At 76.0% G+C, this 57,671-nt stretch carries 53 protein-coding genes (2 of these 53 only partly in view); 32 read left to right on the top strand and 21 right to left on the bottom strand.

Annotated features, from left to right (window positions below; all coding sequences use genetic code 11):
• The 4 genes from mmsA to uvrB form a co-directional block, all read left to right on the top strand.
• A protein-coding gene (mmsA, locus tag AB8M62_RS06620; RefSeq protein WP_369052196.1) for a multiple monosaccharide ABC transporter ATP-binding protein crosses the window boundary here: on the top strand, nt 1-68 show its 3' portion. The gene continues 1,564 nt to the left of window position 1, outside the view; 68 of the gene's 1,632 nt are visible here — the last part of the coding sequence; its start codon lies beyond the left edge, outside the window; it ends in the stop codon at nt 66-68.
• Nucleotides 65-1,300: a multiple monosaccharide ABC transporter permease gene (gene mmsB, locus AB8M62_RS06615; RefSeq protein WP_369052195.1), complete on the top strand. Its 1,236-nt coding sequence runs from the start codon at nt 65-67 to the stop codon at nt 1,298-1,300. Before mmsA ends, mmsB begins: the two co-directional genes overlap by 4 nt.
• A gap of 115 nt (nt 1,301-1,415) precedes the next feature.
• The gene (gene coaE / locus AB8M62_RS06610; protein WP_369069014.1) at nt 1,416-2,564 is read left to right on the top strand and encodes a dephospho-CoA kinase; all 1,149 of its coding nucleotides are present in this window, start codon (nt 1,416-1,418) and stop codon (nt 2,562-2,564) included.
• Between the two features lie 51 nt (nt 2,565-2,615).
• Nucleotides 2,616-4,733, top strand: coding sequence for an excinuclease ABC subunit UvrB (uvrB, locus tag AB8M62_RS06605; RefSeq protein WP_369052193.1), 2,118 nt, complete (start codon nt 2,616-2,618; stop codon nt 4,731-4,733).
• A 15-nt stretch (nt 4,734-4,748) separates the two neighbouring features.
• Here the strand turns inward: uvrB and AB8M62_RS06600 are convergent, their stop codons facing one another.
• Entirely contained in the window at nt 4,749-5,243 is a 495-nt protein-coding gene (locus AB8M62_RS06600) for a MarR family winged helix-turn-helix transcriptional regulator (protein WP_369069020.1), read from the bottom strand.
• Nucleotides 5,244-5,682: 439 nt separating this feature from the next.
• On the opposite strand from AB8M62_RS06600, the gene uvrA reads away from it, so the two are divergent.
• From uvrA to AB8M62_RS06580, 4 genes are all read left to right on the top strand, one after another.
• Nucleotides 5,683-8,535 (top strand): excinuclease ABC subunit UvrA, encoded by a 2,853-nt coding sequence (uvrA, locus tag AB8M62_RS06595; protein ID WP_373694873.1) that lies wholly within the window; start codon nt 5,683-5,685, stop codon nt 8,533-8,535.
• Between the two features lie 289 nt (nt 8,536-8,824).
• Nucleotides 8,825-10,018, top strand: coding sequence for a glycoside hydrolase family 127 protein (locus AB8M62_RS06590; RefSeq protein ID WP_369069012.1), 1,194 nt, complete (start codon nt 8,825-8,827; stop codon nt 10,016-10,018).
• Nucleotides 10,019-10,088: 70 nt separating this feature from the next.
• The gene (locus AB8M62_RS06585; protein WP_369069011.1) at nt 10,089-11,423 is read left to right on the top strand and encodes a glycosyltransferase family 4 protein; all 1,335 of its coding nucleotides are present in this window, start codon (nt 10,089-10,091) and stop codon (nt 11,421-11,423) included.
• Nucleotides 11,420-12,838, top strand: a complete 1,419-nt coding sequence (locus AB8M62_RS06580; RefSeq protein WP_369069010.1) for a protoporphyrinogen/coproporphyrinogen oxidase — start codon at nt 11,420-11,422, stop codon at nt 12,836-12,838. The genes AB8M62_RS06585 and AB8M62_RS06580 overlap by 4 nt, the downstream gene beginning before the upstream one ends.
• A gap of 46 nt (nt 12,839-12,884) precedes the next feature.
• Here AB8M62_RS06580 and wecB read toward each other — a convergent pair whose 3' ends face one another.
• On the bottom strand, nt 12,885-13,991 hold the full coding sequence (wecB, locus tag AB8M62_RS06575; protein WP_373694872.1) for a non-hydrolyzing UDP-N-acetylglucosamine 2-epimerase: 1,107 nt from the start codon (nt 13,989-13,991) through the stop codon (nt 12,885-12,887).
• 319 nt (nt 13,992-14,310) lie between these two features.
• Here wecB and uvrC point away from each other — a divergent pair, with 319 nt between their 5' ends.
• From uvrC to AB8M62_RS06530, 9 genes are all read left to right on the top strand, one after another.
• A complete protein-coding gene (uvrC, locus tag AB8M62_RS06570; protein WP_369069008.1) occupies nt 14,311-16,374 on the top strand; it encodes an excinuclease ABC subunit UvrC in 2,064 nt (687 codons plus the stop codon).
• A gap of 82 nt (nt 16,375-16,456) precedes the next feature.
• Nucleotides 16,457-17,470: an RNase adapter RapZ gene (rapZ, locus tag AB8M62_RS06565; protein ID WP_369052186.1), complete on the top strand. Its 1,014-nt coding sequence runs from the start codon at nt 16,457-16,459 to the stop codon at nt 17,468-17,470.
• 81 nt (nt 17,471-17,551) lie between these two features.
• The gene (locus AB8M62_RS06560) at nt 17,552-18,538 is read left to right on the top strand and encodes a gluconeogenesis factor YvcK family protein (protein WP_369069007.1); all 987 of its coding nucleotides are present in this window, start codon (nt 17,552-17,554) and stop codon (nt 18,536-18,538) included.
• A gap of 197 nt (nt 18,539-18,735) precedes the next feature.
• On the top strand, nt 18,736-19,716 hold the full coding sequence (gene whiA, locus AB8M62_RS06555) for a DNA-binding protein WhiA (protein ID WP_369052184.1): 981 nt from the start codon (nt 18,736-18,738) through the stop codon (nt 19,714-19,716).
• Nucleotides 19,717-19,914: 198 nt separating this feature from the next.
• Nucleotides 19,915-20,919 (top strand): type I glyceraldehyde-3-phosphate dehydrogenase, encoded by a 1,005-nt coding sequence (gene gap / locus AB8M62_RS06550; protein ID WP_369069006.1) that lies wholly within the window; start codon nt 19,915-19,917, stop codon nt 20,917-20,919.
• A gap of 101 nt (nt 20,920-21,020) precedes the next feature.
• A complete protein-coding gene (locus tag AB8M62_RS06545; RefSeq protein WP_369069005.1) occupies nt 21,021-22,250 on the top strand; it encodes a phosphoglycerate kinase in 1,230 nt (409 codons plus the stop codon).
• A gap of 73 nt (nt 22,251-22,323) precedes the next feature.
• Nucleotides 22,324-23,112 carry a triose-phosphate isomerase gene (gene tpiA, locus AB8M62_RS06540; protein WP_369052181.1) on the top strand — a complete coding sequence of 263 codons (789 nt, stop codon included), beginning with the start codon at nt 22,324-22,326 and terminating at the stop codon, nt 23,110-23,112.
• A gap of 124 nt (nt 23,113-23,236) precedes the next feature.
• Nucleotides 23,237-23,488: a preprotein translocase subunit SecG gene (gene secG, locus AB8M62_RS06535; protein WP_369052180.1), complete on the top strand. Its 252-nt coding sequence runs from the start codon at nt 23,237-23,239 to the stop codon at nt 23,486-23,488.
• A gap of 28 nt (nt 23,489-23,516) precedes the next feature.
• A complete protein-coding gene (locus AB8M62_RS06530) occupies nt 23,517-23,867 on the top strand; it encodes an RNA polymerase-binding protein RbpA (protein WP_369052179.1) in 351 nt (116 codons plus the stop codon).
• Between the two features lie 94 nt (nt 23,868-23,961).
• Here the strand turns inward: AB8M62_RS06530 and pgl are convergent, their stop codons facing one another.
• From pgl to tkt, 5 genes are all read right to left on the bottom strand, one after another.
• Entirely contained in the window at nt 23,962-24,708 is a 747-nt protein-coding gene (pgl, locus tag AB8M62_RS06525; RefSeq protein ID WP_369069004.1) for a 6-phosphogluconolactonase, read from the bottom strand.
• Nucleotides 24,705-26,018, bottom strand: coding sequence for a glucose-6-phosphate dehydrogenase assembly protein OpcA (opcA, locus tag AB8M62_RS06520; protein ID WP_369069003.1), 1,314 nt, complete (start codon nt 26,016-26,018; stop codon nt 24,705-24,707). Before opcA ends, pgl begins: the two co-directional genes overlap by 4 nt.
• Before the next feature lie 100 nt (nt 26,019-26,118).
• A complete protein-coding gene (zwf, locus tag AB8M62_RS06515; RefSeq protein ID WP_369052176.1) occupies nt 26,119-27,660 on the bottom strand; it encodes a glucose-6-phosphate dehydrogenase in 1,542 nt (513 codons plus the stop codon).
• Between the two features lie 195 nt (nt 27,661-27,855).
• Nucleotides 27,856-28,974, bottom strand: coding sequence for a transaldolase (gene tal, locus AB8M62_RS06510; RefSeq protein ID WP_369052175.1), 1,119 nt, complete (start codon nt 28,972-28,974; stop codon nt 27,856-27,858).
• A gap of 120 nt (nt 28,975-29,094) precedes the next feature.
• Complete coding sequence (gene tkt / locus AB8M62_RS06505) at nt 29,095-31,188, bottom strand: transketolase (protein WP_369052174.1); 2,094 nt, start codon at nt 31,186-31,188, stop codon at nt 29,095-29,097.
• Between the two features lie 459 nt (nt 31,189-31,647).
• Between tkt and AB8M62_RS06500 the strand changes: the two genes are divergently transcribed.
• A complete protein-coding gene (locus tag AB8M62_RS06500) occupies nt 31,648-32,613 on the top strand; it encodes a heme o synthase (RefSeq protein WP_369052371.1) in 966 nt (321 codons plus the stop codon).
• A gap of 445 nt (nt 32,614-33,058) precedes the next feature.
• Here the strand turns inward: AB8M62_RS06500 and AB8M62_RS06495 are convergent, their stop codons facing one another.
• The 3 genes from AB8M62_RS06495 to AB8M62_RS06485 form a co-directional block, all read right to left on the bottom strand.
• Nucleotides 33,059-34,036: a COX15/CtaA family protein gene (locus AB8M62_RS06495; RefSeq protein WP_369069002.1), complete on the bottom strand. Its 978-nt coding sequence runs from the start codon at nt 34,034-34,036 to the stop codon at nt 33,059-33,061.
• 64 nt (nt 34,037-34,100) lie between these two features.
• Nucleotides 34,101-34,895, bottom strand: a complete 795-nt coding sequence (locus tag AB8M62_RS06490; RefSeq protein WP_373694867.1) for an ABC transporter permease — start codon at nt 34,893-34,895, stop codon at nt 34,101-34,103.
• A complete protein-coding gene (locus AB8M62_RS06485) occupies nt 34,892-35,854 on the bottom strand; it encodes an ABC transporter ATP-binding protein (protein WP_369069001.1) in 963 nt (320 codons plus the stop codon). The genes AB8M62_RS06490 and AB8M62_RS06485 overlap by 4 nt, the downstream gene beginning before the upstream one ends.
• 111 nt (nt 35,855-35,965) lie before the next feature.
• On the opposite strand from AB8M62_RS06485, the gene AB8M62_RS06480 reads away from it, so the two are divergent.
• From AB8M62_RS06480 to AB8M62_RS06460, 5 genes are read left to right on the top strand one after another with little or no spacing between them, the layout of a single operon-like run.
• Nucleotides 35,966-36,901, top strand: coding sequence for a helix-turn-helix transcriptional regulator (locus AB8M62_RS06480; protein WP_369069000.1), 936 nt, complete (start codon nt 35,966-35,968; stop codon nt 36,899-36,901).
• A complete protein-coding gene (gene sufB, locus AB8M62_RS06475) occupies nt 36,898-38,334 on the top strand; it encodes a Fe-S cluster assembly protein SufB (RefSeq protein ID WP_369068999.1) in 1,437 nt (478 codons plus the stop codon). The genes AB8M62_RS06480 and sufB overlap by 4 nt, the downstream gene beginning before the upstream one ends.
• Nucleotides 38,334-39,572 (top strand): Fe-S cluster assembly protein SufD, encoded by a 1,239-nt coding sequence (gene sufD / locus AB8M62_RS06470; RefSeq protein ID WP_369052169.1) that lies wholly within the window; start codon nt 38,334-38,336, stop codon nt 39,570-39,572. The genes sufB and sufD overlap by 1 nt, the downstream gene beginning before the upstream one ends.
• Complete coding sequence (sufC, locus tag AB8M62_RS06465) at nt 39,569-40,330, top strand: Fe-S cluster assembly ATPase SufC (protein WP_369052168.1); 762 nt, start codon at nt 39,569-39,571, stop codon at nt 40,328-40,330. The genes sufD and sufC overlap by 4 nt, the downstream gene beginning before the upstream one ends.
• Nucleotides 40,331-40,364: 34 nt before the next feature.
• Nucleotides 40,365-40,730: a metal-sulfur cluster assembly factor gene (locus AB8M62_RS06460; RefSeq protein ID WP_369052167.1), complete on the top strand. Its 366-nt coding sequence runs from the start codon at nt 40,365-40,367 to the stop codon at nt 40,728-40,730.
• A gap of 85 nt (nt 40,731-40,815) precedes the next feature.
• Here the strand turns inward: AB8M62_RS06460 and AB8M62_RS06455 are convergent, their stop codons facing one another.
• Genes AB8M62_RS06455 through AB8M62_RS06445 form a run of 3 tightly spaced genes read right to left on the bottom strand, consistent with a single transcriptional unit; the run spans nt 40,816 to nt 42,945 of the window.
• Nucleotides 40,816-41,574, bottom strand: a complete 759-nt coding sequence (locus tag AB8M62_RS06455; RefSeq protein WP_369068998.1) for an energy-coupling factor transporter transmembrane protein EcfT — start codon at nt 41,572-41,574, stop codon at nt 40,816-40,818.
• Complete coding sequence (locus AB8M62_RS06450) at nt 41,571-42,248, bottom strand: energy-coupling factor ABC transporter ATP-binding protein (RefSeq protein ID WP_369068997.1); 678 nt, start codon at nt 42,246-42,248, stop codon at nt 41,571-41,573. The genes AB8M62_RS06455 and AB8M62_RS06450 overlap by 4 nt, the downstream gene beginning before the upstream one ends.
• Nucleotides 42,249-42,291: 43 nt before the next feature.
• Entirely contained in the window at nt 42,292-42,945 is a 654-nt protein-coding gene (locus tag AB8M62_RS06445) for a biotin transporter BioY (RefSeq protein ID WP_369068996.1), read from the bottom strand.
• Between the two features lie 97 nt (nt 42,946-43,042).
• Here AB8M62_RS06445 and AB8M62_RS06440 point away from each other — a divergent pair, with 97 nt between their 5' ends.
• Together AB8M62_RS06440 and AB8M62_RS06435 are read left to right on the top strand one after the other, a co-directional pair.
• Nucleotides 43,043-44,641, top strand: a complete 1,599-nt coding sequence (locus AB8M62_RS06440) for an ABC-F family ATP-binding cassette domain-containing protein (protein ID WP_369069019.1) — start codon at nt 43,043-43,045, stop codon at nt 44,639-44,641.
• Nucleotides 44,642-44,770: 129 nt separating this feature from the next.
• Nucleotides 44,771-44,992 carry a helix-turn-helix domain-containing protein gene (locus tag AB8M62_RS06435; RefSeq protein WP_369052162.1) on the top strand — a complete coding sequence of 74 codons (222 nt, stop codon included), beginning with the start codon at nt 44,771-44,773 and terminating at the stop codon, nt 44,990-44,992.
• Between the two features lie 82 nt (nt 44,993-45,074).
• Here the strand turns inward: AB8M62_RS06435 and AB8M62_RS06430 are convergent, their stop codons facing one another.
• The 4 genes from AB8M62_RS06430 to AB8M62_RS06415 all read right to left on the bottom strand — a co-directional run bounded on the left by AB8M62_RS06430 (nt 45,075) and on the right by AB8M62_RS06415 (nt 47,686).
• Nucleotides 45,075-45,827 carry an SDR family oxidoreductase gene (locus tag AB8M62_RS06430; protein WP_369052161.1) on the bottom strand — a complete coding sequence of 251 codons (753 nt, stop codon included), beginning with the start codon at nt 45,825-45,827 and terminating at the stop codon, nt 45,075-45,077.
• A gap of 76 nt (nt 45,828-45,903) precedes the next feature.
• Complete coding sequence (locus AB8M62_RS06425; protein ID WP_369052160.1) at nt 45,904-46,872, bottom strand: SURF1 family cytochrome oxidase biogenesis protein; 969 nt, start codon at nt 46,870-46,872, stop codon at nt 45,904-45,906.
• On the bottom strand, nt 46,869-47,126 hold the full coding sequence (locus tag AB8M62_RS06420) for a hypothetical protein (RefSeq protein ID WP_373694871.1): 258 nt from the start codon (nt 47,124-47,126) through the stop codon (nt 46,869-46,871). The genes AB8M62_RS06425 and AB8M62_RS06420 overlap by 4 nt, the downstream gene beginning before the upstream one ends.
• 89 nt (nt 47,127-47,215) lie before the next feature.
• Nucleotides 47,216-47,686: a DUF3099 domain-containing protein gene (locus tag AB8M62_RS06415; protein WP_369068995.1), complete on the bottom strand. Its 471-nt coding sequence runs from the start codon at nt 47,684-47,686 to the stop codon at nt 47,216-47,218.
• A gap of 122 nt (nt 47,687-47,808) precedes the next feature.
• Between AB8M62_RS06415 and fabG the strand changes: the two genes are divergently transcribed.
• The 3 genes from fabG to AB8M62_RS06400 all read left to right on the top strand — a co-directional run bounded on the left by fabG (nt 47,809) and on the right by AB8M62_RS06400 (nt 49,548).
• Nucleotides 47,809-48,567, top strand: coding sequence for a 3-oxoacyl-ACP reductase FabG (gene fabG / locus AB8M62_RS06410; RefSeq protein ID WP_369068993.1), 759 nt, complete (start codon nt 47,809-47,811; stop codon nt 48,565-48,567).
• Between the two features lie 74 nt (nt 48,568-48,641).
• Nucleotides 48,642-49,409 carry an enoyl-ACP reductase FabI gene (gene fabI / locus AB8M62_RS06405; protein ID WP_369068992.1) on the top strand — a complete coding sequence of 256 codons (768 nt, stop codon included), beginning with the start codon at nt 48,642-48,644 and terminating at the stop codon, nt 49,407-49,409.
• Nucleotides 49,410-49,413: 4 nt separating this feature from the next.
• Nucleotides 49,414-49,548: a hypothetical protein gene (locus AB8M62_RS06400; RefSeq protein WP_369052156.1), complete on the top strand. Its 135-nt coding sequence runs from the start codon at nt 49,414-49,416 to the stop codon at nt 49,546-49,548.
• Nucleotides 49,549-49,631: 83 nt separating this feature from the next.
• On the opposite strand, the gene serB is transcribed toward AB8M62_RS06400, so the two are convergent.
• The 3 genes from serB to glgC form a co-directional block, all read right to left on the bottom strand.
• A complete protein-coding gene (gene serB / locus AB8M62_RS06395; protein ID WP_373694866.1) occupies nt 49,632-50,888 on the bottom strand; it encodes a phosphoserine phosphatase SerB in 1,257 nt (418 codons plus the stop codon).
• Between the two features lie 41 nt (nt 50,889-50,929).
• Nucleotides 50,930-51,799, bottom strand: a complete 870-nt coding sequence (locus tag AB8M62_RS06390; protein ID WP_369068991.1) for an LLM class F420-dependent oxidoreductase — start codon at nt 51,797-51,799, stop codon at nt 50,930-50,932.
• 80 nt (nt 51,800-51,879) lie between these two features.
• Nucleotides 51,880-53,121 (bottom strand): glucose-1-phosphate adenylyltransferase, encoded by a 1,242-nt coding sequence (gene glgC / locus AB8M62_RS06385; protein WP_369052154.1) that lies wholly within the window; start codon nt 53,119-53,121, stop codon nt 51,880-51,882.
• A gap of 136 nt (nt 53,122-53,257) precedes the next feature.
• Here glgC and glgA point away from each other — a divergent pair, with 136 nt between their 5' ends.
• From glgA to AB8M62_RS06370, 3 genes are all read left to right on the top strand, one after another.
• A complete protein-coding gene (glgA, locus tag AB8M62_RS06380; protein ID WP_369068990.1) occupies nt 53,258-54,454 on the top strand; it encodes a glycogen synthase in 1,197 nt (398 codons plus the stop codon).
• A gap of 69 nt (nt 54,455-54,523) precedes the next feature.
• Nucleotides 54,524-55,642, top strand: a complete 1,119-nt coding sequence (locus tag AB8M62_RS06375) for a type III polyketide synthase (protein WP_369052152.1) — start codon at nt 54,524-54,526, stop codon at nt 55,640-55,642.
• A gap of 5 nt (nt 55,643-55,647) precedes the next feature.
• Nucleotides 55,648-56,187 carry an isoprenylcysteine carboxyl methyltransferase family protein gene (locus tag AB8M62_RS06370; protein WP_369052367.1) on the top strand — a complete coding sequence of 180 codons (540 nt, stop codon included), beginning with the start codon at nt 55,648-55,650 and terminating at the stop codon, nt 56,185-56,187.
• A gap of 3 nt (nt 56,188-56,190) precedes the next feature.
• On the opposite strand, the gene AB8M62_RS06365 is transcribed toward AB8M62_RS06370, so the two are convergent.
• Complete coding sequence (locus AB8M62_RS06365; protein WP_369068989.1) at nt 56,191-57,000, bottom strand: Rv1486c family protein; 810 nt, start codon at nt 56,998-57,000, stop codon at nt 56,191-56,193.
• A gap of 92 nt (nt 57,001-57,092) precedes the next feature.
• Between AB8M62_RS06365 and AB8M62_RS06360 the strand changes: the two genes are divergently transcribed.
• Nucleotides 57,093-57,671 carry the 5' portion of an ABC transporter ATP-binding protein gene (locus AB8M62_RS06360; RefSeq protein WP_369068988.1) on the top strand. It continues 204 nt past the right edge of the window, so the window shows 579 of its 783 coding nt (coding positions 1-579); its start codon is at nt 57,093-57,095; the stop codon falls past the right edge of the window.

Here is a 57,671-nt window from a genome sequence, read left to right as displayed (position 1 = left end):
CCGTCTCCCCGCCGGCCGCCGTCGCGGCCGACCGCGTCCCGAACCCGTCCCAGGAGGACCCGCGATGAGCACCAACGTCGTCAAGAGCCCGCCGGGCAGCACCCCGCCCAAGCACGAGGTGCACACCGGCACCGCGAACCCCTTGCGCGCCATCGCCGGGAACCTGCGCACCAGCGGCATCTACATCGCCTTCGTGGTCGTCGTGCTGCTGTTCGCGGTGCTCACCGACGGCCTGTCGCTGAGCCCGGGCAACATCACCAACATCGTCCTGCAGTACTCCTACGTGCTGGTGCTGGCCATCGGCATGGTGATGGTCATCATCGCCGGGCACATCGACCTGTCCGTCGGCTCGGTCGTGGCGCTCACGGGCGCGGTCTCGGCCCAGCTCGTCATCGGTTCCGGTCAGCCGTGGTGGGTCGGGATCCTCGCGGCGATCGCCGTCGGGCTCGCCATCGGCGCCTGGCAGGGCTTCTGGGTCGCGTTCGTCGGCATCCCCGCGTTCATCGTCACCCTGGCCGGCATGCTGCTGTTCCGCGGCCTGACGTACTACGTCCTGGACAACGTCTCCCTGTCGCCGTTCCCGGCGGAGTACGGCCGCGTCGCGACCGGTTTCCTCAACGGCCTGTTCGGCGGGTACGGCTACGACGCGTTCACCCTGTTCATCGGCGCCTTCGCCGTCGTCGGCTACGCCGCCCAGCAGATCCGCACCCGCCGCGCCCGCATCCGCTACGAGCAGGTCGTCGACGCGATGCCGCTGTTCGTGGCGCGCATCGCGATCGTCGCGCTGGTCGTCATGGCCTTCGCCTGGCAGCTGGCGCACAGCCGCGGCCTGCCGATCGTCCTGATCATCCTGGCCGTGCTCATCCTCGTGTACTCGGTCGTCACCAAGTCCTCGGTGTTCGGCCGGCAGGTCTACGCCATCGGCGGCAACCTGTCCGCCGCCCAGCTGTCCGGCGTGAACGTGCGCCGCGTGAACTTCTGGCTGTTCGTCAACATGGGCTTCCTGGCGGCCATCGCGGGCATCATCTTCTCCTCGCGCTCCAACGGCGCCCAGCCCGGCGCGGGCACCGGCTTCGAGCTCGACGCCATCGCGGCCGTCTTCATCGGCGGAGCCGCGGTCACCGGCGGCATCGGCACCGTGACCGGCGCGATGGTCGGCGGTCTGCTCGTGGGTGTCATCTCCAACGGCATGCAGCTGCTGAACGTCGACCAGTCCCTGCAGTCGGTCATCAAGGGCCTGGTGCTGCTGCTGGCCGTCGCCTTCGACGTGTGGAACAAGCGCCGCGGCGGCGTCCGCTGACGCGCTGCTGACCTCCCGAGGTCGCGAGGGGCCCCGGCCGGGGGACGGCCGGGGCCCCTCGCGCGTGCGGCCCGCCGCGCGCGCCCGCGGTGCGGGCCGGGACTACGGTGCCGGTGTGCTGCGCGTGGGGCTGACCGGGGGCATCGGGGCCGGCAAGTCGACCGCCGCCCGGCGCCTGGCCGGGCGGGGGGCCGTCCTCGTGGACGCCGACGTGCTGGCCCGCGAGGTCGTCGCGCCCGGCACCGAGGGCTTGGCGCAGGTCCTCGCCGCCTTCGGGCCGGAGGTCCTGACGGCGGCCGGGGAGCTGGACCGCCCCGCCCTCGGCCGCCGGGTCTTCGGCGACGAGGACGCCCGGCGGACCCTCAACGCGATCGTGCACCCGCGGGTGGCCGCCCGCCGCGCCGAGCTGGCCGCGGCCGCCCCGGCCGACGCCGTCGTCGTCGAGGACGTCCCCCTGCTCGTGGAGACGCACCTGGGCGCCACCTACCACCTCGTCGTCGTCGTCCACGCCGACGTGGAGGAGCGCGTGCGCCGCCTGGTCGACGAGCGCGGCAGCAGCGAGGCCGACGCCCGCGCCCGCGTGGCCGCCCAGGCCGGCGACGCCGAGCGCCGCGCGGCCGCCGACGTGTGGCTGGAGAACCCCCGCCGCACCGGCCCGCCGGGGGCGGACGACCCGCTGCTCGCGGCCGTCGACGCGCTGTGGGACGAGCGGCTCGTCCCGTTCGAGGCGGCCGTGCGCGCGGGCCGCCCGCCCGCCCGGGCCGCCGCCACCACGACCGGCGGCCGCACCGGCCCGGACCCCTCCTGGCCGCAGCAGGCCGCGCGCCTGGCGGCGCGGGTCGCGCGCGCGGCCGGGACCGCCGGGCGGGGGGTCGAGCACGTCGGCCCCACCGCGGTGCCCGGCCTGCCGGCCGAGGACGTCCTGCGGCTGCAGCTGGCCGTCCCCGACATGGCCGCCGCCGACGCCGTCGCCCCGGCACTGGCCGCCGCCGGGTGGCCGCGAGCGCTCCGGGAGGCCGGGGTCGAGGGCGACGGGGACGCGGGGACCCGCCGGCACGCCTCGGCCGATCCCGGCCGTCCCGCGGACCTGCACGTGCGGGTGCTCGGCTCGCCGGCCTGGCGCCGGGCCCTGCTCGAGCGCGACCACCTGCGCGCCGACGCGGACGCGCGCGCGGCGTGGTCCGCGGGGCGGCGGGCCGGGGACCGGGCCGAGGAGTGGGCCGCCGAGCGCGGCTGGGTGCCCCCGCTGCCCGGCGTGCCCTGAGGCCCGCGCTCGCCGGGCGCCCGTGTCGGAGGGGCGACCTAGCATGAGCGCATGCGGCCGACGACAGACATCCAGCGGCGCGTGGCGCCCTTCGAGGTGGTCTCCGAGTTCTCCCCCTCCGGGGACCAGCCGGCGGCCATCGCGGAGCTGGCCCGCCGCGTGCGCGCGGGGGAGCAGGACGTCGTCCTCCTGGGTGCCACGGGCACCGGCAAGTCGGCCACGACGGCCTGGCTCATCGAGCAGGTGCAGCGCCCGACCCTGGTCATGGCCCCGAACAAGACGCTCGCCGCCCAGCTGGCCAACGAGTTCCGCGAGCTGCTGCCGAACAACGCCGTCGAGTACTTCGTCTCCTACTACGACTACTACCAGCCCGAGGCCTACGTGCCGCAGTCGGACACGTACATCGAGAAGGACTCCTCGATCAACGACGAGGTGGAGCGCCTGCGGCACTCGGCGACCAACTCGCTGCTGACCCGCCGCGACGTCGTGGTCGTCGCCACCGTCTCCTGCATCTACGGCCTGGGCACGCCGCAGGAGTACGTCGACCGCATGGTGACGCTGAAGAAGGGCGACACCATGGACCGCGACGACCTGCTGCGCCGCTTCGTCGCCGAGCAGTACACCCGCAACGACCTGGCGTTCACCCGCGGCACGTTCCGGGTGCGCGGGGACACCGTGGAGATCATCCCGCAGTACGAGGAGCACGCGATCCGCGTGGAGTTCTTCGGCGACGAGATCGACGCGCTGTACACGCTGAACCCGCTGACGGGGGAGGTGCTGCGCGAGGAGGAGCTCGTCTACGTCTTCCCCGCCTCGCACTACGTCGCCGGCCCCGAGCGCCTGGAGCGGGCCGTGGCCTCGATCGAGGCCGAGCTGGCCGAGCGCCTGGCCGAGCTGGAGCAGCAGGGCAAGCTGCTGGAGGCGCAGCGCCTGCGCATGCGCACCACCTACGACGTGGAGATGCTGCGCCAGGTCGGCACGTGCTCGGGCGTGGAGAACTACTCCCGGCACATGGACGGCCGCGAGCCGGGGTCGGCGTCCAACACGCTGCTGGACTACTTCCCCGACGACTTCCTGCTGGTCGTCGACGAGTCGCACGTCACCGTGCCGCAGATCGGCGCCATGTACGAGGGGGACGCCTCCCGCAAGCGGACCCTGGTCGACTTCGGGTTCCGCCTGCCCAGCGCGATGGACAACCGGCCGCTGCGCTGGGAGGAGTTCCTCGAGCGGATCGGGCAGACCGTCTACCTGTCGGCCACCCCCGGCGACTACGAGCTGTCCCGCAGCGACGGGGTGGTCGAGCAGATCATCCGGCCGACCGGCCTGGTCGACCCGGAGGTCGTCGTCAAGCCGACCAAGGGGCAGATCGACGACCTGCTGCACGAGGTCCGGGCGCGCGCCGAGCGCGGTGAGCGCGCCCTGGTGACGACCCTGACCAAGAAGATGGCCGAGGACCTCACCGACTACCTGCTGGAGCAGGGCGTGCGCGTGCGCTACCTGCACTCCGAGGTCGACACCCTGCGCCGGGTGGAGCTGCTGCGCGAGCTGCGCCAGGGCGAGTTCGACGTCCTCGTCGGGATCAACCTGCTGCGCGAGGGCCTGGACCTGCCCGAGGTGTCGCTCGTGGCGATCCTCGACGCGGACAAGGAGGGGTTCCTGCGCTCGGCGACCTCGCTCATCCAGACGATCGGGCGCGCCGCCCGCAACGTCTCCGGGCAGGTGCACATGTACGCCGACACCGTCACCCCGTCGATGGCCAAGGCCATCGAGGAGACCAACCGCCGCCGCGCCAAGCAGGTCGCCCACAACCGCGAGCGCGGGGTGGACCCGACGCCGCTGCGCAAGCGGATCGGCGACATCACCGACCTCATCGCCCGCGAGGACGCCGACACGGCCGCCCTGCTCGGCGGTGGCGGGCGCACGCAGTCGCGCGGCAAGGCGCCCGTGCCCGGCGGTGGGCGGGGGGCCGCGATCGGCCGCGACGTCGGCCCGGGCCCGCGGGCCGGCTCGCTGGCGCAGGCGGACCTGGCCGACCTCGTGCAGCAGCTGACCGACCAGATGCACTCGGCGGCCGAGGAGCTGCAGTTCGAGCTGGCCGCCCGCCTGCGCGACGAGATCGGCGACCTGAAGAAGGAGCTGCGGGGGATGCGCGCGGCGCAGGGCGCCTGAGGGACGGGGCGCCCGTCAGCTCGCGCGGCCGGCGGCGCCGTCACGCCCCGGGACGGCGTCCTCCTGCGGTGCGGCGTCCAGCGGGCGCAGCAGGGGCACGGGGGAGACGCTGCCCGTGGCCGTCAGGTAGGCCAGCAGGGTCTCGCTGACGTCGCGCAGCTGCTCCTGCTGCTCGGGCGTCAGCTGGTCGAAGACCGTCCGCCGGACGGTCTCCACGTGCGAGGGGGCCGCGGCCTCCAGGGCCGCCATCCCGGCGTCGGTGAGCACGGCGTTGAAGCCGCGGCCGTCGGTGGCGCACGGCTCGCGCCGGATCCAGCCGCGGTCCTCCAGGCGGGAGACGGCGTGCGAGACGCGGCTGCGCGAGGACAGCGAGCTCTCCGCCAGCTCGCTCATGCGCAGCGTGCGCCCGGGGGCCTCGGACAGGCGCACCAGCATCTCGTAGTAGGTGTGCGGCACCCCGGCCTCCTGGTGCAGCTGCCGGTCCACGCGCTCGGTCAGCAGCTGCGTCATCGACAGGAACGCCCGCCACGTCCGCTGCTCGCCGTCGTCCAGCCAGCGCACGGCGCCGGGCGCGTCCCCCGTCCCGGGGTCCGCGTCCGTGGTCGAGGGTGTACGCGCCGTCATGTCGCCATGGTACGCAGCGCGTTCAACCACCTGCGTCCCCCGACCGGTGGACCCCGGCCCGGTCGTGCGCGGTCCGGGGACCGGCCGCCCGCCCCCGCGCGCGGACGACCGTGTCGGGAGCGGGACCTAGGGTTGGGGGGTGGCTCCTCGCAACCCCTCCAGCAGTGCGCCGCGGACCGCCGCACCCCAGCCCGCCGCCGCACCCGCCGCCGCCCCGCCGGCCCCCCGGGGCCGCTCCGGCGGCGGCGCCCGGCGCACCTCCGCGGCCGCCTCCGCGCCCGTCCAGGTCCGCCGCGGCGCGCCCGTCGCCTCCGACCGCCTCGTCGTGCGCGGCGCGCGCGAGCACAACCTCAAGGACGTCTCGGTCGACCTGCCGCGCGACAGCCTCGTCGTCTTCACGGGGCTGTCCGGCTCGGGCAAGTCCTCCCTGGCCTTCGACACGGTCTTCGCCGAGGGCCAGCGCCGCTACGTGGAGTCGCTGTCCGCCTACGCCCGCCAGTTCCTCGGGCAGATGGACAAGCCGGACGTCGACTTCATCGAGGGGCTGTCACCGGCCGTCTCCATCGACCAGAAGTCCACCTCGCGCAACCCGCGCTCGACCGTCGGCACGATCACCGAGGTCTACGACTACCTGCGCCTGCTCTTCGCCCGCGCCGGCCGCCCGCACTGCCCCGTGTGCGGCGAGCCCGTGGGCCGCCAGACGCCCCAGCAGATCGTCGACCAGCTGCTCGAGCTGCCCGCCGGCACCCGCTTCCAGGTCCTCGCGCCCGTCGTGCGCGACCGCAAGGGCGAGTACGCCGAGCTCTTCCGCGAGCTGCAGTCCAAGGGCTTCGCCCGCGCCCGCGTCGACGGCGAGGTCGTCCCGCTGGACGCCCCGCCGACGCTGGAGAAGAAGCTCAAGCACACCATCGAGGTCGTCGTCGACCGCCTCGTCGCCAAGGACGGCGTCAAGCGCCGCCTCACCGACTCCGTCGAGACGGCCCTCGTCCTCTCCGGCGGCCTCGTCGTGGCCGACCTGGTCGGCGTCGAGGGCCCCGAGGGCGAGCGCCGCTTCAGCGAGAAGATGGCCTGCCCCAACGAGCACCCCCTCGACATCGACGAGGTGGAGCCGCGCTCGTTCTCCTTCAACTCCCCGTTCGGCGCCTGCCCCGTGTGCACGGGCATCGGCACCCAGCTGGAGGTCGACCCCGAGCTCGTCGTGCCCGACGAGGACCTCTCCCTGGCGCAGGGCGCCGTCGCCCCCTGGGCGTCCGGCTCCTCCGACTACTTCCAGCGCCTGCTGACGGCGCTGGCCGAGGACCTGTCCTTCAGCGTCGACGTGCCGTGGCGGGCGCTGCCCAAGCGCGCCAAGGACGCCGTGCTGCACGGCAAGGACCACGAGGTCCACGTGCGCTACCGCAACCGGTGGGGCCGCGAGCGCTCCTACTCCACGGGCTTCGAGGGCGTCATCCCCTTCGTCAAGCGCCGGCACGAGGAGACCGACTCCGACTGGAGCAAGGAGCGCTACGAGGGCTACATGCGCGAGACGCCCTGCCCGGCGTGCCGCGGCGCGCGCCTGAAGCCGTCGTCGCTGGCCGTGCGGGTGGGGGACAAGTCGATCTCCGAGGTCTGCGCCCTGCCGATCGACGAGTGCTCGCGGTTCCTGAACGCCCTGGCCCTGTCCCCGCGGGAGAAGCGGATCGCCGCGCAGGTCCTCAAGGAGGTGCAGGCGCGGCTGGGCTTCCTGCTCGACGTCGGCCTGGACTACCTGTCCCTGGACCGCCCCGCCGGCACCCTGTCCGGCGGCGAGGCCCAGCGCATCCGCCTGGCCACCCAGATCGGCTCCGGGCTGGTGGGCGTGCTGTACGTCCTGGACGAGCCGAGCATCGGCCTGCACCAGCGCGACAACCGCCGGCTCATCGACACGCTGACCCGGCTGCGCGACCTCGGCAACACCCTCATCGTCGTCGAGCACGACGAGGACACCGTCCGCGTCGCCGACCACATCGTCGACTTCGGCCCCGGCGCCGGCGAGCACGGCGGGGAGGTCGTCCACTCCGGCGACCTGGCCGGGCTGATGGCCAACCCCCGCTCGCTGACCGGGCAGTACCTGTCGGGCCAGCGCCGCATCGAGGTGCCCGCCCAGCGGCGCCCCGTGGACCCGGCCCGCCAGCTGACGGTGACCGGCGCGCGCGAGCACAACCTCAAGGGCGTCGACGTCTCGTTCCCGCTCGGCTGCCTCGTGGCCGTCACCGGGGTGTCCGGCTCGGGCAAGTCCACCCTGGTCAACGACATCCTCTACACGGTGCTGGCCAACAAGCTCAACGGCGCCCGCCGGGTGCCCGGCCGGCACAAGTCCGTGCAGGGCCTGGAGCACCTCGACAAGGTCGTGCACGTCGACCAGGGGCCCATCGGCCGCACCCCGCGCTCGAACCCGGCCACGTACACGGGCGTCTTCGACCACATCCGCAAGCTGTTCGCCTCCGCGCCGGAGTCGAAGCTGCGCGGGTACCAGCCCGGGCGGTTCTCCTTCAACGTCAAGGGCGGGCGCTGCGAGGCGTGCTCCGGCGACGGCACCCTGAAGATCGAGATGAACTTCCTGCCCGACGTCTACGTGCCGTGCGAGGTGTGCCACGGCGCCCGCTACAACCGCGAGACGCTCGAGGTGCACTTCAAGGGCAGGACGATCGCCGAGGTCCTCGACATGCCGATCGAGGAGGCCGCGGAGTTCTTCGCCGCCGTGCCGGCCATCGCCCGGTACATGACGACGCTGACCGAGGTGGGCCTGGGGTACGTGCGCCTGGGCCAGCCCGCGACGACCCTGTCCGGCGGGGAGGCCCAGCGCGTCAAGCTGGCCACCGAGCTGCAGCGGCGCTCCAACGGGCGCACCGTCTACGTGCTGGACGAGCCCACCACGGGCCTGCACTTCGAGGACATCCGCAAGCTGCTGGGCGTCGTGCAGGGCCTGGTGGACAAGGGCAACAGCGTCCTGGTCATCGAGCACAACCTCGACGTCGTCAAGAGCGCGGACTGGATCGTCGACATGGGTCCCGAGGGCGGCGGCGGTGGCGGCACCGTCGTGGCCTGCGGCACCCCCGAGGAGGTCGCCGCGGTGCCGGCCAGCTACACCGGCCGGTTCCTGGCCGAGGTGCTCGGCACCCCGGCCGCCCCGCGCCGCAAGCGCGCCCGCGCCAGCTGACCCGGCCCCGCCCCCGGGCGGGGTCGGCGGGGCGGATCACGGCGCGTGGTCGACCACGCGCTGCGCCGTGACCGCTGCCCAGCAGGAGGATCGACGCAGCGTCGAGGCCGTGCGACCGTCCGTACGTCGTGTTCCGCCGTTGCGGGAAAGGCCGGGCCCGGGCGGCCCGGGCGGTGCCACACTCCCCGAGGCCCAGGCCGCGGCGCCCCGCGGTGGTCGGAACTCACCGAGGGAGCGTCGCGTGGACGCAGCACGTGCAGGGACCCCCGTCAGCGCGTCCGGCGCGTCCGTGGCGACCGGTCCGTCGGGCGGCGCCGCCCTCCCGCGGCAGCGCTCCGCGCAGGTCGCGCCGTCGGTGCGGGCCGCGGACCGCGCCGTGCGGTGGCTGCGCACGTCGGGCATCCAGGGGGCCTCGGGCGGGTACCGCTCGTGGTTCGACCGCACCAGCGGGCAGTACCCCTTCGAGTACGCCGAGGTGACGGGGTACCAGGTGACCCTCGCCGCGTGGCTGGCCGCCCGCGGCGACACCGGTTCCCTGCCGGACGCGGACCGGGCCGTGGCCTGGCTCGCCGGGGCGGTGCAGGCCGAACCCGGCGCGTTCCGCTGCCTGGAGGCCGGGCACGCCGTGGGCCGGTTCCGCGCCAAGGCCGACCGGCTCTACACCTTCGACGCCGGGATCATCCTGCAGGGCCTGCTGGCCCACCACCGCGCCACCGGCAGCGACCTCGCCCGGCGCACCGCGCTGGCCACGGGGCGCTGGCTGCTGCGCCACGTCGCGGCCGACGGCACGCTCGACCCCTGGCCCGCCACGCCCACCGCCGGGCGCTGGCAGGACGCCCCCGCCGACTGGTCCACCCGCCCGGGCGTCCACCACGCCAAGGTCGCCATCGGCCTGGCCGCCCTGGCCGAGCTGACCGGCGACGGCGACGCCCGCCGCGCCGCCGTCGCGCTCTGCGAGGACGCCCTGCGCCACCAGCTGCCCTCCGGGCGGTTCGTCACGAACCCGGTCGCCGGCTCCACCAACCTGCACCCGCACAGCTACGCCGCCGAGGCGCTGTGGGCCGTGGGCGCCGCCACCGGCCGCGGCGACCTGCGGGAGGCCTCGGAGCGGGCGACCCTGTGGGCGCTGGCGGCCGTCGACGCGGACGGCCTGCCGCCGCGCCGCTGGGCCGACGGCGCCCACGGCGGCGTCGTGCGCCACCCCCGCGTCGACGCCGTCGCCCAGGTGCTGCGCCTGGCCGCCCTGCACTCCCTGCACACCACGGCCGCCGCGCGGCGCCTGACCGCCGCCCTGCTGGCCCACCAGGTCGACGACCCCGCCGACCCGCGCGCCGACGGCGCCTTCGCCTTCGGCGCCTCCACGGCCGGCGAGCCGCTGCCGCACGCCAACGTGTGGGTGAGCGCCTTCGCCGCGCAGGCGCTCCTGCTGGCCGCCGACGACCGGCGCGGCGCACCCGGCCTGGACTGGCGGCACCTTGTCTGAGCCGTCGCCCCAGCCGTCGCCCCAGCCGTCGTCCCGGACGGGTGGGCCCGCGCGCACCGTCCTGCTGCTCATGACCCGCCCCCTGGCGGGCGCGGGCGGACGCGGGGCCGTCCTGCGCACGGTGGTGGACAGCCTCGTCGCGGCCGGTCACGTCGTGCGCTGCGCCGTCGTCGGCGGCCCCGCCGTCCCGGACCCGGTGACCGGCGCGGCGTCGGTGCACCGCCTGCCCGACGTCGCGCTGCTCGACGTCCTGACCGGTGGGCACGCCCGGCGGCGGGGGCTGCGCAGCTGGAACGAGCGGCTGTACTGGTCCCCGGCGGCCGCCGCCGCCGTCCGCCGCCTCGTCGCCGAGCACGCCGTGGACCTCGTCGTCGCCGACGGCGTGCGCCTGGCCGCCCACGCGGAGGACTCCGGCGCCCCGTGGTTCGTCGACCTGGACGACCTGCTGTCCGAGCGCTACGACCTGTGGCGCACCCGCCGCATGGACCTGCACCAGCTCCTGGGGCACCGCCGGCCCGCCGGCCCGGCCGCGACCGTCCTGCGCGCCGTGCCCGTGCGGCGGCTGCTGCGGGCCGAGGCGCGCGCGCTGCGCGCCCGGGAGGTCGACCTCGCCCGCCGCGCGCCCGGCGTCTCGCTGGTCTCGCCGGTCGAGGCCGCGCGCCTGGCCGAGCGCTCCGGCACCGCCGTCCGCGCCCTGCCGATGGCCGTGTCCACCGCCGTCCACCGCGACTGGCGTCCCGGCGGCCTCCCGGCCCCGCTGGACCGCCGCCTCGTCTTCCCCGGCAGCCTGACGGCCTTCGCCAACGAGGAGGCCGTGCGCTGGTGGATCGAGGAGCTGGAGCCGGCGCTGCGCGCCCACGGCCTGCGCGGCTGGCAGCTGCACGTCTTCGGCGAGGTCCCCGCGCAGGCCGCCGCCCGCGTGCGGGCCCCCTCGGTGGTGCTGCGCGGCGCGCTGCCCCGCGAGCGCCTGCACGCCGAGCTCGTCCGGCACGCCCTGCTCCTGGCCCCCCAGCGCGAGGCGCTGGGGCTGACCGTCAAGGTCGTCGAGGCCGCCGCCCTGGGCCTGGTGCCCGTGACCACCCCGCAGGGCGCCTCCGGCCTCGGCGCCGAGCCCGGCCGGGACCTGCTCCTGTTCGGCGGCGGCGACGACCTCGCGCGCGTCCTGGCCGACGTGGAGCGGTGGGCGCGCGAGGACCCCGCCGCCCTGCCCGCGATCGCGGCCCGGGCCCGCGCCTGGGCGGGGTCGTCGTTCTCGCCCGCGGTGCTGACCGGCCGCTGGGCCCGCGTCGTCGAGGACCTCGTGCCCGGGCCCACCGCCACCGCCACCGCCACCGCCCGCGACGCCGTCCCCGCCGTCCCCGCCGCCCGGCGCACCCCGCACCCGACCCGAGGAGGTACCCGGTGAGCGCACCCGCCGCCGAGGACGCCCGCGAGAGCACCCGGCCCGGCGACGGCGGCGACCCCGTCGTCGTCGTGGGCGCCGGCCCCGCCGGCCTGGCCGCCGCCGAGCACCTGCTCGACGCGGGCCTGGACGTCGTCGTGCTGGAGGCCGCCGGCCAGGTGGGCGGCCTGTCGCGCTCCCGCACCCTGTGGGGGCGGCGCTACGACCTCGGCCCGCACAGCTTCTGGTCCACCTCCCACCCCGAGTCGGTCGCCCGCTGGCTGGACCTGACGGGCGGGCGCGTCGAGCGCACCGCCGTGCGCCGCGCCGGCGTCTGGCGCGGGCAGGTGGTCGGCTTCCCGCCCGGTCCGCGCGACGTGCTGCGCGTGGCGGGGCCGGCGGGCGCGGCCCGGCTGGCCGCCTCCCGCGCCGCGGCGCGCGCCGGAGCCCCCGGCGCCCGTCCCGGCTCCGCGCCCGGCGGCCCGCGCACCGCCGAGGACGCGCTCGTGGCCCACCACGGCCGCGCGCTCGTCGAGGAGCTGTTCGCCCCGTACACGCGCAAGTACCTGGGCCGCTCCCCGGCCGAGCTGTCCCCGTCCTTCGCCGCCCGGCTGCTCGGCAGCCGCACCGGCTGGAGGGGTCCCGTGGAGCTGCTGACCCCCGTCGACGGCACGGGCGGCGTGTGGGAGGAGCTGGCCCGGCGCCTCGAGCGGCGCGGCGCGCGCGTGCGCCTGGGCGCCGCCGTCACCGGGCTGGACACCGCGCCCGGCCCGGACGGCACCGGCCGCGTCACCGCGGTCCGCCTGGCCCGCCCCGGGCACCCGGACGGCGAGGAGGTGCTGCGCTGCCGCGCCGTGGTGAGCACCCTGCCGCCCGGCCCGCTGCTGCGCTGGCTGACCGGCGCGGCGGACGCGGCTCCCGCCGCGCCGCCCGCGCCCGCGCCCGCGCTACGCAGCCGCGACACGCTGCTGGTGCACCTGCTCGTCGAGGGCCGGGTCGGCCAGGACGCCCACTACGTGACCGCCTACGACCCGTCCGTGCGCACCGGCCGCCTGACCAACACGCGGGTGTGGCGGCCGGAGACCTTCCGCGGCGCCGGGCGCACCGTCCTGTGCGCGGAGTTCTGGAGCTCCGGCGACGACGACCTCGCCGCCGCCGGGGACGCCGACCTCGTCACCCTCGCCACCTCCGAGCTGCACCTCTTCGGGGTGCGCCCTCAGGTGCGCATCCTCGACGCCGACGTGCTGCGCCTGCCGCGCAGCGTCCCCGTGCCGGCGCTCGGGCTGGAGGACGCGCGCGCCGCGCTGGACGCCCGCCTGGACCGCTGGGCCAACCTGGCCCGGGTCGGCCGGCACGGCACCCACACGTGGGACGGGCAGGAGGACTCCCTGCTCGTCGGGCGCAGCATCGGCCGCCACGTCCTCGACCTGCCCGCCTGAGCGGGTCCGGCCCCGCGGCGCCACCCGGCGCCGCGGGGTCCCGCGCTCAGGCGAGCGCGGTGACGAGCTTGACGACGGACTCGACGACGACGCGGCTGGCCGAGCCGTCGCCGTAGGGCGAGGGCACCTCGCGCAGGGCGGCCGGGTCCTCCGCCAGCGCCTCCCGCACCGCCCGCCCCAACCGCACCCCGCCGGGGACCAGGGACGCGAAGGTGCCCAGCACCTCCGGCCGCTCGGTGGAGCGGCGCACGACGACCAGGCGCTTCTTCAGGACGCTGACCTCCTCCTGCACGCCGCCGGAGTCGGAGACGACCAGCCGGGCCAGCGCCTGCAGCGCCAGGAACCGCGCGGGCGGGACGGGGGCCAGGGCCCGCACGGGGCCCAGCAGCCCCTCCAGGCCGTGCTCGCGCAGGCTGCGCAGCGTGCGCGGGTGCGCGGGGAAGACGACGGGCAGGTCCACGGTCGCCAGCTCGGCGAACACCCGGCGCAGCACTTCGGGGTTGTCGGCGTTCTCGGGCCGGTGCAGCGTCAGCAGGAGGAACTCCTCCGGCAGGTCCAGCTCGCGGGCGGTGCGGGCGCGCTCGTCGGCGTCCGGCAGCAGGTGGTGCACGCTCTCCACGACGGTGTTCCCGGTGAGCAGGATCCGCTCGTCCGGCACGCCCTCGGCGCGCAGGTTCGCCACGGCGGTCGCGGTGGGCGCGCAGCACAGGTCGGCGAGGTGGTCGACGAGGACGCGGTGGTGCTCCTCGGGCATGCGCCGGTCGTGGCTGCGCAGCCCCGCCTCCACGTGCACCAGCGGCACCCCGGCGGTGTTGGCGGCCAGCGCACCGGCCAGCGCGGCCGTCGTGTCGCCCTGCACGAGCACGCACGAGGGCCGGCGCTCGGCGAACAGCGCGTCCAGCGCGGAGACCGCGGCGCCCAGCTGCTGCCCGCGCGAGCCGCCGCCGATCCCCAGGGGCAGCGGCTCGGTGCCCAGCCCCAGCTCGGCCGTGACGTCGGCCCACAGCTCCGGGTCCCAGTGCTGGCCGGTGTGCACGACGAGACCGGCCGCGCCCAGGCGGCGCACCACCTCCGCGAGCTTGATGGCCTCGGGGCGGGTGCCCAGCACGACGGCCACCGGGCCCGGCGCGCCCGGGCCGGCGGGGAAGCCCAGGGGCCGGCGCAGCGCGGGCGGCAGGCCCGGCGAGGGCACCACCGGCGCGGCCGCCGGGGAGCCGGGGGACGCGCTCGCGGGGGCGCCCCCGGGAGCGCTCGCGGGAGCGCTCGCGGGAGCGCCCGCAGGAGTGCTCACGGGGGTGCCCACAGGGGTGCTCACGCCCGGACGCTAGGTCCCGGCGCGTCCCGCCGCGGGGGTTTCCGCCGCCCGGACCGCCGACGTCACCCGGACGCGGACCCGGTGTCGCACAGCGTGATCGGCGGGGCACCGCGGGGGACGAGCGCGACCTGTCGGGGGCGCGACCTACCCTGACGACGTGCCCGACCCCGCCACCTACCGCCCGAAGCCGGGGGAGATCCCCGTCGAGCCGGGCGTCTACCGCTTCCGCGACCCCGGCGGCCGGGTGATCTACGTCGGCAAGGCCAAGAGCCTGCGCGCGCGGCTGTCGAACTACTTCCAGGACCTGTCCGCGCTGCACCCGCGCACGATGGCCATGGTGACCACGGCCGCGAGCGTGGAGTGGACGGTGGTGGCCAACGAGGTCGAGGCGCTGCAGCTGGAGTACTCCTGGATCAAGGAGTTCGACCCGCGGTTCAACGTCAAGTACCGCGACGACAAGTCCTACCCGTACCTGGCGGTGACCATGGGCGAGGAGGTGCCGCGCGTGCAGGTCCTGCGCGGCGCCAAGCGCAGGGGCACCCGCTACTTCGGGCCCTACACGCACGCCTGGGCGATCCGCGAGACCGTCGACCTGCTGCTGCGGGTGTTCCCCGTGCGCACGTGCTCGACCGGTGTCTACAAGCGCGCGGCGCAGGTGGGCCGCCCCTGCTTGCTCGGCTACATCGACAAGTGCTCCGCGCCCTGCGTGGGCCGGGTCTCGCCCGAGGAGCACCGCGAGCTGGCGCAGGACTTCTGCGACTTCATGGCCGGGCAGACGCAGCGCTTCGTGCGCCGCACCGAGCAGGAGATGCGCGCGGCGGCCGCGGACCTGGACTTTGAGCGCGCGGCCCGCCTGCGCGACGACCTCGGGGCGCTGCAGCGGGCGCTGGAGAAGTCCGCCGTCGTGCTGCCCGACGCCACCGACGCCGACGTCTTCGCCATCGCCGACGACGAGCTGGAGGCCGCGGTCCAGGTCTTCCACGTGCGCGGCGGGCGGGTGCGCGGCCAGCGCGGCTGGGTCGTGGAGAAGGTCGAGGACGTCGGCGCACCCGAGCTGGTGGAGCAGCTGCTGCTGCAGGTGTACGGCGGCGAGAGCGGTGAGGGCGTCCCGCGCGAGGTCCTCGTCCCGAGCCTGCCGGCCACGGTCGAGGGCGACGTGGAGGACTGGCTGAGCGAGCTGCGCGGTTCGCGCGTGGACCTGCGGGTGCCCCAGCGCGGGGACAAGCGGGCGCTCATGGAGACCGTGCAGCGCAACGCGGTGCAGGCGCTCGCGCTGCACAAGACGCGCCGCGCCGGCGACCTGACCACCCGCAGCCGGGCGCTGCAGGAGGTGCAGGAGGCCCTCGGGCTGGAGGACGCCCCGCTGCGCATCGAGTGCTTCGACGTCTCGCACACCCAGGAGACCAACGTCGTCGCCTCGATGGTCGTCTTCGAGGACGGCCTGCCCAAGAAGGGGGACTACCGCCGCTTCAGCGTGCGCGGCGACGAGGGCGGTGTGGACGACACCCGCGCGATGCGCGAGGTGCTGCTGCGCCGCTTCCGCCGCCAGCGCGCCGACGCCGCCGGCCCCGCCGACGAGGTGGGCGCGGCGGACGGGACGAGCGGCGCGGTGGAGCTCGCCGACGGCGGCCCCTCCGCGGCCGCGCCGCGGGACGTCCCGGCCGGCATCGACCCCGACACGGGCCGCCCGCGCCGCTTCGCCTACACGCCCAACCTCGTGGTCGTCGACGGCGGCCGCCCGCAGGTGGAGGCGGCCGCGCGCGCGCTGGCCGACGCCGGCGTCGTCGACGTGGCCCTGTGCGGGCTGGCCAAGCGCCTGGAGGAGGTGTGGCTGCCGGGGGAGGAGCACCCGGTGGTGCTGCCGCGCACCAGCGAGGGCCTGTACCTGCTGCAGCGGGTGCGCGACGAGGCCCACCGCTTCGCCATCACCTACCACCGCGGCAAGCGCAGCCGCGCCATGACCGCCAGCGCCCTGGACGGCGTGCCGGGTCTCGGGCAGACCCGCCGCACCGCCCTGCTCAAGCACTTCGGCTCCGTCAAGAAGCTGCGGGCGGCCTCGGAGGAGGAGGTGGCCGCCGTGCCCGGCGTGGGCCCGCGCACGGCCCGCGCCGTCGTGGCCGCGCTCGCCGGTGCGGGCGCGGGTGCGGCCGGTGCCGGGACGGGCGAGGCGGCCGACGCGCTGCCCGCGTTCGACGCGGCGACGGGCGAGCTCCTGGACTGAACCCGCCGCTGCTGTCGCAGCGTCAACGCCCGGACGCGGAACGTGGTGGTCTCGTCGCGGGCGACACGCCCGGGCTGGCAGGATGAGGGCCGTGGACGCGCAGCCTGCCCCCGAGGGCCACGAGGGTGACCAGGAGGACGGGCGGGCGGCCGGGTCCCGTGGCCCCGCCGGGCAGGTCGCGGAGGTCGCCGGTGCGCCCGAGGGGGCCACGACCGACGCCGGTGCCGACCGCCCGCGCCGCTCGGAGCTGCTCATCGTCACCGGCATGTCCGGGGCCGGCCGGTCCACGACCGGCAAGGCCCTGGAGGACCTCGGCTGGTACGTCGTGGACAACCTGCCGCCGCAGATGCTCGAGCCGCTGGCCGAGCTGACGGCCCGCGCCGGGTTGTCGATCCCGCGGATCGCCGTCGTCGTCGACGTGCGCGGGCGCACCTTCTTCCGGGAGCTGACCGGTGCCCTGGCCGCCCTCGACACGCGCTTCGTGTCCCCGCGCGTGCTGTTCCTGGACGCCACCGACGAGGTGCTCGTGCGCCGCTTCGAGTCGGTGCGCCGCCCCCACCCGCTGCAGGGGGAGGGCCGCATCGTCGACGGCATCGCCCGCGAGCGCGAGCTGACCGGCGACCTGCGCTCGCGCGCCGACGTCGTCGTGGACTCCTCCAGCTTCAACGTGCACCAGCTCGGCGCGCTGGTCGCCAGCCTGTTCGAGGGCGAGCGGGCCGAGGACCTGCGGGTGACCGTCCTCAGCTTCGGGTTCAAGTACGGCACCCCCGCCGACGCCGAGCACGTGGCGGACGTGCGCTTCCTGCCCAACCCGCACTGGGAGCCGGACCTGCGCCCGCTGACCGGCCAGGACCGGCCGGTGTCGGAGTACGTGCTGGCCGCCGAGGGCGCCGGCCGCTTCCTCGACCGCTACGCCGAGGCCCTGGAGCCGGTCCTGACCGGCTACCGGCGCGAGAACAAGCGCTACGCCACGGTCGCCTTCGGGTGCACCGGCGGCAAGCACCGGTCGGTGGCGATGGCCGAGGAGCTCGGGGCGCGGCTGCGCCGGGCCGGTGTGCCGGTGCGCGTCCTGCACCGCGACCTCGGGCGGGAGTGAGCCGCCCTGCCCCCCTCCGGCCCCCCGTCCCCCGCGCCCGTCCCGCCGGTCCCGCCCGCCCCGCCGGCCCCGGTCCCCGCGGTGGGCGCCACCGTCCCGCTGGGCGCCTCCCGCGCGCCCGCCGTGGTCGCCCTCGGCGGCGGCCACGGCCTGTCGGCCTCCCTGTCGGCGCTGCGGCACCTGACCGACCGGCTGACCGCGGTCGTGACGGTCGCCGACGACGGCGGCTCCTCCGGGCGCCTGCGCCGCGAGCTGGGCTGCCTGCCGCCCGGGGACCTGCGGATGGCCCTGTCGGCCCTGTGCGACGACTCCGAGTGGGGCCGCACGTGGCGCGACGTGCTGCAGCACCGCTTCGCCAGCACCGGCGGGCTGGACCAGCACGCCACCGGCAACCTGCTCATCGCCACCCTGTGGCGGCTGCTGGGCGACGAGGTCGCCGGCCTGGACTGGGTCGGGCGCCTGCTGGGCGCGCGCGGGCGGGTGCTGCCGATGGCCGCCGTGCCGCTGGACATCGAGGCCGACGTCGTCGGCCTCGTCCCGGGGGAGCGGGACGCGCCGACGCCCGTGCGCGGGCAGGTGGCGGTGGCCTCCACGACCGGGCGGGTGGCCGCCGTGCGGCTCGTGCCCGCCGACCCCCCGGTGCGCCCGGAGGTGCTGTCGGCGATCTCGGCGGCCGACTGGGTCGTGCTCGGGCCGGGGTCCTGGTTCACCAGCGTCCTGCCGCACCTGATGGTCCCCGCCCTCGCCGACGCCCTCGTGCGCACCCCGGCGCGGGTGTGCCTGACGCTGAACCTGGCCGGGCAGCCGGGGGAGACCGACGGCTTCAGCGCCGAGGAGCACCTGGAGGTGCTCGCCGCCCACGCCCCCGCCCTGCGGGTGGACGCGGTGGTCGCCGACCCCGTGGCGGTGGCCGACCCGCAGGCGCTGGCGGCGGCGGCGGCCTCGCTGGGCGCCTCGCTGCTGCTGCGGCAGGTCTCGGTGGGCGACGGCAGCCCCCGCCACGACGCGCTGCGGCTGGCCGCCGCCTACCGCGACGTGTTCGCCGGCGCGTGGGGGGACCTGTCGTGAGCGACGAGCTGGGCCGCTCCCGCGGCGGGCCCGGGACCGCGCGCGGCGACGTCCGGCACGCCCCGGGCGGACCCGGCGGCGGTGGGGCGGCGCGCGCGGTGGGACGGGTGGGACCGTGGGCACCGGTGGGACGGACGGGACGATCGAGCGACGGCGGGGCGCCGGGGACGGCGCGCACCGCCCGGGGAGGAGCGCAGATGGCGATGACCGCGGCGGTCAAGGACGAGCTCAGCCGCCTGCCCGTGGGCACCACGGCGGCCCGCAAGGCCGAGGTGGCGGTGATGCTGCGCTTCGCGGGCAGCCTGCACATCGTCTCCGGGCGCATCGTCATCGAGGCCGAGCTGGACTCCGCCTCCATCGCCCGCCGGCTGCGGCGCGACATCGCCGACGTGTTCGGCCAGTCCGGGGACCTGCTGGTGATGCAGGCCGGCGGGCTGCGCAAGAGCACCCACTACGTGCTGCGGGTGGTCAAGGACGGGGAGGCGCTGGCCCGGCAGACGGGTCTGCTGGACACCCGCGGCCGCCCCGTGCGGGGACTGCCCCCGCACATCGTGTCCTCCTCCACGCAGATCGCGGAGGCGGCCTGGCGGGCCGCGTTCCTGGCCCGCGGCTCGCTGACCGAGCCGGGCCGCTCGGCCGCGCTGGAGGTCACCTGCCCCGGGCAGGAGGCCGCCCTGGCCCTCGTGGGCGCGGCCCGGCGCCTGGAGCTGCCCGTCAAGCCGCGCGAGGTGCGCGGGATCCACCGGGTGGTGCTGCGCGACGGCGACGCCATCAGCGCGCTGCTGACCCGGCTGGGCGCCCACGACGCGATGATGACGTGGGAGGAGCGCCGCATGCGGCGCGAGGTGCGCGCCACCGCCAACCGCCTGGCCAACTTCGACGACGCCAACCTGCGCCGCTCCGCGCGCGCCGCGGTGGCCGCCGGCGCGCGGGTCGAGCGGGCGCTGGAGCTGCTGGGCGACGACGTGCCCGACCACCTGCTGCAGGCGGGCCGGCTGCGCCTGGAGCACAAGCAGGCCAGCCTGGAGGAGCTGGGGCAGCTGGCCGTGCCGCCCATGACCAAGGACGCGATCGCCGGGCGCATCCGCCGCCTGCTGGGCATGGCCGACAAGAAGGCCGCCGAGCTCGGCGTGCCCGGCACCGACTCGGGCCTGACCCCCGACATGCTGGACGCCTGAGCCCCCTGGGGCACCCGGGTGCGCCTGGACGTGACGCAGGCCATAGGGTCGGGGCGACGCCGTGACGGTGCGGCGGGGTACGGCACCCCCGTCCGGCGCGCGCCGGCGGGGACCGGCACCGGACCAGTACCGCAAGCAGACGCACTAGCAGACGCAGCGGCACCCGCAACGCGCCGGGTCCCGCGAGGAGGAGAGCGCATGACCACTCGGGTCGGCATCAACGGCTTCGGCCGCATCGGACGCAACTTCTTCCGCGCCGTGATGGCCTCGGGGGCGGACGTCGAGATCGTCGCCGTGAACGACCTCACCGACGCCAAGGCCCTGGCGCACCTGCTCAAGCACGACTCGGTCCTGGGCAAGCTGTCCGAGGAGGTGCGCCCGGAGGGCGACGCCATCGTCGTCGGCTCCCGCACCATCAAGGTGCTGGCCGAGCGCGACCCGGCGAACCTGCCGTGGGGCGAGCTGGGCGTCGACGTGGTCGTCGAGTCCACCGGCTTCTTCACCGACGGCGCGAAGGCCAAGGCGCACCTGGACGCCGGCGCCAAGAAGGTCGTCATCTCGGCCCCGGCCAGCAACGACGACGTCACCGTCGTCATGGGCGTCAACGACTCCGAGTACGACGGCGCCAAGCACTCGATCATCTCCAACGCCTCGTGCACCACCAACTGCCTGGCGCCGCTGGCGAAGGTCCTCGACGACGCCTTCGGCATCGAGCGCGGCCTCATGACGACCGTGCACGCCTACACGGCCGACCAGAACCTGCAGGACGGCCCGCACAAGGACCTGCGCCGCGCCCGCGCCGCCGCGCTGAACATCGTGCCGACCTCCACCGGTGCTGCCAAGGCCATCGGCCTGGTCCTGCCGGCCCTGAAGGGCAAGCTGGACGGCTACGCGCTGCGCGTGCCCGTGCCCACCGGCTCGGCCACCGACCTGACCGTCACCCTGTCCCGCGAGGTCACCGCCGAGGAGGTCGACGCGGCGTACCGCGCGGCCGCCGAGGGCCCGCTCAAGGGCTACCTGACCTACTCGGACGAGCCGCTGGTCTCCAGCGACATCGTCACCGACCCGGCCTCGTGCATCTACGACTCGGGCCTGACCAAGGTGAACGGCGACCAGGTCAAGGTCGTCGGCTGGTACGACAACGAGTGGGGCTACTCCAACCGCCTCGTCGACCTCGTGTCGCTGGTCGGCTCCTCGCTCTGACCCGTCCCCGCCCGGGGACGGCCGCGCCCGCCGGGGCCGGTGCCGCGCGCACCGGTCCCGGCGCTCGCGCGTCCGCCCCGCCCACCGACCGCGGAGGAACCGTGCTCACCATCGACGACCTCGAAGCGCGCCTGGACGGGCTGGCCGGCCGCCGCGTCCTCGTCCGCAGCGACCTCAACGTCCCGCTGGACCACTCCGGCGAGGCCCCCCGCATCACCGACGACGGTCGCGTGCGGGCCTCGGTGCCCACGCTGCGCCGCCTGCTGGACGCCGGCGCCCGCGTCGTCGTCGTGGCCCACCTGGGCCGGCCGAAGGGCGCGCCGGAGGCGAAGTACTCCCTGGCCCCCGTGCACGCGCGGCTCGCCGAGCTGCTGGACGGCGTCGACGTGTCCTTCTGCGAGGAGACCGTCGGCCCGCGCGCCGCGGCGGCCGTCGAGGACCTGGCCGACGGCTCGCTGCTGCTGCTGGAGAACCTGCGCTTCAACCCGGGTGAGACGTCCAAGGACGACGGCGAGCGCGGCGCGTTCGCCGACGAGCTGGCCCGCCTGGCCGACGCCTACGTCTCCGACGGGTTCGGCGCGGTGCACCGCAAGCACGCCAGCGTCTACGACGTGGCCCGGCGCCTGCCGCACGCCGCGGGCGGGCTGGTCGCCTCCGAGGTGGCGGTGCTGCGCCGGCTGACCAGCGAGCCGGAGCGTCCCTACGCCGTCGTCCTGGGCGGCTCGAAGGTCTCCGACAAGCTCGGCGTCATCGACAACCTCCTCGGCTCGCTGCTGACCTCCGGCGACCGCCTGCTCGTCGGCGGCGGCATGGTCTTCACCTTCCTCAAGGCGGCCGGGCACGAGGTGGGGCGCTCGCTGCTGGAGGCCGACCAGCTCGACACGGTGACCCGCTACGTGGAGACCGCCCGCGCCAAGGGCGTCGAGGTGGTCCTGCCCACCGATGTGGTGGCGGCGGCGGAGTTCTCCGCCGACGCCGAGCACGGCGTGGTGCCCGCGGACGCCATCCCCGCCGACCGCCTGGGCCTGGACATCGGCCCGGAGTCCTCGGCGGCCTTCGCCCGGCACCTGGCCGACGCCCGCACCGTCTTCTGGAACGGCCCGATGGGCGTGTTCGAGATGGAGCCGTACTCGCACGGCACGCGCGCGGTGGCGCAGGCCCTGGCCGGCTCGCCGGCGTTCAGCGTCGTCGGCGGCGGCGACTCGGCCGCGGCCGTGCGCACGCTCGGCTTCCCCGACGACGCCTTCGGGCACATCTCCACCGGCGGCGGCGCGAGCCTGGAGTTCCTCGAGGGCAAGCACCTGCCCGGTCTGGACGTCCTGGAGGAGTGAGCCCCGCCCCGCCGGCCGGCCCCGGCACCCGCCCCGTGACCGCCCCGACCGCCCCGACCACCTGGAGCCGCTCGTGAGCACCCGCACCCCGCTGATCGCCGGGAACTGGAAGATGGTCCTGGACCACCAGCAGGGCACCCTGCTGGTGCAGAAGCTGGACTGGACGCTGAAGGACGCCAAGCACGACCACGCGGCCGTCGAGGTCGCCGTGCTGCCGCCCTTCACCAGCCTGCGCACCGTGCAGACGCTGATCGAGGGCGACAGGCTGCCGATCGCGCTGGGCGCGCAGGACGTCTCCGCGCACGAGTCCGGCGCCCACACGGGCGAGGTCTCGGCGGCCATGCTCACCAAGCTGGGCGTGCGCTACGTCGCGGTCGGGCACTCCGAGCGCCGGCAGGACCACGGCGAGGACGACGCGCTGGTGCGCGCCAAGACCGCCAAGGCGCTCGAGCACGGCCTCGTGCCGATCGTGTGCGTCGGCGAGCCCCTGGAGGTGCGCCGGGCCGGTGAGCACGTCGGGCACACCGTCGGGCAGGTGACCGCGGCCCTGGAGGGCCTGCAGCCCGCGCAGGTCGCCGGGCTGGTCCTGGCCTACGAGCCGGTGTGGGCCATCGGCACCGGCGAGGTCGCCACCCCCGAGGACGCCCAGGAGGTCTGCGGGGCGCTGCGCGCCGCGGTGGCCGGGCAGTTCGACGCCGACACCGCCGCGGCGGTGCGGATCCTGTACGGCGGCAGCGTCAAGCCCGCCAACATCGCCTCGATCATGGCGCAGCCCGACGTGGACGGCGCCCTCGTCGGCGGGGCGAGCACCGACGCGGGGGACTTCGCCGCGATCGTGCGCTACCGCGAGCACCCGGCCTGACACCGGCGGTGATCAGGTCCGACGAGCGGCGGACGCCCCGGTCCGCCCTTCGGGTGACGTACCCTGGGGACGCCCTGACAGCGCCGCGCCCGACCGGGTGCGGCCGGAGACGAGAAGGATCCGCGTGACCGCTCTGCGCATCGTGCTCCAGGTGGTGCTCGCCCTGACGAGCCTCTTCCTGGTCCTGCTGATCCTCCTCCACAAGGGCAAGGGCGGCGGCCTGTCGGACATGTTCGGCGGCGGCGTGACCACGTCCCTGTCGGGGTCGAGCATGGCGGAGCGCAACCTCAACAGGTTCACCGTCGTCATGGCCCTGACCTGGGCCGCGTCCATCGTGCTGCTCGGCCTGGTCGAGCGCTTCACCAACGAGTTCTGAGACCAGGACAGGCAGGGAGGATCTCCTCGTGGCAGGTGGCAACGCCATCCGCGGCAGCCGTGTCGGCGCGGGCCCCATGGGCGAGGCGGAGCGGGGCGACACCGCGCCCCGCGTCCGCATCTCCTACTGGTGCGCGAACGGGCACGAGACGCGCCCCAGCTTCGCCGAGGAGTCGGGGGTCGAGCCGCCCGAGACGTGGGACTGCCCGCGCTGCGGCTTCCCCGCCGGCACCGACCGCGCGAACCCGCCGGCCCCGCCGCGCAACGAGCCGTACAAGACGCACCTGGCGTACGTGAAGGAGCGGCGCAGCGACGCCGACGGCGAGGCCATCCTCAACGAGGCCCTCGCCGGGCTGCGCGCCCGCGGCCTCATCCGCTGACACCCCGGGCCGGTCCGCCGGCCTCGACGAGAGCCCCCTCCCGGGACACCGGGAGGGGGCTCTCGTCGTCGTGCGGGGACCGCTGGTCAGCGGCTCAGAGGTCGGCGGCCGCCGCCCGGTCGACCAGCCACAGCGTGGCGTCGGTGCCGCGCACCCCGGCGGCCGGGGTGGCTGCCACGTCGTCGCCGCCGACCCCGCGGGCCACCGCGGGAGCCTTCTCGGCGCCGGCGGCCACCACCCACACCTGCCGGGCCCGGGCGAGGGCGCCGAAGGTGAAGGACACGCGCAGCGGCGGCGGCTTGGGCGACTCGCGCACCCCGACCACGCTGGACTCGTCGCGGCCCAGGCCGGGGTGGTGCGGGAACAGCGAAGCCACGTGCCCGTCCGGTCCCATGCCCAGCAGCAGGACGTCGAAGGCGGGGACCTCGGCCCCGCCGGCGTGCGCGGCCAGCTCGGCGGCGTAGCGGGCGGCGGCGGCGTCCAGGTCGTCCCCGTCCGGCCCGTCCGCGGCCGGTGGCAGGTGCACGTGGGCGTCCGGCAGCGGCAGGTGCCGCAGCAGGGCGTCCTGCGCCTGGGTGGCGTTGCGCTCGGGGTCCCCGGCGGGCAGGAACCGCTCGTCGCTCCACCACAGGTGCACCCGCGACCAGTCGACGGCGTCGCGGGCGGGGGAGGAGGCCACCGCGGCGAGCGTCTTCACGCCCACCGTGCCGCCGGTCAGCGACACGTGCGCCGTGCCCCGGCGCGCCTGGGCGTCGGTGACGGCGGCCAGCAGGCGCCCCGCCGTCGCGTGCGCGAGCACGTCGGCGTCGGGGTGCACGACGACCAGCCGGTCGCCGCTCACGCCCGCGACCCCGCGGTGCTCTTCGCAGCGCTCTTGGCAGCGCTCTTCGCGGTGCTCTTCGCGGTGCCCCTGGCCGCGGTCCCCTTCGCGGCGGCCTCCTTCGCCGGAGCGGCCTTCGCCGGAGCGGCCTTCGCCGCGGTGCCCCTCGCCGCCGACGTCCTCGCCGCGGTCTTCTTCGCCGCGGCCTTCTTCGCCGGCGCGGGCGCCTGCTCGGTCTCCTCGGCGGCGGGCACGGCCGCGCTGCGCGAGCGCTGCGTCGTCCCCTCCGGGCGGGCCCGCTTCATCGCGCGCGACGTGCGGGCGGCCTGGGCTTCGGCGTCGGCCTGCCCGCGGGCGGCCCGGTCCGGCGGGGACAGCTTCCCGGCGGCCTGGGCGGCGCGCACGGTCACCGTCGAGGTGCCGATGAGCGGCAGCCCCTGCACGAGGGTCTCGCCGTACACGTCGTCCGGGTCGAGGCGGCGCAGCTCCTCGGTCAGGCAGTCGCGCACGGGCCGGCGCGCGAGCGCGATGCGCCGGTCCGGCTGGCCCGGCTGGGTCAGCGTGGCGACGTTCTGGTCGGGGCGCACCAGCTCGACCGCCCCGGACTTGCGCTCCAGGCGCACGCTCTGCACGCCGGTGCCGCGCTTGGTGCGCACCCGCACCACGGGCGCCTTGAGCTTGACGGCCAGCCACGCCGCCAGCAGCTCGGTGCTCGGGCTGTCGGGCGCACCGGCCACGGTGACGGCCGTGACGGGCTCGTACGGGGGCTGGTCCAGCGCCGCGGCCAGCAGGGCCCGCCAGTTCGTCAGGCGCGTCCACGCGAAGTCGGTGTCACCGGCCCGGTAGGAGGCCCGCCGCTGCTCCAGCGCCTTCGCGGGGTTGGACACCTCCGCGGAGTCGGTGATGCGCCGCTGGGCGATGCGCCCGATCGGGTCGGTGCGCAGGTCCTCCGGCGCCGCGCCGACCCACCACGCCACGATCGGCGCGTCCGGCAGCAGCAGGGAGACGACGGTGGTCTGGCCGTGCTCGACGAGCGGGCCGTACGCGCGCAGCACGACGACCTCGCTGGCGCCCGCGTCGCCGCCGACGCGGATCTGCGCGTCCAGGCGCGCCACACCGCGCTTGTTGCCGCGGGCCAGGACCAGCACGCGGCACGGGTGCTCGCGGCTGGCCTCGTTCGCGGCCTGGATGGCGTCCTCGGCGTGCGCGTCGTCGGTGACGACGACGAGGGTGAGGACCCGGCCCAGCGCCACGGCGCCGCCGGAGTCGCGCAGGTCGACCAGCGCCTTGTTGATGGCGCTGGTGGACGTGCTCGGCAGGTCGATGATCATGCTGCTGGCTCCCGCGTGCAGGTCGTCGGGCTGGGGGTCGTCACCGCGCGCCGCCGGGCGGCGCGCACGGGGGGCGCGGCGGGCCGGCGGGCGGGGCCGCTCACGGGCGCCGCCAGGCGCGGCCCGTGCGGGCCAGCATCTCGGTGGCCGACGCGGGGCCCCACGTGCCGGAGTCGTACGGCTCCGGCTGGCCGTTGCGGGCCCAGAACGCGGTGATCGGGTCGAGGATCTTCCACGACAGCTCGACCTCCTCGTGCCGGGGGAACAGCGGCGGGTCGCCCAGCAGGACGTCGAGGATGAGGCGCTCGTAGGCCTCCGGGCTGGACTCGGTGAAGGCGTGGCCGTACCCGAAGTCCATCGTGACGTCGCGCACCTCCATCGCCGTGCCGGGCACCTTGGAGCCGAAGCGCAGGGTCACGCCCTCGTCGGGCTGCACGCGCACCACGAGCGCGTTCTGCCCGAGCTCCTCGGTGGCGGTGGACTCGAACGGCAGGTGCGGGGCGCGCTTGAAGACGACCGCGATCTCGGTGACGCGCCGGCCCAGGCGCTTGCCGGCGCGCAGGTAGAACGGCACCCCGGCCCAGCGGCGGGTGTCGATCTCCAGCTCGATGGCGGCGAACGTCTCGGTGGTGCTGTCGGGGGAGATGCCGTCCTCGTCCAGGTAGCCCTTGACGAGCTCGGAGCCCTGCCAGCCGGCGGCGTACTGCCCGCGCGCGGTGCTGCGCGCCAGGTCCTTGGGCAGGCGCACCGCCGAGAGGACCTTGGCCTTCTCGGCGCGCAGGTCGGCGGCCTCGAAGGAGACCGGCTCCTCCATGGCGGTCAGCGCCAGCAGCTGCAGCAGGTGGTTCTGGATGACGTCGCGGGCGGCGCCGATGCCGTCGTAGTAGCCGGCGCGGCCGCCGATGCCGATGTCCTCGGCCATCGTGATCTGCACGTGGTCGACGTGGTTGGCGTTCCACAGCGGCTCGAACATCTGGTTGGCGAAGCGCAGCGCCAGGATGTTCTGGACCGTCTCCTTGCCCAGGTAGTGGTCGATGCGGAACACCGAGTCCGGCGGGAAGACCTGCTCGACGACGTCGTTGAGCTCGCGGGCGGACTTCAGGTCGTGGCCGAAGGGCTTCTCGATGACCACGCGGCGCCACTGGTCGCCGTGCTGGGCCGACAGGCCGGAGCGGGCCAGCTGCTTGGCGACCACGGGGAAGAAGCGCGGCGGGATCGACATGTAGAAGGCGTGGTTGCCGCCCGTGCCGCGCACGCGGTCCAGGTCGGCGACCGTGGAGGCCAGCTGGTCGAAGGCCGCGTCGTCGTCGAAGTCGCCGGGCACGAAGCGGAAGCCCTCGGCCAGCTGCGCCCACACCGACTCGCGGAAGGGCGTGCGCGCGTGCTGGCGCACCGCGTCGTAGACGACCTTGCCGAAGTCCTGGTCGGCCCAGTCGCGGCGGGCGAAGCCGGTCAGCGCGAAGCCGGGCGGCAGCAGACCGCGGTTGGCCAGGTCGTAGATGGCCGGCATGAGCTTCTTGCGGGCCAGGTCGCCGGTGACGCCGAACATCACGAGGCCGCACGGACCGGCGATGCGCGGCAGGCGCCGGTCGCTGGGGTCGCGCAGCGGGTTCTCGCCGCGGGCGACGCGGGTGGGGCTCACGCGGCCACCTCCCCGTGCAGCACCGGGTGACGCTCCTGGTGGTCCGTCGGTGTCGAGCGCACGCTCGCATCTCTCGTGCTCGGGGTGCGCGCGGGGCGGCACGGGGTCGGTCGCCCGGCCGGGACGCGACCCGGCCGGGGGGCCGCCGCCGGGCGCGGGGCCCGGCGGCGGCGTGGGCTCAGCGGCCCGGGGGCCTCACTGGCCCTCGGTCTGGGTGCGCACCCGCTCCAGCTCGTCGGTGACGGTCTGCAGCAGCTCGCCCCAGCTCTTCTCGAACTTGTCGACGCCCTCGCGCTCCAGCAGGTCGGTGACCTCCGTGTAGCTGACACCGAGGCGCTCGAGGTCGTCCAGGACCTGCTGGGCCTCCCCGTAGCGGCCGCGGACCGTGTCGCCGGAGACCTCGGCGTGGTCGATCGTCGCGTCCAGGGTCTTGCCGGGCATGGTGTTCACGGTGCCCGGGGCGACCAGCTCCGTCACGTACAGCGTGTCGGGCAGGTTCGGGTCCTTGACGCCGGTGGAGGCCCACAGCGGCCGCTGCGGGCGGGCACCGGCCTCGGCGAGCACCTGCCAGCGCGGGGTCGCGAAGACCTCCTCGTAGGCCTGGTAGGCAAGCCGGGCGTTGGCCAGGCCGGCCTTGCTGCGCAGCGCGCGGGCCTCGTCGCCCTCCAGCGCGTCGAGGCGCTTGTCGACCTCGCTGTCCACGCGCGAGACGAAGAACGAGGCGACGCTGGCGATGCGCGACAGGTCGTGCCCGTTCTGCCGGGCCTGCTCCAGGCCGGTCAGGAACGCCTGCATGACGGCGCGGTAGCGGTCCAGGGAGAAGATCAGCGTCACGTTGACGCTGATGCCCTCGGACAGCGCGGTGCTGATGGCCGGCAGGCCCTCCACCGTCGCGGGGATCTTGATGTAGAGGTTCTCGCGGTCCACGGCCTGCCACAGCTGGCGGGCCGAGGCCTCGGTGGCGGCGGTGTCGCGGGCCATGCGGGGGTCGACCTCGAGGGAGACGCGGCCGTCCAGGCCCCCGGTGCGGTCGTAGACCGGCTTCAGCACGTCGCAGGCGCGGCGCACGTCCTCGGTGGTGATCTGGAAGACCGCCTCCTCGGTGTCCGCGCCGGCGCGCACCAGCTCGCGCACCTGCTCGGTGTAGGCGTCGCCCTTCGCCAGCGCGCTGGCGAAGATCGTCGGGTTCGACGTCACGCCGAGCACGCCGGCGTCCACCAGGCGCTGCAGCTCACCGGAGTCGGTCAGCTCGCGCGACAGGTCGTCCAGCCACACGGACACGCCGTGCTGCTGCAGGTCGTCGAGGTTGGTCATGGGTTCTCCTCCGTCGTTCGTCCGGGCGGGTGCCGGCGGACGGCACCCGGAGCGTGCACCGGCGCGCTGCGCCGGGGTGGCGGGGGCGGGCCCGTCGCGGCGCCCGCCCCCGCACGGGCCTCAGGACAGGCCCGCGAGGCTCTCCTTCGCGGCGGTCACGACGACCTCGTCCGTCAGGCCGAACTCCCGGTACAGGTCCTGGTAGTCCGCCGAGGCGCCGAAGTGCTCGATGCTCACGGTGCGGCCGGCGTCGCCGACCAGGTCGTGCCAGCCCTGCGCGATGCCCGCCTCGACCGACACGCGCGCCTTGACCTGCGGCAGCAGGACGGTGTCGCGGTACGACTGCGGCTGGGCGTCGAACCACTCGCGGCACGGCAGCGAGACCACGCGGGTGGGCACGCCCTGCTCCTCGAGCTTCTCCGCGGCGGCCACGGCGATCTGCACCTCGGAGCCGGTGCCGATGAGGATGACCTGCGGCGTGGCGGCCGAGGCCTCCACGAGCACGTACCCGCCCCTGGCCACGCCCTCGGCCGCGCCCCAGCGCGGCTGGGAGCGGTCGAACGTCGGCAGGTTCTGGCGCGAGAGCGCGATGCCCGCCGGGCGGTCGGTCGTCTCCAGGATCGTGCGCCACGCCCAGGCGGTCTCGTTGGCGTCGGCCGGGCGGACGACGTCCAGGCCCGGGATCGCGCGCAGCGAGGCCAGGTGCTCGACCGGCTGGTGCGTGGGGCCGTCCTCGCCCAGGCCGATGGAGTCGTGCGTCCACACGAACGTCACCGGCAGGCGCATGATCGAGGCCAGCCGCACGGCCGGGCGCATGTAGTCGCTGAAGACGAGGAAGGTGCCGCCGTAGGGGCGGGTGCCGCCGTGCAGCGCGATGCCGTTGAGGATCGAGCCCATCGCGTGCTCGCGGATCCCGAAGTGCAGGGTGCGCCCGTACGGGTTGCCGTCCCAGGTCTTCGTGGTGCGGGACTCCGGCAGGAAGGACGGCTCGCCCTTCATCGACGTCAGGTTCGACTCGGCCAGGTCCGCCGAGCCGCCCCACAGCTCCGGCAGCGTGGAGGCCAGCGCGTTGAGGACCTCGCCGGAGGCCTTGCGGGTGGCCACGGCCTTGCCGGCCTCGAACTCCGGCAGCGCCGACGTCCAGCCCTCGGGCAGCGTGCGGGTGGACATGCGGTCGAAGAGCGCGGCGCGCTCGCCGGCGCTCTTGCGCCACTCCTCGAAGCGGGCCTGCCACGCCTCGTGCGCGGCGCGGCCGCGGTCGCGGGCCTGGCGGGCGTGCGCCAGCACGTCGTCGTCCACCTGGAAGGCGCGCTCGGGGTCGAAGCCCATGACCTGCTTGGTGGCGCGGACCTCGTCCTCGCCCAGGGCGGAGCCGTGCGACTTGCCGGTGTTCTGCAGGTTCGGCGCCGGCCAGGCGATCGTGGTGCGCAGGATGACGATGGACGGCTTGCCCGTCTCGGCCTTCGCGGCCTCCAGCGCGGCGTGCAGGCCCTGCACGTCCTCGGTGTAGGGGCCCTCGCCGCCGTTGGTCCAGTCCAGCGTCTGCACGTGCCAGCCGTAGGCCTCGTACCGCTTGCCGGTGTCCTCGGCCAGCGCGATCGCCGTGTCGTCCTCGATGGAGATGTGGTTGGCGTCGTAGACGACGACCAGGTTGCCCAGCTCCTGCACGCCGGCGATGGCCGAGGCCTCGCTGGAGACGCCCTCCTGGATGTCGCCGTCGGAGGCCAGCACCCAGATGGTGTGGTCGAACGGGCTGGTGCCGGGGGCGGCGTCGGGGTCGAACAGGCCCCGCTCGCGGCGGGCGGCCATCGCCATCCCGACCGCGGAGGAGATGCCCTGGCCCAGCGGGCCGGTCGTCATCTCCACGCCGGCGGTGTGCCCGTGCTCGGGGTGGCCCGGCGTCTTGGAGCCCCACTTGCGCAGCGCCTTGAGGTCGTCCAGCTCCAGGCCGTACCCGGCCAGGTACAGCTGGATGTAGAGCGTGAGGCTGGAGTGCCCGCAGGAGAGCACGAACCGGTCGCGGCCGACCCAGTCCGGGTCGCTGGGGTCGTGCTGGATCATCTTCTGGAACAGCAGGTGCGCCACGGGCGCCAGGCTCATCGCCGTGCCCGGGTGGCCGTTGCCGGCCCGCTGCACCGCGTCCATGGCGAGCACGCGGACGGTGTCGACCGTCCGGGCGTCCAGGTCGCTCCACTCGAGGCTCTGCTGGCTCACGTGTCTCCTCCCGTGCGAACCAGCCACCGCCGCCGCCCGCGGGCTCGGGGCGGGGACCGGTCGTGGTCCGCTCTCGTCTGACGTCCCTGGCGACCGTCCGGCCCGGCCCGGCCGCCGCGCCCCTGCCGGGGTGCGGCACCCGTGGTGCCGGTGCCGGCGCGGGCGCGTCGTCGGGGTGCGTGCTCGGCTGTGTCACTCGCTGCGACCCGCCGCGCGCAGCACGCGCGGATCACCGCGGAGCCGAGCCTACTCGTCCGCCGTCCCGGCGGTCCCCGCGGTGCCCGGGGGCCCTCCCCGAGGGCTCCCCGACGACGGCGCCGACCCCGTGGCGCGAGCCGGTCAACGACGTGGCGTAGCAGCGGCGTAGCATCGAGGCGCCCGCCGTCGCCTCGCCCTGAGGACACTGTGACTGTCGTCGACCCGCGTCCCTCGGACGCCTCCGCGCACTCGCGGCTCTCGCTGGGCCGCCGGCGCGGACGCCGCCGTCCCTCCCGGTTCCCGCGCGCGCGGGCGTACGTGGCGCTGACCAAGCCGCGCATCATCGAGCTGCTGCTCATCACGACGGTCCCGGTGATGCTGTTCGCCGCCGGCGGGCTGCCGCCGCTGGGGCTGGTGGCCGCCACCTTCGTCGGCGGTGCGCTCGCCGCCGGCTGCGCCAACACCCTCAACTGCTACTTCGACCGCGACATCGACGCGCTGATGCAGCGCACCGCCAAGCGGCCGCTGGTCACCGGCGAGGTCACCCCGCGCCAGGCGCTCGTCTTCGCCGCGGCGCTCGGCGCCGGGTCGGTGGCCCTGTTCCTGACGTTCGTCAACGCGCTGTCGGCCGCCCTCGCGGTCGCCGCGATCGTCCTGTACGTCGTGGGCTACACGCTGCTGCTCAAGCGCCGCACCTCGCAGAACATCGTCTGGGGCGGCGTCGCCGGCTGTATGCAGGTCCTCATCGGCTGGACGGCGGTCACCGGCCGGCTGGACTGGGCGCCGTTCGTGCTGTTCGGCGTCATCTTCCTGTGGACGCCGCCGCACTACTGGCCGCTGTCGGTGCGCTACCGCGAGGACTACGCCAACGCGGGGGTGCCGATGCTGCCCGTGGTCGCCCGCCCGACGACCGTGACGCGGCAGGTGGTCGCCTACACGGTGGCGATGGTGCTGTGCTCGCTGCTGCTGGTGCCCGTGGGCGGGGCCGGCCTCGTCTACGGCGTCGCCGCGCTGGTGCTCGGCGGCGGCTTCCTGGCCCAGACCCTGGCCCTGCACGGACGCGCCCGCCGCTTCGAGCGGGAGACCGGCGGCCGCGACGCCGGGACGGCCGAGCAGCTGCGCCGCATCGGTCCGATGGGCGTCTTCCACGGCTCCATCACCTACCTGACGCTGCTGTCGGCGGCGGTGGCCGTGGACCCGTTCCTGCGGGTGGCGCTGCCCCTCTGAGCCCCTCCCCGGACCGCGGGGGACCCCGCACCGAGAGCCCCGCCGGCGACGCGCCGGCGGGGCTCTCCGCGTCCGGGACCGGCTGCACCGGCGCAGCCGACGGGCGGCCGACGAGCTGCTGGGGGAGGCCGGTGACCGAGGTGCGTGCCCAGCAGGGGATTTTCACATACTATAGCCTATGGCTCGACCGCCCCGGACCACGCCGACCTCCAGCGGTGCTTCGAGGAACGAAGACCGGAGACGTCCGGGTCCACCGGGCGCCCCCGGAAGACCCTGGCGAACCTCGGGCGGGCCGGACCCCTCCGGCGCACCGCGCCGTCGGCACCGCGACCGGGCCGGGTGCCCGCCCGCGACGACCGGCGCGCACGCGCCGAGGGCCCCGCACCCTGGCGGGGTGCGGGGCCCTCGGGAGGTCCGGCGGGGTGCGGCGGGGTGCGGCGGGGTCTCAGGCGGGCTGGGCGGCGCGCTCGCCGACGGGAGCGGGAGCGGCCACGACGGGCTCGGTGAGCACGCACAGCTGGCGGGCCATCGCCACCACCATGAGGCACGCACCGGCCATGTGGACGGCCACCACGGCCCACGGCAACCCGGTGAAGTACTGCGCGTAGCCCACGGCGCCCTGGGCCAGCGTGGCGGCCATCAGCTGCCAGGCCAGACGGCGGGTCCGCGCCGGGGAGGCCGTCACCCGCAGCGCGACGATGAGGCCCACGAGCAGGCCCACGAAGACCATGACGAGGTCGGCGTGCAGCCAGCTGACCGACTGCGGGTCCAGCGGGAAGCGCGCCGGCTCCTCCGCGTCGCCGGAGTGCGGGCCGGAGCCGGTGACGACGGTGCCGACGACGAGGACGGCGGCCAGCACGACGGCGGCGGCCCAGGCCAGGCCCCGGATGTCGCGGCGCACCACCGGCCGCCGCGGGCCGGGGGCCTCCTTGCCGCGCATCCACAGGACGGTCGAGGCGGTGATGAGCAGCATCGAGACGAGGAAGTGCGTCATGACGAACGCCGGGTGCAGCGCCGTGTGCACGGTGATCCCGCCGATGACGGCCTGGGCGAGGATGCCGAACAGCACCAGGCCCACGAAGGGCAGCAGGTCCCAGCGGCGCTTGCGCCAGACGACGACGAGGGCGGCCAGGGCCGCCAGCCCGACCAGCCCGGTCAGGGTGCGGTTGCCGAACTCGATCCACTTGTGGAAGCCCTCGGCCTGCACGACCGTCGGGGTGAACGAGCCGGGGGTGCACTCGGGCCAGGTGGGGCAGCCCAGGCCGGAGCCGGTGAGCCGGACGAGGCCGCCGGTGACGACGATGAGGCACTCGGCGAAGACGTTGAATGCGAGGACGCGCGACCACCAGCCCGTCAGCGGGCCGCCGCGGCCTCGCGCGGCGCCGGGGGCGGTGGCGGTGGGGCGACCGGCGGTGACGCTCACGAGCGGATCCTAAGCGCCGGGCGGGCGGTGCCCCCCGCGCGCGCGGGCGCCGCGGGGTGTGACCTCACTCCCACCGGAACCAGCGGGCGCAGGCCGCGGAGGCGGCCAGCGCCCACACGAGCAGCACCAGCAGCGGGCCGGCGGCCACGGCGTGCCCGGTGACGGCCGCGCGCAGCGCCTCGCCCAGCGCTCCCGAGGGCAGCAGGTCCGTCAGCCACGGCACCGGGGAGGGCAGCACGAGCCCGCCGCCGGCCAGCAGGAGCACCCAGGCGAAGTTCGCGGCGGCCAGGGTGGCCTCGGCGCGCACGGTGCCCGCCAGCAGCAGCCCCAGGGCCGTGAACGCGGCCGCGCCCAGCAGCAGGGCGGGCAGCGCGGCCAGCGCGGCCGCGGCGTCGGGGCGCCAGCCGACGAGCGCGGCGACCGCGCCGAGCACGAGCACCTGCACGGCCACGAGGGCCAGGACGGCGCCGACCTTGCCCGCCAGCAGCCCGCCGCGGCCCAGCGGCGTGGTGGCCAGCAGCCGCAGCACGCCGTTGCGGCGGTCGAAGCCGGTGGCGATGGCCTGGCCGGTGAAGGCCGTCGAGACCACCGCCAGCGCCAGGACGCCCGCCAGGGCCAGGCCCGGGCGCTGGCCGGCGGCCGTCTCGCCCAGCGACACGGAGGTCGTGCGGGCGGCGGCCACGAGGACGATGACGGGCAGGACGAGGGTCAGCAGCAGCTGCTCGCCGTTGCGCAGCGCGATCCGCGCCTCCAGCCCGGCCTGGCGGGCCACGCGCCGCGGCCCGGGGGCCGCCCCGCCGGCGGGGGACAGGTCCAGCGCGGGGCCGCCGGGCGCCGCGGGCTGCTCGCTCGCGCTCACCGCAGGCTCCGTCCGGTCAGGTCGAGGAAGACGTCCTCCAGCGTGCGGCGCTGGCTGCCCAGCCCCTCGGGCCAGGCGTCGTGGGTTGCGCACCAGGAGGTGACGGTGGCGGCGACCTGGGGGCCGGGGGCCACGCCGGAGACGACGTAGCGCCCCGGCTCGGGCTCGGCGACCTCCGCGCCGGCCGGCAGGGCCAGCGCCAGGGTGCGCACGGGCAGTCCGGGCGGTGCGGTGAAGGTCAGCGCCGCTGGACCGCGGGTCAGCTCCTCGGGGGTGCCGGTGGCCACGACCCGGCCGCGGTCGACGACGACCACGGTGTCGGCCAGGCGCTCGGCCTCCTCCATGAGGTGGGTGGTCAGCAGCACCGCGACCCCCGCCGCGCGCGCCTCGCGCACGACGTCCCAGACGGCCAGGCGCGCCTGCGGGTCCAGGCCCGCGCTGGGCTCGTCGAGGAAGACCAGCTCCGGGCGGCCCACGAGGGCGCAGGCCAGGGCCAGGCGCTGGCGCTGCCCGCCGGACAGGCGGCGCACCCGGGTGCGGGCGAAGGAGGTCAGCCCCAGCCGCTCGGCCAGCGCGCCGACGTCGAGGGGGGCCTCGTGCAGCCCGGCCACGTGCCGCAGCGCCTCCAGCGCCCCGACCCCGGTGGGCAGCCCGCCGTCCTGCAGCAGGACGCCCACCCGCGGGCGCAGGGCGGCGCCGTCGCGGTGCGGGTCCAGGCCCAGCACGCGCACGGTGCCGCTGTCGGCGCGGCGCAGGCCCTCGCAGCAGGCCACCGTCGTCGTCTTGCCGGCCCCGTTGGGGCCCAGCAGGGCGGTGACGCGCCCGCGCGCGGCGGTGAAGGAGACGCCGTCCAGGACGGGGCGGCCCTGGTAGCGCTTGCGCAGGTCGGCGACCTCGAGCGCGGGCGCGCCGCGGGGGACGACCTCGCGCAGGTCGGGGGAGGTCGAGCCGACTGCCACGGTCGCCGAGTCTACGAGCCGCCCCCGCGCCCGCCGGTCCCGAGCCCGCTGAGCGGACCCGGGGTGGACCGGCGGGGGGCCGGGTGGGAGCGGCCGGGCCAATTAGGTAACATGAGTGTTGTGGAATTGGTGAGGTCAGCCTCACCTCGTGCGGCGGCTCCCGGCGGGAGCGCCGGCGGGGCGGAGGTCGAGGAGCGCACCCGCACGCGGGTGCGCACCGCCGTGGCCGAGCTGGGCCCGGTCACCGCCGCCCGCCTGGCCGAGCTGCTCGGCCTGACGGGCGCGGCCGTGCGCCGCCACCTGGACGCCATGACCGCCGCCGGCGTCCTGGAGGCCCGCGAGGCGGCCCCGGGCCGCCGCCGCGGCCGCGGGCGCCCCGCGCGCGAGTACGTGGTCTCCAGCGCCGGGCACGACGCCCTGCCCTCCGGCTACGACGACCTGGCCCTGGCGGCGCTGGACCACCTGGCCCGCACGGGCGGGGGGGCCGCCGTGGAGGACTTCGCGCGCCGCTTCGCCGAGCAGCGCTCGCGCGCCGTGCGCGAGCGCCTCGCACGGCACGACGGCAGCGGCCCGGGCGGCCCGGGCGGACCGGCCGGACCCGGCGCGGACGGCGTGGCCGGTCGCGTGGCCGCCCTCGCGGCCGCCCTGGCCGAGCAGGGCTACGCGGCCTCGGTGCGACCCGTGGGGGAGGGAACACCCGCGGAGGGCACGCAGTTGTGCCAGGGGCACTGCCCGGTCCGCCGGGTGGCCGAGGCCTACCCCCAGCTGTGCGAGGCGGAGGCGCGGGTGTTCGAGCAGGTGCTCGGCACGCGCGTGCAGCGCCTGGCGACGCTGGCGCAGGGCGACCACGTGTGCACGACCTTCGTGGCCCACCCCCGCGCCGCCCACCCCGGCGCGCACCCCGACGCGCACCTGGACCTGGAGCCCGGGGTCCCGCCCCGGACCCGCCCCGACGGCCACCCGGCCGCCCCCGAGCACGCTCCCCGGGACGCCAGCGCGCGCCCCCCGGCGGAGGGATCGACGCCGACGGAAGGACGACGACGATGACCAGCACACCGGAGATCACCACCAGCGGGGTCGAGCACCCCGAGCTGGAGGGCCTGGACAAGTACCGCTACGGCTGGGCCGACTCCGACGCCGCCGGCGCCTCCGCCCGCCGCGGGCTGTCCGAGGAGGTCGTGCGCGACATCTCGGCGAAGAAGTCCGAGCCGGAGTGGATGCTCGCCCAGCGCCTGAAGGCGCTGAAGATGTTCGACCGCAAGCCCATGCCGGACTGGGGCTCGGACCTGTCGGGCATCAACTTCGACAACATCAAGTACTTCGTGCGCTCCACGGAGAAGCAGGCCACCAGCTGGGACGAGCTGCCCGAGGACATCAGGAACACCTACGACCGCCTGGGCATCCCGGAGGCGGAGAAGCAGCGCCTCATCGCGGGCGTGGCCGCCCAGTACGAGTCCGAGGTCGTCTACCACCAGATCCGCGAGGACCTGGAGGAGAAGGGCGTCGTCTTCGTCGACACCGACACGGGCCTGCGCGAGCACGAGGAGCTCTTCAAGGAGTACTTCGGCACCGTCATCCCGGCCGGCGACAACAAGTTCGCCTCGCTGAACACGGCGGTGTGGTCGGGCGGCTCCTTCATCTACGTGCCCCCGGGCGTGCACGTCGACATCCCGCTGCAGGCCTACTTCCGGATCAACACCGAGAACATGGGCCAGTTCGAGCGGACGCTGATCATCGCCGACGAGGGCTCCTACGTGCACTACGTCGAGGGCTGCACCGCGCCGATCTACCAGAGCGACTCGCTGCACTCGGCGGTCGTGGAGATCATCGTCAAGAAGAACGCCCGCGTGCGGTACACGACCATCCAGAACTGGTCGAACAACGTCTACAACCTGGTGACCAAGCGCGCCACGGCCGCCGAGGGCGCCACCATGGAGTGGATCGACGGCAACATCGGCTCCAAGGTGACGATGAAGTACCCGGCGGTCTACCTCATGGGCGAGCACGCCAAGGGCGAGACGCTGTCCATCGCGATGGCCGGCGAGGGCCAGCACCAGGACGCGGGCGCCAAGATGGTCCACGCCGCCCCGCACACCGCCAGCTCCATCGTGTCCAAGTCCATCGCCCGCGGCGGCGGGCGCACCTCCTACCGCGGTCTCATCCAGGTCCTGGAGGGCGCGCACCACTCCGCCTCCACGGTGCGCTGCGACGCGCTGCTGGTGGACACGATCTCCCGCTCGGACACGTACCCCTACAACGACATCCGCGAGGACGACGTCGTCATGGGGCACGAGGCGACCGTGTCGAAGGTGAGCGACGACCAGCTCTTCTACCTGATGAGCCGCGGGATGGCCGAGGACGAGGCCATGGCGATGATCGTGCGCGGGTTCATCGAGCCCGTCGCGCGCGAGCTGCCCATGGAGTACGCGCTGGAACTGAACCGCCTGATCGAGCTGCAGATGGAAGGGGCCGTCGGCTGATGACCGCCGTCGACGAGACGAGGACCGACCCGGCCGCGGGCTCGCCCGCGAACACCGCCCGGGCGCACAGCCACGGCGCCGGCTCGGTGCCCGACGCCAGCCGCGCCGAGCGGCGCACCTCCTTCGAGGTCGCCGACTTCGCCGTCCCCGGCGGGCGCGAGGAGGAGTGGAAGTTCTCCCCGCTGCGCGACCTGGCGCCGCTGTTCGCCGAGGCCGCCGGCCCGGCACCGGCCGTCGAGGTGCGCGCGCCGGAGGGCGTGGAGCACCGCACGGGCACCCCGGCCGAGGTCGGCGCGGGCACCGGGTTCGTCCCCGGCGACCGCGCCGCGGCCGCCGGCTGGGCGACCACGGCCGAGGCGCACCTGGTGCGCGTGCCCGCCGAGGCCGAGCTGGACGAGCCGGTGGTGGTCACCGTCCGCGGCACCGCGGGCGCCACCACCTCCGGGCACGTCGTCGTGGAGGCCGGCCACCACGCGCGCGCCCTCGTCGTCCTCTCCCACCTGGGCTCGGGCGCGCACCGCGGCAACGTGGAGGTCCGCGCCGGCGACGGCGCGCAGCTGACCGTCGTGTCGCTGCAGGAGTGGGAGCCCGACGCCGTCCACAGCGGCCAGCACGACGTCGTCGTGGGCCGCGACGCCACGGTGCGGCACATCGCCGTCTCCCTGGGCGGCAAGGTCGTGCGCCTGTCGGTGAACCTGCGCTACGCGGCCCCCGGCGGGGACGCGACCGCGCTGGGCGTCTACTTCGCCGACTCCGGCCAGCACCTGGAGCACCGCCAGTTCGTCGACCACGAGGTCCCGAACTGCCGCAGCTACGTGGAGTACCGCGGGGCGCTGCAGGGCGAGAGCGCCCGCGCCGTGTGGATCGGCGACGTCCTCATCCGCGCCGCGGCCGAGGGCACCGAGACGTACGAGCTGAACCGCAACCTCGTCCTCACCGACGGCGCCCGCGCCGACTCCGTGCCCAACCTGGAGATCGAGACCGGCGAGATCGTCGGCGCCGGCCACGCCTCCGCGACCGGGCGCTTCGACGACGAGCAGCTGTTCTACCTGCAGGCCCGGGGCATCCCGGAGGAGGAGGCCCGCCGCCTGGTGGTGCGCGGCTTCTTCGCCAGCATCGTCGAGCGCATCGGCGTGCCGGAGATCTCCGAGCGCCTCATGGCCACCATCGAGACCGAACTGGCCGGCACCCCGGCCCCGACGACCGTGGCACCGAGCGTGCTGGAGGAGAACCGATGAGCACCCTGGAGATCCGCGACCTGCACGTGACCGTCGACGAGGCCGACGGCGGCGTGAAGGAGATCCTGCGCGGGGTGGACCTCACCATCCGCTCCGGCGAGGTCCACGCGATCATGGGCCCGAACGGGTCGGGCAAGTCGACGCTGGCCTACTCGATCGCCGGGCACCCCAAGTACACCGTCACCGGCGGCTCGGTCACCCTGGACGGCGAGGACGTCCTGGAGATGTCCGTGGACGAGCGCGCTCGCGCTGGCCTGTTCCTGGCCATGCAGTACCCCGTCGAGGTCCCCGGCGTGACGGTGTCCAACTTCCTGCGCACCGCCAAGACCGCGATCGACGGCGAGGCCCCGAAGCTGCGCACCTGGGTCAAGGACGTCAAGCAGGCGATGGACGACCTGCGCATGGACTCCGCCTTCGCCGAGCGCAACGTCAACGAGCACTTCTCCGGCGGTGAGAAGAAGCGCCACGAGATCCTGCAGATGCAGCTGCTCAAGCCGAAGTTCGCCGTCCTGGACGAGACCGACTCCGGTCTGGACGTGGACGCGCTGAAGGTCGTCTCGGAGGGCGTGAACAAGGCGCTGGCGGGGGAGAACAACCCCGGCGTGCTGCTCATCACGCACTACACGCGCATCCTGCGGTACATCACCCCGCAGTTCGTCCACGTCTTCGTGGACGGCAAGGTCGCCGAGGAGGGCGGCCCGGAGCTGGCCGAGTCCCTCGAGGAGACCGGCTACGACCGCTTCCTCGCCCGCGCCTGAGCGGCGCACCCGCGCAGCAGATCGGAGACCACCCGTGAGCGACACGACCGAGACGACACCCCCGGCGACCGCCCCGGCCGCCGGTCCCACCCCCGCCGCGGTGGCGGAGGTCGAGGAGGCCCTCAAGGACGTCGTCGACCCCGAGCTGGGCATCAACGTCGTCGACCTGGGCCTCATCTACGGCCTGTCGGTCTCCGAGGACAACGTCGCGACGATCGACATGACGCTGACGAGCGCCGCGTGCCCCCTGACCGACGTCATCGAGGACCAGACCCAGCAGGCCCTCGTGGACGTCGTGGCCGGCCACCGCATCAACTGGGTGTGGATGCCGCCGTGGGGCCCGGAGAAGATCACCGACGACGGCCGCGAGCAGCTGCGAGCCCTCGGCTTCAACGTCTGAGGTCCCGCGGGGGCGTCGCGGGACGTCCCGCCCGAGGGGGCGGCCACCGGTACCGGTGGCCGCCCCCTCCGCGCGTCCGGGGCCCTCACGCGGGGGCGGGACCCGCGCGCTCCCCGGCCTGCTCGTCCCGCTCGTCCGGGCCGGGGGCGTCCAGGCCCCGCGCCGCCAGCGCCTCGCCCAGCGCGTGCGCGTGGGCGACGGTGCGCAGCAGCGCGGGCACGAGCAGGGCGCGGGGGTCGCGGCCCAGGCCCCGGGCGGCGGCCGCGGCGCGCGACTGCTCCAGCAGCCCCAGGACCACCGGCACGCTCGTCAGCACTAGCACGAGCGCCAGGCCCACCCGGTCGGCGTCGACGCCCACCCGTGCGAGCGGCCGCACCGCGCGCACCACGGCGTCCAGGAGCACCGGCAGCGGCGTGGTGGCGCTCAGCAGCGCCGCGCCCCACAGGGTCGCCACCAGCGCGGCCGGGACGGCCACGGCGTGCCAGGGCCGGCCCAGCCACAGCTGCGCGGCGGCCAGCAGCAGCGGCAGCCACCACACCGCCCGCACCCGGCGCAGCGCCCAGCCGCGCGGCAGCCCGCAGCGGCGGGCCACCACGGCGACGAGCGCGGCCAGCACCAGGGTGCCGCCGGCGGCGGCCGGCCCGGGGACCGCCAGCCGCAGCACGCCCAGCAGCACGCCCAGCAGCGCCAGGGCCGCCAGCTTGCGGCCGGCGGGGGCGCGGTGCAGGGCCGAGGAGCCGGGCACGTGGTGGCCCAGCAGGCTCGGGGCCGCGTCCAGGCCCCGGCGCCGGGCGCGCCACCGGGACCGCCGCCGGGGTCGCCGCCGGGGCCGCTGCCCGCTCACGCGCCCGCGGTGGCCGCGTAGGCGGCGCACACCTCGTCCGCGGGCCCGTCGGCCACCACGCGGCCCTGCTCCAGCCACAGGGCCCGCTCGGTGCGGGCGGCCAGGGCGAGGTCGTGGGTGGCCAGCACGAGGCGGGCCGGGCCGGCCAGGAGCAGGTCGGCCACGCGGCGGGCGGCGCGCAGGTCCAGCAGCGTCGTCGGCTCGTCGCAGGCCAGCACGGCCGGGCCCACCGCCAGGACGGCCGTCACGGCCAGCAGCTGCCGCTGCCCGGAGGACAGCTCGCGCACCGGGGCGTCGGCGTGGTCGCCCAGCCCCGCCCGGGCCAGCAGCTCGCGCGCCCGGGCGTCGCGCTCGCGCCGCGGCACCCCCGCCCGGCGCAGCGACAGCGCGAGGTCCTCGACGGCGGTGGGCATCACCAGCTGGGCGTCGGGGTCGGGGAAGACGAACCCGACGTGCCGGCGCAGCGCTGCCAGGTCCGTCTCCGGGGACAGCCCGTCGACCTCGACGGTCCCCGACGAGGGCAGCACCAGCCCGTCCAGCAGCCGCAGCAGCGTCGACTTGCCGGAGCCGTTCGGGCCGACGAGCGCCACCGAGCGCTCGGCGACCTCCAGCGTCGTCGGGTGCAGCACCACGCGGTCCCCCGCGCGGACCGCGGCGGCCTCCAGCCGGATCACGGGTGCGCCGGGGCCGGGTGCCCGCGCCGGCTCAGCGGTGCGGTCAGCGGTCCAGCAGGTGCGGGAAGGCGCGGTGCACGGGGGCGGCCACCAGCACCGTCAGCGCGACCTTGACGAGGTCGCCGGGCAGGAACGTCAGCGACAGGCGGGCGGCCACGTCCAGCGGCATCGCGCCGTTGAGGGCCAGGCCGGGGATCCCGCCGGCGTAGACGACGGCGATCCCGCCGAGCAGGCAGCCGGCCACCAGCGACACCGGCACCAGGACGCCGCGGCCGGTGCGGTGGGCGGCGCGCACCCCGGCGCGCACGAGCGCCCCGATGACCAGCGCCGCCAGCGGCATCGCCAGCAGGAACCCGGCGCTGGGCGCGGCCAGGACGCCCAGGCCGCTGGCGCCCTGGGCGAAGACGGGGGCGCCCGCGAAGCCGAGGACCAGGTACAGCAGCACGGCCAGCGCGCCGCGCCAGGGGCCCAGCACGGCCCCGCACAGCATGATCCCGAGCGTCTGCAGGGTGATCGGCACGCCCGAGCCGCCGACCTGCAGCGCCGGGGTGATCGCCAGGGCGCACACCAGGGCGGCGAAGACGGCCACCAGGGCCACGTCGGTGCCGGGGGAGCTGGGCCGCCGCACACCGGGGGAGGCGGGGCCGGTGGCGGGGCTGGTGTCGCGGCGCGCCGCGCGGCGCAGCAGGGGGCTCACGGGCGCCGAACCTATCCGACGGGGCCGCCCCCTCGGCCGTCCTAGACTGGAGCACCGTGTCCCCCACCCCCACCACGTGCCGCTGGAGCTTGCCCTCGTGATCGTCGCGTCCAGCCTCGAACTGCGGGCGGGTGCCCGGCTCCTCATGGAGGGCGTCGACTTCCGCGTCGCGCCCGGTGACCGCGTGGGCCTCGTCGGCCGCAACGGCGCGGGCAAGACCACCCTGACCCGCGTGCTGGCGGGCGAGACCCAGCCGGCCGCCGGGACCGTCACCCGCAGCGGCGAGATCGGCTACCTGCCGCAGGACCCGCGCGCCGGCGATCCCGACACCCTGGCCCGCGACCGGATCCTGTCCGCGCGCGGCCTGGACGACGTCCTGACCCGCCTGCGCCGCGCCGAGCAGGAGATGGCCTCCGACGACGAGCGGGTGCGCGAGCGCGCGATGGACCGCTACGCCAGGGCGGACGCGCGGTTCGTGGCGCTGGGCGGCTACACCGCCGAGAGCGAGGCCGCGCGCATCTGCAGCAACCTCAACCTGCCCGAGCGGGTCCTGGACCAGCCGCTGCGCACGCTGTCCGGCGGGCAGCGCCGGCGCGTGGAGCTGGCCCGCATCCTGTTCTCGGCCAGCGAGACGCTGCTGCTGGACGAGCCGACCAACCACCTGGACGCCGACTCGATCACCTGGCTGCGCGAGCACCTGAAGGGGTACGGCGGCGGCCTGGTCGTCATCAGCCACGACGTCGAGCTGCTCGAGGTCGTCGTCAACCGCGTCTTCCACCTGGACGCGAACCGCGCCCGCATCGACGTCTACAACGTCGGGTGGAAGAACTACCTCAAGCAGCGCGACACGGACGAGAAGCGCCGCCAGCGCGAGCGCGCCAACGCCGAGAAGAAGGCCGGCGCCCTCATGGCGCAGGCGGACAAGATGCGCGCCAAGGCCACCAAGGCGGTCGCGGCGCAGAACATGGCCAAGCGCGCCGAGCGGCTGGTCAGCGGGCTGGAGGAGGCCCGCGTGCAGGACAAGGTCGCCAAGCTGCGCTTCCCGAAGCCCGCCCCGTGCGGGAGGACGCCGCTGACGGCCAAGGGCCTGTCGAAGTCCTACGGCTCGCTGGAGATCTTCACCAGCGTCGACCTGGCCATCGACCGCGGCAGCCGGGTCGTGATCCTCGGCCTCAACGGCGCCGGCAAGACCACGCTGCTGCGCATGCTCGGCGGGGTGGAGGACCCCGACACCGGCGAGCTGGTGCCCGGGCACGGCCTCAAGGTCGGCTACTACGCGCAGGAGCACGAGACGCTCGACCACGAGCGCACCGTGCTGGAGAACATGCGCTCGGCCTCCCCGGACCTGGACGACACGCGCGTGCGCACCGTGCTGGGCTCGTTCCTCTTCTCCGGCGACGACGTCGACAAGCCGGCCGGGGTCCTGTCCGGCGGGGAGAAGACGCGCCTGGCGCTGGCCACCCTCGTCGTCTCCAGCGCCAACGTGCTGCTGCTGGACGAGCCGACGAACAACCTGGACCCGGCCAGCCGTGCGGAGATCCTCGACGCGCTGCGCCACTACGAGGGCGCCGTCGTCCTCGTCACCCACGACGAGGGGGCCGTGGAGGCCCTCTCGCCCGAGCGCGTCGTGCTGCTGCCCGACGGGGTCGAGGACCTGTGGAACGACGACTACGCGGAGCTGGTGGCGCTGGCCTGAGCCGCGCGCTCCCGGGGCCCTCCCGGTCCCGCCGCCGGGCCGTCCGACGTGTCGAGTGGCCGATGTGGCCCGTGGTGGTGACCATGGTCGTGGCCGGACGACGGGTCGGACGGCACGAGGGAGGTCACGGTGGCCGAGACGGTCAAGAGGGGAACCCGGCTGAGCGGTGCCGAGCGCGAGCAGCTCGCCGCGGAGCTGACGAAGGGCTACTCGGAGGGCAAGAGCATCAGGGCGCTCGCCGAGGAGTCCGGACGCTCGTACGGGTTCGTGCACCGGTTGCTCAGCGAGAGCGACGTGGCGCTGCGCAGCAGGGGCGGGGCGACCCGCGGGCGGCGGGCAGCGAGCAGCTGACCGCCGACCGCGGGCCGCTCGGCCCGCGGGCACGGGGACCCGGCCGCTCGTCGCCGACGGCCGGGTCCTCCGGGCCGGCCGCTCACAGCGAGCGGCCGGCCCCACCGTCGACGCTGAGCGACGTCCCCGTGACGTAGGAGGCGGCGGGGGACAGCAGGAAGACGGCCGCCCGCGCGAACTCGTCGGGCAGTCCGGCGCGGCGCAGCGGCACGGCCTCCAGGGCGCCGGCGTCCTCGGCCGGCGTCTCCTCCAGCTCCAGCGGGCTGGAGGCCTCGACGTGCCCGGCCAGCAGGGAGTTGATCCGCACCCCGCGCGGGCCGAGCTCGTCGGCCAGCGCCTTGGCGGCCATCGCCAGGCCGGGGCGCAGCCCGTTGGCCACCCCGGCGCCCGCCTCCGGCGCGCGCACGCCGGCCGACAGCAGCAGCACCATCGAGGCGCCCTCACCGGTGGCCGCGCGCCCCACGGAGCGCGCCAGCCGCAGCGGCCCGAGCAGGCCGGACTCGAACCCCGCGCGCCAGGCGGCGTCGTCGGCCTCCAGCACGCTGGAGCTGGGCGGGGCCCCGCAGGAGACCACGGCGCCGTCCAGCCGGCCGAAGCGGGCGTTGGCGGCGGCGACCAGGCGGGTCTCGGTGCCGGGCTCGGAGATGTCGCCGGGCACCAGCAGCACCCGGTCGGGGTGGCCGATGGACGGGGCGGCCGCGGCCAGCTCGTCCTCGTCCACGGCGTGCAGGACCAGCAGGGCCCCCTCGTCGGCGAGCAGGCGCGCGCACGAGAGCCCCAGGCCGGTCGAGGCTCCGGAGACGATGTACACGCGGTCGCTGAGGCCCAAGTCCATGCGGACATTGTTGCGCAGAGTGGCTGGTGATACACACAGCATGATCGGCGCTGCGCCGATCAGGTGAGGCAGGTCCTCAGCGCACCGGCCGCGAGGCCTGCTCGACCTCCGCGTCCTCCGCCTCCTCGTCGACGCCCCGCCGCTCGCGGCGGCCCGGCCGGCCCCCGGCGCGCTCGCCGGGGCGGGTCCCACCGCCGTCCCGCGGCCCGGCGGGCGCGCCCGTCAGGGCCCGCGCCCGCTGCTCGCGGCGCCCGGCCACCACCCACACCACCAGCGCCGTGAGCGCGAAGCCGTACCACTGGAACGTGTAGGCCAGGTGCGGTCCCTCGTCGACCTGCGGGCGCGCCGGCGGCAGCGGTGCCGCGCCGCCGGGGGAGGGTGACTCCGAGGCCAGCAGCGCGTACCCGCCGCGCAGGCCCCCCGCCCCCGCCGCACCGACCTGCTCGGCCACCGGACCGGCCGCGATGGTCGCCACCTGGCCCGGCGGCGCGGCGCGGTCGCGCGGCTCCTCCCAGGCGCGCACCCGCGCCACCACCTCCACGCGCCCGGCCGGCGGGGCGGGCACGGCGTCGGGCGCCTCGCTCGTGCTGCCGGCCGGCAGCCAGCCGCGGTCCACGACCAGGACCGTGCCGTCGTCCAGGACCAGCGGCACCAGCACCTCGTAGCCGGCGGCCTCCTCGCGCGGGCGGTTGCGCACCAGCACCGTCGAGCCGGCCGCGTACTCGCCGCGCACCCGCACCGGGGTCCACGTGTCCGCCGCGGCCAGCGGCGCGCCGTCCGCGGGCAGCACCTCGTCCACGGCGACGGGGTCGCGGTCGTAGTTGCCCACCAGCGGGGCGTTGCGCTCGGTGCGCTCGGCGCGCCGGTGCCACTGCCACTGCCCCAGCACCACGCAGGCCACGGCCACGACGAGGGCCAGGACCAGCCCGCGCACCCAGCGCGGCTCGCGCAGCAGCGCCAGCACGGGCCGCGGAGCGGGCGGCCGCGCGCCGGGCGCGCTCGTGCGGCCGGTGGGGGGACCGGCGGGGGTGGTGCTCGCGCTCACGTCAGGTCGGTCACGTCCACGACCTCGCGCAGGAACCCGCGCGCGCCCAGGAAGCGCGACAGGTGCTCGCGGTGCTCCCCGCACGCCAGCCACGTCTTGCGGCGCTCGGGCGTGTGCAGGCTGGGGTTGTTCCACTGCAGGCCGAAGGCGGCACCGGCGGTGCACCCCTTCGCGCTGCACACCAGGTCGGACGGCGGCTCGTGACCGGGCTCACCGGCGCCGGCGTAGCGCCGGGTCGTGGGCCGGGGGAGCACCTCGGGAGCGCGCGGCGTGTCCACCGGCCCAGTCTCGCACCGCGCGGGCGCGGTGGACACCGTCGCCACGGCCCGGCGGGGGGCCGGGTTCAGGTGCCCGTGGGGCGCTGCGCCCACGGCGCGCGCCCGTCGTCACCGCGCGCGCCGCCGGGGTCACCCGCGGTGCGCCCGCCGGGGTGCGCGTCGCCAGGCTCGCGGGGGCGCACCTCGGTGATGCGCGCCTCGATCGCCGGCAGGTCCAGCGGTCGCGGCGGGGTGATGTCGAAGGACTCCGGCCGCGGACCGCGGCTCTCGCGGCCCGCGTTGGCCAGCACGACGGCCACGTAGGGCAGGAACACCGCGCCCGCCACGAACAGCCAGCGGGTCCAGTGCTCGAGGAAGACGAAGATCAGGAAGCACGCCGTCCGGATGACCATCGAGATGACGTACTTGCGGTAGCGGACACCCAGGTCGTCCGTGAGCGAGGTGGGTGCTGCGGTGATGCGGTAGACGCCGTCACCGTGTCCGGTGCTGTGGGCGTGGTCCGCGGGGCGCCCGGTCGGGCGGGGGTGCGCAGGCACCGGACTACGGTACGTCGTACTCGCGCGGTGCGCGCCCGCTGGGAAGGGTCCGGGGTCCCGGTGTGACGCACCAGACGCCCGCCGGGCCGGTCGCCGCGCGCGATGCGTTAGCTTTCGTCCCCGTGCCCGACGCCGCTGACGCCCCGCAGACCACCGACGCTCCGACGGGACGGCCCGCGGCCACGGGCCGCAGCGTCCTCGTGACGGGCGGCAACCGCGGGATCGGCCTGGCCGTCGCGCGCGCCTTCGCCGCCGCCGGTGACCGCGTCGCCGTCACCACCCGCTCCGGCGAGGCCCCCGAGGGCCTGCTCGGCGTGCGCGCCGACGTCACCGACCCCGCCTCCCTCGACGCGGCCTTCGCGGCCGTCGAGGAGGCCCACGGGCCCGTCGAGGTGCTCGTCGCCAACGCCGGCGCCACCCGCGACCAGCTGCTCATGCGGATGAGCGACGAGGAGTTCGACGCCGTCGTCGACACCAACCTGGCCGGTGCGTGGCGCTGCGCCCGCCGCGCCGTGCGCGGCATGGTGCGCGCCAAGCGGGGCCGCATCGTCTTCGTCTCCAGCGTCGTGGGCCTCTACGGCTCGCCCGGGCAGACCAACTACGCCGCCAGCAAGTCCGGCATGGTCGGCCTGGCCCGCTCCATCGCCCGCGAGCTGGGCGGGCGCGGCATCACCGCCAACGTCGTGGCCCCCGGCTTCATCGACACCGACATGACCCGCGCCCTGCCCGAGGCCACCGCCGCCGACTACCGGGCGCGCATCCCCGCCGGCACCTTCGGCACCGCCGAGGACGTCGCCTCCGCCGTGCTGTTCCTGGCCGGCGCGGGGTACGTCAACGGCGCCGTGCTGCCCGTCGACGGCGGCCTGGGCATGGGCCACTGAGCCGGGCCCGGACCGCCCGCCACGACCGCACCACGACCGCACCACGCCCCACCCCCGACCCCGAGGAGACACCCATGGGCCTGCTGGACGGCAAGCGACTGCTCGTCACCGGTGTGCTGACCGACCGCTCGATCGCCTTCGGCGTCGCCCGGGTGGCCCAGGAGGAGGGCGCGCAGGTCGTGCTGTCCTCCTTCGGCCGGCAGATGAAGATCACCCAGACGATCGCCCGGCGGCTGCCGCAGCCCGCGCCCGTCGTCGAGCTCGACGTCACCAGCGACGGGGACCTCGCCGCCCTGCCCGAGCGCGTGCGCGAGCACGTGGACGGCCTCGACGGCGTGCTGCACTCCATCGGCTTCGCCCCCCAGGACGCCCTGGGCGGCAACTTCCTCAAGACCGAGTGGTCCTCGGTGGCCACGGCCGTGCAGGTCTCCGCGTTCTCGCTGAAGTCCCTCAGCGTGGCCGCCCTGCCGCTGATGCAGGACGGCGGCAGCGTCGTGGGCCTGACGTTCGACGCCCGCGTCGCCTGGCCGGTCTACGACTGGATGGGCGTGGCCAAGGCCGCCTTCGAGTCCACCGCCCGCTACCTGGCCCGCGACCTGGGACCGAAGGGCGTGCGCGTCAACGTCGTCTCCGCCGGCCCGCTGCGCACCACGGCCGCCACCTCGATCCCCGGGTTCGAGACCCTGGAGAGCACCTGGGGCGAGCGCTCCCCGCTGGGCTGGGACGTCACGGACACCGAGCCGCCGGCGCGCGCCGCGCTGGCGCTGATGTCGGACTGGTTCCCGGCCACGACGGGCGAGATGATCCACGTCGACGGCGGCTTCCACGCCATGGGGTCCTGAGACCGTGAGCGCACCGGCGGGCGGCCCCGACGGCCGGCGGGGGTCCGGTGGCGGGCGGGGCGTGCGGCTGGCGCTGGTGATGATGGCCGTCATCCTCGCCTTCGCGGCCCTGGCCAGCTGGGCCGCCGGCCGCGGCTGAGCGACCGGCGCACCCGCCGGCGCGGCGTGCGCACGGGCCGCACCCCCGCCGGGGTGCGGCCCGTCGCCGTGCGTGCCGCGGGCTCAGCCCTCCGACAGCAGGCCCTCGGCGGCGTCGGCGTCCTCCACGTCCTCGCGGGTGATCCCCAGCAGCGGCAGCACCGCGTCCAGGTAGGGCACGTTGAGCGCGGCGTCGGCCTGCTCGCGCACGACCGGCTTGGCGTTGAAGGCGATGCCCAGCCCGGCCGCGTCGATCATGTCCAGGTCGTTGGCGCCGTCGCCGATCGCCACGGTGCGCGCCAGCGGCACGCCCTCCGCGGCGGCGAACTCGCGCAGCGCCGCGGCCTTGGCGGCGCGGTCCACCACGGGCCCCAGGACCCGGCCGGTGAACGTGCCGTGCACCACCTGCAGCCGGTTGGCCCGCACGTGCGCGATGCCCAGCGAGGCGGCCAGCGGCCCCACGACCTCCAGGAACCCGCCGGAGACCAGCGCCAGGGTGAAGCCGAGCCGGTGCAGGGTGCGGCACAGGGTGCGCGCCCCCGGGGTCAGCTGGACGGCGCGGCGCACCTCCTCCACCACGTCCACCGACAGGCCCTCCAGGCACGCCACCCGCTCGCGCAGCGAGGCGGCGAAGTCCAGCTCCCCGCGCATGGCGCGCTCGGTGACGGCGGCCACCTCCGCCTCGCGCCCGGCGTGGGCGGCCAGCAGCTCGATGACCTCCTGGCGGATGAGGGTGGAGTCCACGTCCATCACGACCAGGCGCCGGCCCAGGCGCGCCAGGCCGCCGGGGGAGACGGCCGCGTCCAGGCCGTGCCGGCCCGCCTCGCGCGCCAGCGTGCGGCGCAGGTCGCGCAGGTCGGCGGCGGTGCCGTCGGTGGACACGTCCAGCTCCACGCTGGTGACGGGGTGGCGGCCCATCCGCCGGATGCGGTCCACGTTCGCGCCGCGCTCGGCCAGCACGGCCGTCACGTGCGCCACGGCCGCTGGCAGCAGCGGCGCGCCCAGCAGCGTCACGTGCAGGCGCTGCGGCCGGCGCGGCGGCTCGCCGGGCGAGGCGGTCGCGCTGACGGCCAGGCCGGCACCGGCCAGGTCCGCCACGGCCGCCTCCACGACCCCCTCGCCGGGGCAGGTCACCAGCGCCGACAGGGTCAGGTGGCCGCCGACGACGACCTGCTCGACGTCCAGGACCTCGGCCCCCGTGGGGGTCAGCGCCCGGAACAGCGCCGAGGTCACCCCGGGGCGGTCCGCGCCGGTGACGGTGACCAGGACGGTGCGCGCGGTGCCCGGCGCGGTGCCGGGGGAGGGCGCGGTCGCGGGGGACGGGGGGGTGGTCGCCGGCACGCGGTCACCGTACCGGCGACGCGCCCGCCGCCCGCCCGCGCTCAGCCGCGGTTCTTCTCGTCCCGCCAGGCCAGCCAGTCGCGCACCGCGCCCATGTCGAAGTCCGGCCCACCCGTCGAGACGGTGATGAACCGGGCACCGGCCGCGTGGTAGGCGTCGCCCACCTGCGCCGGGTCGGCGCCGGAGTCCAGGCCGATCGAGCGCTCCACCTCCAGCGGGTCGCGGCCGATCTCGGCGCACCGCTCGTCCAGGACGGCGCACTTGCGGGCGAAGGTGTCCACGTCGCCGAAGCCGTGCCACACGTCGGCGTGCCGGGCGACGATGCGCAGCGTCTTCTGCTCCCCGCCGCCGCCGATGAGGACGGGGATGTCGCGGGTGGGCGCCGGGTTCAGCTTCGCCCAGCGCGCCTCGATGCGCGGCAGGTCCTCGCGCAGCTTGTCCAGGCGGCCGCCGGCGGTGCCGAACTCGTAGCCGTACTCGTCGTAGTCCTTCTGGAACCAGCCCGAACCGATGCCGAGGATGAGGCGCCCGGTGCCGCTGTCGTGGGCGGAGACGTGGTCCACCGTGCGGGCCATGTCGGCCAGCAGCTCGGGGTTGCGGTAGCTGTTGCAGGTCACCAGGGCGCCCAGCTCCACGCGCTCGGTGGCCTCGGCCCAGGCGGCGAGCATCGTCCAGCACTCGAAGTGCAGGCCCTCGGGCTCGCCGTACAGCGGGTAGAAGTGGTCCCAGTTCAGCAGGACGTCCACGCCGAGCTCCTCGGCGCGCGCGGCGGCGGCGCGGATGGCCGGGTAGTCGGCGTGCTGGGGCTGCACCTGCACCCCGATCCGCACCGGGCGCGGGTCGGCGGCGGCGGCGCTGGCGGCGGTCGAGCTGGCGGAGGACGTGTCGGTCCCCGCGGTGTCGGAGGTCATGGCGCCGACTCTGCCGCACGGCGCGCCCGCCCGCGAGGGGCCGGGCGCGACGCGCGGGTGCGACGGGTGGGGGCGCCGCCTCAGGGGCGCACGACCTGCCCCTTGCCGACGACGGTGATGCCGGACTCGGTGACGGTGAACCCGCGGGCGCGGTCCTCCTCCGGGTCCACCCCGATGCGGGCGTCGTCGGGGACCTCGACGAACTTGTCGACGATGGCCCGCTGCACCACGGCGTGCCGGCCGATCCGCACCCCGTCCATCAGCACCGACTCGCTGACGTGCCCCCAGGAGTCCAGCCGCACGTTCGGCGAGACCACCGACTTCTCCACCAGCGCACCGGAGACGACGGTGCCGCCGGAGATGATGGAGTTCACCGCGTGCCCGTAGGTGCCCTGCCAGCCGTGCACGAACTTCGCCGGCGGGAAGAAGTCCTGCGCGGCGATGATCGGCCAGTCGTAGTTGTAGAGGTTGAAGACCGGCATCACCGAGATGAGGTCCATCTGGGCCTCGAAGTAGCTGTCGATCGTCCCCACGTCGCGCCAGTACGCGCGGTCGCGGTCGGTGGCGCCGGGGACGTCGTTGTCCTTGAAGTCGTAGACGTTCGCCAGCCCCCGCTCGACGAAGTCGGGGACGATGTCGCCGCCCATGTCGTGCTTGGAGTCCTGCTCGTCCGCGTCGCGCGTGACCGCGTCCACGAGCGCCTCGGCGTCGAAGACGTAGTTGCCCATCGAGGCCAGCACCTGGTCGGGCGCGTCGTCCAGGCCCTGCGGGTTCTTCGGCTTCTCCAGGAACTGCTCGATGCGGCCGCTGCCGTCGTGGGCGGTCTGGATGACCCCGAACTGGTCGGCCAGCGAGATCGGCTGGCGGATCGCCGCGACCGTGCAGGGGGCGCCGGAGGCCACGTGCGCCTCGACCATCTGCGAGAAGTCCATCCGGTACACGTGGTCGGCGCCGACCACGACGACGATGTCGGGGCGCTCGTCGCTGATGAGGTTCATCGACTGGTAGATGGCGTCGGCGCTGCCCAGGTACCAGCGCTTGCCGACGCGCTGCTGCGCGGGCACCGAGGCGATGTAGCTGCCGAACAGGTTCGACATCCGCCACGACTGGGAGATGTGCCGGTCCAGGCTGTGCGACTTGTACTGCGTCAGCACGACGATCTTGCGGTACCCCGCGTTGACCAGGTTGGACAGCGCGAAGTCGATGAGCCGGTACGTGCCGCCGAAGGGCACGGCCGGCTTGGCGCGGTCGGCGGTCAGCGGCATGAGCCGCTTGCCCTCCCCGCCGGCGAGGACGATCGCGAGGACCTTCGGAGCAGCCACCCTCCGCACCATAGGGCCGCGGGGCCCCGCGCACACGCGGCGCGCGCGATCTCCCGCGATCTCCCCCGACCGGGCGCCGCGGCGCCCCGGCGGTACGGTGACCGCCCCACCGGCGGGACGCGCGACAGGAGCCACGATGCGGATCGACCTGATGACCAAGGAGTACCCGCCGGAGGTGTACGGCGGTGCCGGCGTGCACGTGGCCGAGCTCGTGCGGGCGCTGCGCGCCAGCGCGGCCGCCCCCGACGTGCGGGTGCGCTGCTTCGGCGCCCCCCGCGACGAGGCCGGGGTCACCGCCTACGCCGAGCCGGCCGAGCTGGCCGGCGCCAACGCGGCGCTGCGCACCCTGGGCGCGGACCTGCCGATGGCCTCCGACGCGGCCGGCGCCGACCTGGTGCACTCGCACACCTGGTACGCCAACACCGCCGGGCACCTGGCCTCCCTGCTGCACGGCGTCCCGCACGTGGTCACCGCGCACAGCCTGGAACCGCTGCGGCCGTGGAAGGCCGAGCAGCTGGGCGGCGGGTACGCGCTGTCCAGCTGGGCCGAGCGCACCGCCTACGAGGCCGCCGCGGCCGTCGTGGCCGTCAGCGCCGGCATGCGCGCGGACATCCTGCGCAGCTACCCGGCGCTTGACCCGCAGCGCGTGCACGTCGTCCACAACGGCATCGACGCCGAGCAGTGGACGCCCGTGGCCGGCCGCGACCTCGTGCGCGCCAACGGCGTGGACCCCGACCGGCCCAGCGTCGTCTTCGTCGGGCGCATCACCCGCCAGAAGGGCCTGCCGCACCTGCTGCGCGCCGCGGCCCAGCTGCCGCCGGAGGTCCAGCTGGTGCTGTGCGCCGGCGCCCCCGACACCCCGGAGATCGCCGCGGAGGTCGCCGGGCTGGTCGCCGACCTGCGCGCCACCCGCAGCGGCGTCGTGCACCTGGACCGGCACCTGTCGCGCGCGGAGCTGCTGGAGCACCTGTCGCAGGCCACCGTCTTCGTGTGCCCCTCGGTGTACGAGCCGCTGGGCATCGTCAACCTCGAGGCGATGGCCTGCGGGGCGGCGGTCGTGGGCACCGCCACCGGCGGCATCCCCGAGGTCGTCGAGGACGGCGTCACCGGCTGGCTCGTGCCCATCGAGCAGGTCGACGACGGCACGGGCGCGCCCGTGGACCCCGACCGGTTCGTCGCCGACCTGGCCGCTGCCCTGACCGAGGCCGTCGCCGACCCCGACCGCGCCCGCGAGCGCGGCGCCGCCGGCCGCCGGCGCGCCGTGGAGCGCTTCGCGTGGACGGCGATCGCCGAGCGCACCCTGGAGGTCTACCGCTCGGTGCTGCCCGGCTGAGGGCACCGGCGGCCGGGGGCGGGCCGTGGTCACCGGGCGGGGTCGGCGGGCGGGTGACAGCATCGCGACGTGCCCAGGATCACCGCGGTCGAGCCCGTCCTCCCGCCGCACACCTACCCGCAGGAGCGGATCACCGACGCCCTGGCGCCCCTGCTGGCGCGCGAGGAGGGCGCCGAGCGGCTGATGCGCCGCCTGCACGCCGCCAGCGGCGTCGAGCAGCGGTCGCTGGCGCTGCCGCTGGAGCGCTACGCCGAGACGCGCTCCTTCGACACCAGCAACGGCCTGTTCGCCGAGCTGGCCCTGGACCTGGCCGAGCGGGCCCTCAAGGGCGCCCTGGCCCGCGCCGGCCTGCACCCGGAGGACGTGGACTTCCTGCTGTTCACCACCGTCACCGGGGTGACCGCCCCCTCGGTGGACGCCCTGCTCGTCCAGCGCGCCGGACTGCGCCCCGACGTCACCCGGCTGCCCTCCTTCGGGCTGGGCTGCGTGGCCGGGGCCGCCGGCCTGGCCCGCGTGCACGACCACCTCGTCGGCCACCCCGACCAGGTGGGGGTGCTGCTGTCGGTGGAGCTGTGCTCGCTGACCCTGCAGCACGACGACCCCTCCACCGCCAACCTCGTCGCCAGCGGCCTGTTCGGCGACGGGGCGGCCGCCGTCGTCGTCCTGGGCGACGAGCGGGCCCGCGCGCACCGGCCGCCGCCCGCGGCCCCCGGCGGCTCCGAGGGCCTGGACGTGCTGGCCACCCGCAGCCGCGTGCACCCGGACTCGGCCGACGCCCTGGGCTGGCACGTGGGCAGCACCGGCTTCCGCATCGTGCTGTCGGCCGACCTGCCGCGCCTGGTGGCCGGCGCCCTGCCCGCCGACGTGCACGCCCTGCTGGCCGGGCACGGGCTCGCGGTGGGCGACGTGGCGCACTGGCTGGTGCACGCCGGCGGGCCGAAGGTCCTCGACGGCGTCGCGGAGTGCCTGGGCCTGGCCGCCGGCGACCTGGACCGCTCGCGCCGCGCGCTGGCCGAGACGGGGAACCTGTCCAGCTCCTCGGTGCTGCACCAGCTGGCCGACCTGCTGGAGGCCGGCCCGCGCGGGGACACCGTGCTGCTGGCCGTGGGCCCCGGGGTGAGCACCGAGGTCCTGCTGCTGCGCCCCGCCGCCGCGCGCGCGGCCGCGGCCGTGGGGGAGGCCGCGTGACCTCGGTGCTCTGGTTCACGGCCCTGGTCGTGGCCACGGGCCTGGAGCGGCTGGCCGAGCTGGTCGTGTCCACCCGCAACGCCCGCTGGTCCTTCGCCCGCGGCGGCGTGGAGAGCGGGCGCCGGCACTTCGGGCCGATGGTCCTCCTGCACACCGGCCTGCTGGCCGCGTGCGTGGCCGAGGTCGTCCTCCTGGACCGCCCGTTCCTGCCCCTGCTCGGCTGGAGCGCGCTGGTGCTGGCGCTGGCCAGCCAGGGGCTGCGCTGGTGGTGCATCACGGCCCTGGGGCCGCGCTGGAACACCCGCGTCATCGTCGTGCCGGGCCTGCCGCCGGTCACCCGCGGGCCGTACCGGCTGCCGTGGCTGCGCCACCCCAACTACGTGGCCGTCGTCGTGGAGGGCGTCGCGCTGCCGCTGGTGCACACCGCGTGGCTGACCGCGCTGGTCTTCAGCGTCCTCAACGCGGTGCTGCTGCTCGGCTTCCGGCTGCCGGCCGAGGAGCGGGCCCTAGCGACCCTGCCGCCGGCGGGCGTCCCGGCCCGCTGAAGCTCAGGGGCGCACCGGCTCGACGTGGGCGTTGACCGCGGCGGTCACCGCCCGGCGGGCCACGGCGCCCACCTCGCGCAGCGCCCGCGCCCGCGAGGCCGCCTCGTGGCTGGTGATCGCCGCGCCGTCGTCCTCGGTGGCCAGCTCCACGATCGCCAGCACCCGCGCGGCCGTCTGCAGCACGCGCGCGGCCCGCGGCGGCAGCCCGGGCGGCACCGCGTCCGGCGCCAGCGCGCCGTCGCGCACCGCGGCGATGCGGTCGGCGGCGTCCTCGCGCCAGCGGGCCACGTCCAGCGAGGCCAGCGCCTGCGTGGCCGTGCCCAGCGCCAGGCGCAGCTCGCGCTCGGAGTCGGCCACGCTGGAGGACTCCGGCGCCCGGCGCGGCGCGGCCGCCAGCACCTGCCAGGTGACGTGCGCGCCCGGTTCCCACACCGACCCGAACTCGGCGACCTCGGGCAGCAGCGCCCACCGCTGCGCGCTGCCCGCGACCTCGGCCACGACGCACTCGCCGGCCTCCAGCGCGGCCACGTTCACCGGCGGCGGGCCCGGCAGGCCCCGCGGGTCGCCCGGCACCGGCAGCACCACCAGCAGCTGCGCGCCGGGGCACTCGGCCAGGGCGGCCAGCAGCAGCGCCAGGTCGCCGTCGCGGGCGGCGGGCAGCCCCGGCAGGTCGGGGGCCGTGGCGTCCCAGCGCACCGCGTGCGGCTCGTCGTCGCGCACGACGGCGGCCACCGCGGCCTGCAGGCCGGCGGTCCCGGCGAGCACCCCGGTGCCCCAGGCGGCCAGGCGCGCGGAGCGTGGCAGGTCCAGCACGCGCAGGAGCCTACGACCGCCCCGGCGCGGCACGCGCGGGTGCGGGCCGGGCGGGCGCGTGCCGGCGCCGGCCGCTGGCTAGGGTCGCGGCCATGAGCGACGTGCTGGACCTGCAGGCCGTGACCGTCCGCCGCAGCGGGAACGTCCTGCTCGACGCCGTCGACCTGCAGGTGGCCGACGGCGAGCGCTGGGTCGTGCTGGGCCCCAACGGCGCCGGCAAGTCCACCCTGCTGTCCGTGGCCGCCGGCCGGTTCTTCCCCACCAGCGGCACCGCCGCGGTGCTGGGGGAGGTCCTCGGCCGCGTCGACGTGTTCGAGCTGCGCCCGCGCATCGGCCTGGCCAGCACCGACCTGGCGCGCGCCGTGCCCGGCGGCGAGCGGGTGCGCGACGTCGTCGTCACCGCCGCCTACGGCGTCACCGGCCGCTGGCAGGAGGCCTACGACCCCGGCGACGAGGAGCGCGCCGCCGACCTGCTCGGGCTGCTGGGCGTCGGCCACCTGGGCGAGCGGCGCTTCGGCACCCTGTCCGACGGCGAGCGCAAGCGCGTGCAGATCGCCCGCGCCCTCATGACCGACCCCGAGCTGCTGCTGCTGGACGAGCCCGCCGGCGGCCTCGACCTCGGCGGGCGCGAGGACCTGCTGCGGCGCCTGACCCGGCTGGCCGCCGACCCG

Source organism: Kineococcus terrestris (assembly GCF_041020755.1).
GTDB lineage: Bacteria > Actinomycetota > Actinomycetes > Actinomycetales > Kineococcaceae > Kineococcus > Kineococcus terrestris.
The sequence above is the reverse complement of the archived record's forward strand: the minus strand, read 5'-3'. Positions and strand labels throughout refer to the sequence as shown.

Coding starts and splice junctions, on each gene's coding strand:
- mmsB (WP_369052195.1), top strand. CDS start 65: ATGAGCACCAACGTCGTCAAGAGCCCGCCGGGCAGCACCCCGCCCAAG.
- uvrB (WP_369052193.1), top strand. CDS start 2,616: ATGCGGCCGACGACAGACATCCAGCGGCGCGTGGCGCCCTTCGAGGTG.
- AB8M62_RS06600 (WP_369069020.1), bottom strand. CDS start 5,243: ATGACGCAGCTGCTGACCGAGCGCGTGGACCGGCAGCTGCACCAGGAG.
- AB8M62_RS06585 (WP_369069011.1), top strand. CDS start 10,089: ATGACCCGCCCCCTGGCGGGCGCGGGCGGACGCGGGGCCGTCCTGCGC.
- rapZ (WP_369052186.1), top strand. CDS start 16,457: ATGAGGGCCGTGGACGCGCAGCCTGCCCCCGAGGGCCACGAGGGTGAC.
- whiA (WP_369052184.1), top strand. CDS start 18,736: ATGGCGATGACCGCGGCGGTCAAGGACGAGCTCAGCCGCCTGCCCGTG.
- gap (WP_369069006.1), top strand. CDS start 19,915: ATGACCACTCGGGTCGGCATCAACGGCTTCGGCCGCATCGGACGCAAC.
- opcA (WP_369069003.1), bottom strand. CDS start 26,018: ATGATCATCGACCTGCCGAGCACGTCCACCAGCGCCATCAACAAGGCG.
- tal (WP_369052175.1), bottom strand. CDS start 28,974: ATGACCAACCTCGACGACCTGCAGCAGCACGGCGTGTCCGTGTGGCTG.
- AB8M62_RS06480 (WP_369069000.1), top strand. CDS start 35,966: ATGAGTGTTGTGGAATTGGTGAGGTCAGCCTCACCTCGTGCGGCGGCT.
- sufB (WP_369068999.1), top strand. CDS start 36,898: ATGACCAGCACACCGGAGATCACCACCAGCGGGGTCGAGCACCCCGAG.
- sufD (WP_369052169.1), top strand. CDS start 38,334: ATGACCGCCGTCGACGAGACGAGGACCGACCCGGCCGCGGGCTCGCCC.
- sufC (WP_369052168.1), top strand. CDS start 39,569: ATGAGCACCCTGGAGATCCGCGACCTGCACGTGACCGTCGACGAGGCC.
- AB8M62_RS06430 (WP_369052161.1), bottom strand. CDS start 45,827: ATGGACTTGGGCCTCAGCGACCGCGTGTACATCGTCTCCGGAGCCTCG.
- fabI (WP_369068992.1), top strand. CDS start 48,642: ATGGGCCTGCTGGACGGCAAGCGACTGCTCGTCACCGGTGTGCTGACC.
- AB8M62_RS06390 (WP_369068991.1), bottom strand. CDS start 51,799: ATGACCTCCGACACCGCGGGGACCGACACGTCCTCCGCCAGCTCGACC.
- glgA (WP_369068990.1), top strand. CDS start 53,258: ATGCGGATCGACCTGATGACCAAGGAGTACCCGCCGGAGGTGTACGGC.